We start from the raw sequence: 57,642 nt of genomic DNA on the forward strand, positions 1-57,642 counted from the left end.
TCTGCTTTGGCAATCTGATGCGCGAAAGCGGCGTGGTGGAGCGTCTGAGCGACACGGTACAGAACGGGCTGATTAATATCGTGACCATTTTCCTCGGGCTGTCGGTGGGCGCGAAGCTGGTCGCGGACAAGTTCCTGCAGCCGCAGACGCTGGGCATTCTGCTGCTGGGTGTGATTGCGTTTGGTATCGGGACGGCGGCCGGGGTACTGATGGCGAAGCTGCTGAACCTGTGCAGTAAGAACAAAATCAACCCGCTTATCGGTTCGGCGGGGGTGTCGGCGGTGCCGATGGCGGCCCGAGTATCGAACAAGGTGGGCCTGGAATCAGACGCGCAGAACTTCCTGCTGATGCACGCGATGGGCCCGAACGTGGCCGGGGTGATTGGCTCGGCCATTGCGGCGGGCGTGATGCTCAAGTACGTGCTGGCGATGTAAATCTGTTCCTTTCCCGGAGGCGGCGCGTTGCGCCTGTCCGGGCTACCGAATTGCATGGATCTGTAGCCCGAACAGATGCGCAGCATCGTCTCCCGGAATGTCCCATAAGGAGACTTTGATGAATGAAACCATAGCATTTCGTCCGGAAGGCCGGGCGTCGACAAAAGATGTGGTTGTCAATTACACGCTGGCGTCACTGGACGAGCTTGAACAACTGCACCCGGCGCTGAATCTGCTGGCGCATCCGTCAATCGTCCGTGGCAGCCATGATTTCTTTGTCCGTTGTTATGACGCGGGCGTACAGCATGCGCAGGCCGGGGCGGCTGAAACGGTAGCGGTTTTGCCTGATTCGCTGCCACAAGAACGGCAAAGGAGCGGGCTGCTGTGTGCCGCAGCAGGTCGTCTGGATGCCCTGCACCAGCCGCTGACGCACAATCGTTTATGTGACCTGGCCAGTCAGTTCTGTGCTGGCATGGCAGATGTTGACAGCGAAACCCGCAGCGGTTTTTATACCGTGTGCAGCATATCGCTGCCGGTTTACCGGCGGCTGTTGCGGGATCAACATTCTCACGGTGTCTGCCTGCAGCAGGCTCTGCTGCACCTGCTGGCCTGGAAGAGCGATTCTCCCTGGGCGCGGCAGCAGGCGCAGCGGCTGCTCTGGCAGGGCGGCGTGCTGGGCGATAAAGGTGAGTTTGCGCTTATGACGCTGGATGATGAACTGCGGGAGCGCCAGATTGAGTGGCCCGGGCTATGGTCGCTGCTGGCCGTCACCGGGTTTCTGGCGAAATTCCCTGCCGGACCGATATTTGCTGACTGAAAAATGAGGACTGCTGACAATTATCTATTGTGTTGGCATTTCTGCGAGAGGCAGCTAGCGCTTTGCCTGACTTACGAAATGAGAATATCAACAGATTACGTACTTTTTGTAGGTCCGTGGTTGGAACATTGCCACCTGGTTACATTTTGTCAACAGCCTCAAGCGTGGATGGCTCCACGCTTTTTTTGTCTATGGAAAACCCCCAGCCAGGCCCTGTCTCTTGATCAGGAGATCTGATCAAGAGACAGGGCTATGCCGGAGGATATTTATTGGAAACCGGTGAGATAGGCCACCGTGTCATCAATCGAAATATAAATAAATATATAACGAAATAATTCGGCGCTATAATTCTCCTCTGATTAATAACGTAGCCCGAACCATGACCTGTCAGGACAAATCACTTTTAGCTCCCGCTCTCGCTTCCACGCCCGTCATTCCGCGCTATCGCCAGCTCATACGCAAACGGGCCGTGCTCATGTTAGCTATTGCGCTGGCGATGATGGCTTCACTGATGGTGGATGTAACCTGTGGGTCTTCTGGTTTACCGCTCAGTGCGCTGTGGCAGGCGCTTTTCCAGCCGGAAAAGGTGAATGCGGGCATACACGTTATTGTCTGGGATATTCGTTTACCCTATGCCCTGATGGCGCTGCTGGTAGGCATGGCGTTAGGGTTAGCGGGCGCCGAAATGCAAACCATTTTAAATAATCCGCTGGCGACGCCGTTTACCCTTGGCGTATCGTCCGCGGCGGCTTTTGGCGCTGCGCTGGCGATTGTGTTGGGGATCGGTATTCCCGGTATTCCTGCCGCCTGGTTTATCCCGGCCAATGCGTTCATCTTTGCGCTTTTATCCGCGTTACTCCTGGACGGTATTACCCGTTGGACAGGCGTCGCCGCATCCGGAGTGGTGTTGTTCGGTATTGCGCTGGTATTCACCTTTAACGCGTTGGTCGCCATTATGCAGTTTGTGGCTGATGAAGATACGCTGCAGGGGCTGGTATTCTGGACGATGGGGAGCCTGGTCCGCGCGTCGTGGGAAAAATTGGGCGTACTGGCCGTGGTGTTTATTGCTGTGCTTTTTTGCGCGTTACGAAGCGCCTGGCAACTCACGGCATTACGTCTGGGCGAAGAGAGGGCGATGAGCTTTGGGATTCATGTCCGCCGTTTACGCCTGCTGTCATTGTTGCGTATCAGCTTGTTATCAGCGCTGGCGGTAGCTTTCGTCGGGCCGATTGGTTTTATTGGTCTCGTTGCGCCGCATATTGCGCGAATACTTTTGGGGGAAGATCACCGTTTCTACCTTCCGGGCAGCGTGCTGATAGGCGGGCTGGTGTTATCGCTGGCCTCTATTGCGGCGAAAAATAGTATTCCGGGCGTCATGGTGCCGGTGGGGATTGTCACCTCGCTGGTCGGGGTTCCGTTCTTTTTAAGCATTGTATTGCGACATCGGGGGAGTCTCTGATGCGCGGGTTAATGCTCCGCTCATTTAGCGCCGGCTATTCCACTCAGCCGGTTATTGCAGATCTCAACGTTCCCTTACTGCCGCGCGGGAAAATTACCATTTTGCTGGGGCCGAACGGCTGTGGTAAATCGACGTTACTACGTTCGCTGGCCGGGCTGAATAACGTCGACGGCGAGGCGCTGCTTGATGGCGAAGATCTCATGTCGTTATCGTTTGCCGAGCGGGCGCAGAAAGTTGTATTTTTGCCGCAGTCATTACCGCAGGGTGTACATCTGCATGTACTGGAGTCGATTATCGTGGTACTACGGGCATCAGGCGGCAGAGACAATGCGCAGGGCAGATCGCAGATACTGGCTATCCTTGAGCAATTGGGCATAACGCATCTGGCGTTGCAGTATCTCGACCAGCTTTCCGGCGGTCAGCGGCAGTTAGTGGGTCTGGCGCAATCACTGATTCGTCGCCCTGAACTTCTGTTGCTGGATGAGCCGCTCAGTGCGCTGGATTTAAACTATCAGTTTCACGTAATGGATCTCGTGCGTCGGGATACCCAAGCGCAAAATAGGGTGACGATAGTCGTGGCGCATGACATTAATATTGCACTGCGTCATGGTGACCATGTCCTGATGCTAAAAGACGGCAGGCTGGTCGCCAGCGGCGCGCCGGAGACGGTGATTACTGCGGAGCGTCTGGCTGAAGTGTACCGGGTACGAGGACGCGTGGAGCGCTGTTCGCAGGGTAAACTGCAGGTGGTGCTGGATGGCGTGATCGCTGTTTAAGACATATTGCCTGATGGCGCTGCGCTTATCCGGCCTACCCATTGCTCGTAGGCCGGATAAGGCAGTTATACCGCCATCCGGCAAAGGTGATTACTTCGCTTTACCCTGATTCGCCACGGCAGCCGCTTTCGCAGCGATCTCGTCAGCGTTGCCCAGATAGTAATGTTTGATCGGCTTGAAGTTTTCGTCGAACTCATACACCAGCGGCACGCCGGTTGGGATGTTTAACTCAAGAATCTCATCTTCACTCATGTTATCCAGGTATTTCACCAGCGCACGCAATGAGTTACCGTGAGCGGCGATGATCACGCGCTCACCGCTCTTCATACGCGGCAGGATGGTGTCGTTCCAGTAAGGAATAACGCGGTCGATGGTCAGCGCCAGACTTTCGGTCAACGGCAGCTCTTTCTCGCTCAGTTTGGCATAACGTGGATCGTGACCCGGATAACGCTCATCATCTTTGGTCAGTTCCGGCGGCGTCACGGCAAAACCGCGGCGCCACTGCTTAACCTGCTCGTCACCATATTTTTCTGCCGTTTCCGCTTTATTCAGCCCCTGCAACGCGCCATAGTGACGTTCATTGAGTTTCCAGGATTTTTCCACCGGTAGCCACGCCTGATCCAGTTCATCCAGTACGTTCCACAGCGTATGGATAGCGCGTTTCAGTACGGAAGTGTAGGCAAAATCAAAGCTGAAACCTTCTTCTTTTAGCAGTTTACCCGCTGCTTTTGCTTCGCTTACGCCTTTTTCAGACAGGTCAACATCATACCAGCCGGTGAAACGGTTCTCTTTGTTCCATTGACTTTCACCGTGACGTACCAGAACCAGCTTAGTTACAGCCATACTCTCACTCCTATAAATCATATGTAATGATAATAATTCTCATTATATTGCCGCGAGGTGTTGGCGGCAATGCTTACGCATAACCATAGCGAAAATAGTGGCGCAGTGTAAGGTTCTTGTGAACTCAGAGTTGCGATTTTGTCTTTAAGTGGTGGAGGTTTGAGCAGGGCAATGGCGCGTAGGCCCGATAAGCTTGCGTCATCGGGCATGTAGCGGCATATCGTTAGAACGGAATAAACTGATACTCGGTCAGGCTGGCGTACTCCTCGCCAGGGCGAAGGATACAGTCAGGCTGCGGCCATTCAGGATGATTCGGACTGTCCGGCAGTAGTTCGCTTTCCAGCGCCAGCCCTTGCCAGTCGGCATAAGGTTCCGGCCCGCGGGAAGGTGTACCCGCCAGATAATTGCCGGAATAAAACTGTAACGCCGGGGCGGTGGTGTAAACCATCATTTGTAGCTTTCCATCCTGTGACCACAGACGGGCCGCCGGCTTTTTGCCATCACCCTGCGTCTGTAGCAGGAAAGCATGATCGTAGCCTTTAACCTTGCGCTGATCGTCATCGGCGAGAAATTCACTGGCAATGACTTTTGGCATCCGGAAGTCAAACGAGGTATTGGCTACCGATTTTAGCCCCTGGCGTGGAATACCGGATTCATCTACCGGCAGATACTCATCCGCCAGAATTTGCAGCTTATGCTGGCGCACGTCGGTCCGATCGCCGTCCAGATTAAAATAGACGTGGTTGGTCAAATTCACCGGACAGGGTTTATCGACCGTCGCCCGGTAGGTGATGGAGATTCTATTGTCATCGGTCAGACGATATTGCGCCGTGGCGCAAAGATGGCCAGGAAAGCCCTGGTCGCCGTCATCAGAGGTGAGCGCGAATAATACCTGGCGATCGTTCTGGTTCACAATTTGCCAGCGGCGCTTGTCAAAGCCTTCCGGTCCGCCGTGTAGCTGGTTCTCGCCCTGGCTTGGGCTTAACTGTACGGTTTCGCCGGCAAACGTATAACGGCTATTGGCGATACGGTTCGCGTAACGGCCAATAGAGGCGCCGAGGAACGACGTCTGTTCAGGGTAGTGTTCCGGGCTGGCGCAGCCCAGCAATGCTTCCCGAACGCTGCCGTCAGACAGCGGAATACGGGCGGAAAGAAGAGTGGCTCCCCAGTCCATCAGCGTTACCACCATCCCTGCGCTGTTGCGCAGGGTTAGCAGGCGGTACGGTTGACCATCGGGGGCCAGTGCGGGCGTTTCATTTAGCACTGTCCTGCTCCTTGTGACGGTTTGCATACATAAAAGGTTTCTTTGATTCCGGTTTTCGCTTCGTACTGTTGCGCAACGGCCTGCTGCACAGCGGGAACCAGATCTTCCGGGATCAGCGCGACAACACACCCGCCGAAGCCGCCGCCGGTCATGCGCACGCCGCCTTGATCGCCGATGGTCGCTTTGACGATGTCTACCAGCGTGTCTATCTGCGGGACGGTAATTTCGAAATCATCGCGCATTGAGGCATGGGACTCCGCCATCAGTTGGCCCATACGTTGCAAATCACCTTTCTCCAGCGCGCTTGCCGCTTCAACGGTGCGCGCATTTTCGCTCAATACATGGCGAACGCGTTTTGCGACTACCGGGTCCAGTTCGCTGGCGACGGCATTGAACGCCTCAAGGCTGACATCGCGCAGGGCCGGCTGCTGGAAGAAACGGGCGCCGGTTTCGCACTGTTCACGACGGGTATTATACTCGCTGCCTACCAGCGTGCGCTTAAAGTTACTGTTGATGATCACCACGGCGACACCTTTCGGCATGGAAACCGCTTTGGCGCCGAGCGTACGGCAATCAATCAGCAACGCATGATCTTTTTTGCCGAGCGCAGAGATGAGCTGATCCATAATGCCGCAGTTACAGCCGACAAACTGGTTCTCGGCCTCTTGTCCGTTGAGCGCAATTTGCGCGCCGTCCAGCGGCAGGTGATAAAGCTGCTGGAAGACGGTGCCCACCGCCACTTCCAGCGAGGCGGAGGAGCTTAACCCGGCGCCCTGCGGCACATTGCCGCTGATGACCATATCCACGCCGCCAAACGCGTTGTTACGCTGCTGCAGGTGTTTCACTACGCCGCGCACATAGTTAGACCACTGCTGGCTATCGTGGGTCACGATCGGCGCATCCAGTGAAAATTCGTCCGCCTGATTGTCGTAATCGGCGGCAATCACCCGTACGGTACGATCGTCGCGCGGCGCACAGCTAATTACGGTCTGGTAATCGATAGCGCAGGGCAGAACGAAACCATCATTGTAATCAGTATGCTCGCCGATCAGGTTGACGCGGCCTGGCGCCTGAATCGTGTGGGTGGCAGGGTAGCTGAAAATTTCAGCAAACAGCGCGCGCGTTTTCTCTTTCAGATTCATTTTTATACTCCGGATTCGCGAAAATGGATGTCGCTGACCGCGCGCAGGCGTTCAGCCGCTTGTTCTGCGGTTAAATCACGCTGGGTTTCCGCCAGCATTTCATAGCCGACCATAAATTTACGGACGGTCGCAGAGCGCAGCAGCGGCGGATAAAAGTGCGCGTGCAACTGCCAGTGCGCGTTTTCTTCACCGTTAAACGGCGCGCCGTGCCAGCCCATTGAGTAGGGGAAGGAACACTGGAACAGGTTGTCATAACGACTGGTCAGCTTTTTCAACGCCAGCGCCAGAGAGTCGCGCTGCTCGTCGTTTAAATCGGTAATGCGCAGGACATGCGTTTTGGGTAACAGGAGCGTTTCGAACGGCCACGCCGCCCAGTAAGGCACCACCGCCAGCCAGTGTTCGGTTTCGACCACGGTGCGGCTGCCGTCCGCCAGTTCCCGCTGGACATAATCCACCAGCATTGGCGAGCGCTGCTCGGCGAAATAGGCTTTTTGTAAACGATCTTCGCGTTCGGCCTCATTCGGCAGAAAGCTGTTGGCCCAGACCTGCCCATGCGGATGCGGGTTCGAACAGCCCATCGCCGCGCCTTTATTTTCAAAGACCTGCACCCACGGATAGGTTTTGCCTAACTCGGCGGTCTGCGTCTGCCAGGTTCTGACGATTTCCGTCAGCGCGGGCAGGCTCAACTCCGGCAGCGTTTTACTGTGATCGGGAGAAAAGCAGATCACGCGGCTGGTGCCGCGCGCGCTCTGACAGCGCATCAGCGGATCGTGGCTGTCCGGCGCATCCGGCGTATCGGCCATCAGCGCCGCGAAATCGTTAGTAAAGACGTAAGTCCCTTTGTAATCGGGATTTTTATCGCCGGTGACACGCGTATTGCCCGCACACAAGAAGCAGTCCGGATCGTGGGCCGGCAGCATTTGCTGAGACGGCGTTTCCTGCGCCCCCTGCCAGGGGCGTTTTGCGCGATGCGGCGAAACCAGAACCCACTGGCCGGTAAGCGGGTTATAACGGCGATGCGGATGATCGATGGGATTAAATGGGGTCATAACAACGTCCTTAATCTGGGTATCCCTGCGGATGGCGTGACTGCCAGTGCCAGGTGTCCTGCGCCATTTCGTCAAGCGTGCGGGTGACGCGCCAGTTCAGCTCGCGATCGGCTTTGCTGGCATCCGCCCAATACGCCGGGAGATCGCCGTCGCGGCGCGGCGCGAAGTGGTAATTAATGGGTTTACCGCAGGCTTTACTAAAGGCGTTGACCACATCCAGGACGCTACTGCCGACACCCGCGCCGAGGTTATAAATATGTACGCCGGATTTGTCCGCCAGTTTTTCCATCGCCACGACGTGCCCGTCGGCTAAGTCCATAACGTGAATGTAATCGCGTACGCCGGTGCCATCCTCGGTCGGGTAATCGTTGCCGAAAACGGCGAGCGATTCGCGACGACCCACGGCGACCTGGGCGATATAGGGCATCAGGTTATTCGGAATACCTTGCGGATCTTCTCCCATGTCGCCCGACGGGTGCGCGCCGACCGGATTGAAATAACGCAGCAGCGCAATACTCCACTCCGGCTGGGCTTTTTGCAGATCGGTGAGGATCTGTTCTACCATCAATTTACTTTTGCCGTAGGGGCTTTGCGGCGTGCCGGTAGGAAAACTTTCGACGTAAGGAATTTTGGGCTGATCGCCATAAACGGTGGCGGAGGAGCTAAAAATAAGGTTTTTAACGTTGGCCGCACGCATGGCGCTGACCAACCGTAGCGTACCGTTGACGTTGTTGTCATAGTACTCCAGCGGCCTGGCGACCGATTCGCCGACGGCTTTCAGGCCGGCAAAGTGAATCACGGTATCAATCGCGTGATCGTGCAGAATTTCGGTTATAAGCGCTTCGTTGCGAATATCGCCTTCGACAAAGGTCGGGTGCTTACCGCCCAGACGTTCAATCACGGGCAGCACGCTGCGCTTGCTGTTGCAGAGGTTATCGAGGATGACGACGTCATGACCATTTTGCAGCAATTGTACGCAGGTATGACTTCCAATGTAACCGCTACCACCTGTAACCAATACTCTCATAATTCGCTCCGTTAAGCCTATGGTATGGAATAACCATAGCATAACAAAGATGCGAAAAGTGTGACATGTAATAAATTAGTGGAATCGTTTACACACTGGTGATTTTACGCATTTATATCAATTAAATGATTACAAATCTTCTGGCTTGAGAATGCTTCTGCTTTTTATCCGAAAAAAAGGCGCGTTACGCGCCTGGGAATGAAACGGACGGGGCAGGAGCTGTCAGTCTTTTTTACGCGAGAGTAGCTTCCTGGCGAGCGCCCCGACAGCGACGATGCCGATGGCGGTCACTTTCCAGAATTTAAGCAACGCGATACCGAGCATAGCAAGCAGTCCTACTTTCTTGGCCGCGATACCGCCAATCAGCGCGGCGAGCCCATACTCCGCTATTTTGTCCGTTGATTCGTTGAAGTCAGCGTAGCGTTGTCCAGCGTTGAACTTGACGGAACTGAGAATTCTTTTCGCCAGAGGGATTTCATGGTCAACAGAACCTCTGTCGGTCACCAGATTTAAAGAAAAATAGCCTTCACGTCCCAGCAGATAGGTGTTGTAGTTCACGCCTTGTTCATTCAGTGGTTCGTTGGTGCCGATATCCTGGATGGCGGCGGACCAGATCAGACGATGATTGGTTGCATCGTAGGTAGGCTTCTCGATCCAGCCAATAATTTCTATCGGCTCAATGCCTTTTGCAATACGATCTTTATTCGCTTCTTTTGTGCCTTTGCGCAGGTTATCCATTAATTCATCGGCATCCCAGTTTTTTGCATCATCATCTTTTACATAACCAGAATCATCATATTCGATAGAAATAAATCCATTCATTTCCTTTTTAAATACGAGGCCGTAAAAATATTCATCGTCAACATAGTTACCAATTTCACGCATAAATACCGCCGCTTCTTTTGCGGGTATCCAGGTAAATCCTTCCGGCAGATTAAGCGTGGCTTTATCACCTAAACTAATCTTTGTCGGACCCGCAACGGCGGCGCGACTCATGCCTTCAACAGCGACCTCAACGGCGGTTTTACGCGCTTCCTGCGCAGCGGTCGGCTTTTGCTCAGCATAACTGCTGGGGCAAAATAAAATAGCTGCCAGTAAAAATAGTATTATTTGTGGAAAACGAAAAGCCATAATGAATCCCTTATATTCACATACGACATCATTGTCGAAAATTTCAGGATTATTATGACAATGAGGCGGTCAGCGATTCAAGAGATAGTAAGCTTATCGACCGTTATTATTATTCTTAATAAAAGGAGAGTGGTTCCAGAATGGCGCGCGGCGCCATTCTGATAATACATTTAATTATTGCATCGTCCGGAAACGTACTTATAACGTTCGCCATCTGGTACAAATTCCAGCCGGTGGGTAATACAGGCAGGCGCATCCTCTGCATGATGGGAAACGAACAGCAGTTGGGTCTCTCCCTGGCGAATTAATACATCTACAAAACGGCGTACCAGTTGGCGGTTCAGCGGGTCCAACCCTTGCAGCGGCTCATCCAGAATCAACACTGTCGGATGCTTAACCAGCGCGCGCACGATCAGCGCCAGCCGCTGCTGTCCCCAGGAGAGACTGTGGAAGGGGGCATCTGCCGTACGCTTATCGATTCCCAGAATATCCAGCCACTGTTGCGCCAGTTTTCGTTGCCTGTCTGAAACGGCCTGGTAAATGCCGATAGAATCGAAATAGCCGGAGAGAATGACATTGCGCACCGTGGTACTGACGCGGTAATCCAGATGTAAACTGCTGCTGACGTAGCCGATATGTTTTTTGATATCCCAGATTGTTTCGCCGCTTCCTCGCCGCCGCCCGAACAGCGTGAGATCGTTGCTGTAGCCTTGCGGATGATCGCCAGTAATAAGGCTAAGCAGCGTAGACTTACCCGCCCCGTTAGGACCGACGATCTGCCAGTGTTCGCCCGGATTGACTCGCCAGCTTAGGTGGTGGAGGATAGGGCGATCGTTATACGAGACTACGCCATCGTTAAGTACGATCCGTGGTTCGCCATCGGGTAACGCATGGCGGGCGGAAGGTTCGTCCGGTTCGGGTAATTGTACGTCGGTCAGACGCTCGCTGTGCGCGAGTTGAGCGACCAACGCCCGTTGCAGTAACTCTGTCGTCGTTCCGGTCTCCGCCAGCGTACAGTCGGCAAGCACGCCGGCAAACTGCACGAAGTCCGGGATCTCATCAAAACGGTTGAGTACCAGCGCCAGGGTCATACCCGCCTGGTTCAACGCCGTCAGGCGTTGCGCCAGTTGTTGACGGGCGGTCACGTCAAGTCCGTCGAACGGTTCATCAAGGATCAATAACTCCGGCTCAGACATCAGCGCCTGACACAGCAGCGCTTTTCGCGTCTCGCCGGTAGAAAGGTATTTAAAACGCCTGTTGAGTAAAGCGGAAATGCCGAACTGCTGCGCCAGCATCGCACAGCGGGCAGGATGGTGAACTTCATCCTGAATAATTTCCGCGGTAGTGCGCCCGGTATCGTCTTCGCCAGGACTGAGCATATCGGTGTTATTACGTTGCCACTCATCGCTGACCAGCTTTTGCAATTGTTCAAAGGACAGACGAGTAATGCGGGTAAACTGACACTGGCGCTCGCCTGTTAATAATGGCAGTTCACCCGCCAGCGCGCGGGCGAGCGCCGACTTCCCGCTCCCGTTAGCCCCAACGAATGCCCAGCTATCGCCCGCATTGAGCGTCAGCGAATCCAGATGAAGTGTTTTTGTATCGCTCAGACGAAACGTGCCTTGCGAAATTTGCAACGATGACATTTTGCATCCCATTTTTTGCAGCGATGAATGACAGGGATACGTCTTTCGGCAACGGATGTCAATGTGCTTAACACAACGTTGCAATAATCACTCTGTCCGCATTAAACCAGGCAATCACGTCATCGCCTTCCTTTAACGTGGCGGCATCTGAAGTCGGTATCGTGGCGCACAGCGTCTGGCCGTCCGGCAGCGCCATCAATACTTCACACTGTTCCGCGCCGCGCTCGATATGGCTGATCGTTCCCGACAACTGATTGTCAGCGGCGCGCGCAACGGCTGCATCCCGGGTAATGCCAACCCACGGCGCTTTTAGCAGGATCAGCACTTCTTTACCTTCCTCCAGGCCGAGACGCTCGCCGCTTTGCGCCGTCAGCGCGACTTTGAGCCGCGTTTTGCCGTCGGCCAGCAGCACGTCGACATGCTGTTGCACCTGATCGCGATCGCGGGCGGTAATGGTGCCGAACCACTGATTTCGGGCGCTGGTTTGCAGTGAAAAGCGGGAGATAGCGGCCAGCAGACTGTCAAGCGGCAGGGCGTCATCGTCGCTTAACACATCGAACGCTTTTTGCTGAATTTGGCCCAGCAAATCGTAAAGCTGGATCAGACGCTGGCCATAGCGGGTTAATACCGCGCCGCCGCCGCCTTTGCCGCCCGTTGCGCGTTCAACCAGCATATGTTCGCTAAGCTGGTTCATGTCGTTTATCGCATCCCAGGCGCTCTTATAGCTGATTCCCGCGTCTTTCGCGCCCTGACTAATCGAGCCGGAAAGCGCAATGTGTTTCAGCAGAGAGATACGTCGGGGATCGGCAAAAAGCTTTTGCTGAAGTTTCAGGGTAAGAAGGATTTCGGCCTGCATAACCAGCTCCTGGTAAAAAGACTATTGTGACTGAAAAGCGCGTCAGCGCAAAGCCGACCGCACAAAAGGGGAGTGCTTTTCTGTGTGATGCGGTTAAAATACAAAAAGGACTATATCTGGAGTTGCCCATGTTAGAGTTATTAAAAAGTCTGGTATTCGCCGTCATCATGGTACCGGTAGTGATGGCCATCATCCTCGGTCTGATTTACGGTCTGGGTGAGGCGTTCAACATTTTTTCCGGTATCGGTCAGAAAGACCAGTCCAGACAGAACCGCTGATTTCCCCAAACGCCCGCTCAGTCGGGCGTTTTTGTTACTCAAGATCCTGCTTTTCCTGCCGATATTTTCTGTGTTTAATCGTTAATGGGTATGAATAACCGCTGGGAAACCCCTGAGATTATCGTTATATTGTCGTTTACATAACGAAACGCACAAGGAGTTACAGATGGCGCATTCCTGGTTACGCCTGGTCGCAGGGGCGACATTATCTTTCGTCATCGCTGGTCATGCGCTGGCGGATGAAGGCAAGATCACCGTATTTGCCGCCGCGTCGCTAACGAACGCGATGCAAGACATTGCGGCAGAATATAAAAAAGAGAAAAATGTGGATGTGGTCTCCTCATTCGCCTCCTCTTCAACGCTGGCGCGCCAGATAGAAGCGGGCGCGCCGGCGGACCTGTTCATCTCTGCTGATCAGAAATGGATGGATTATGCAGCCGATAAAAAAGCGGTGGATACCACGACGCGCGAAACATTGCTTGGCAATAGCCTGGTGGTGGTAGCGCCGAAAGCCAGCGAGCAGAAACCGTTTACCATCGACAACAAAACGGACTGGATTCGTCTGTTGAACGGCGGGCGTCTGGCAGTGGGCGATCCGCAACACGTACCGGCGGGAATTTATGCCAAAGAAGCGCTGCAAAAGCTGGGCGCATGGCAAACGCTTGAACCGAAACTGGCGCCGGGCGAGGATGTGCGCGGCGCGTTGGCGCTGGTCGAACGTAACGAAGCGCCTTTGGGCATTGTATACGGTTCTGATGCGGTTGCCAGCAAGGGGGTCAACGTGGTGGCGACGTTCCCGGAAGATTCACATAAAAAAGTGGAATACCCCATCGCTATCGTGGAGGGGCATAAAAATGCGACCGTCAGCGCGTTCTATGATTACCTGAAAGGACCGCAGGCCTCGGCAATCTTTAAACGTTATGGATTTACGACGAAGTAATGATACTGACCGATCCAGAATGGCAGGCTGTCCTTCTTAGCCTGAAAGTGTCTTCCCTGGCCGTGCTGTTTAGCCTGCCGTTTGGGATCTTTTTTGCCTGGTTACTGGTACGATGCCGGTTTCCGGGCAAAGCCTTACTTGATAGCGTCCTGCATCTGCCGCTGGTGCTGCCGCCGGTGGTGGTCGGCTATCTGCTGCTGGTGTCGATGGGGCGACGCGGGTTTATTGGCCAGTGGCTGTATGACTGGTTCGGTCTCACGTTTGCCTTTAGCTGGCGCGGCGCCGTGCTGGCGGCGGCGGTGATGTCCTTCCCGCTGATGGTGCGGGCCATTCGGCTGGCGCTGGAGGGGGTGGATATCAAGCTTGAACAGGCCGCCAGAACGCTGGGCGCCGGGCGCTGGCGCGTTTTTCTGACTATCACCTTACCGCTTACCCTGCCGGGCATTATTGTCGGTACGGTGCTGGCGTTTGCCCGTTCGCTTGGCGAATTTGGCGCGACCATTACCTTTGTTTCTAATATTCCGGGCGAAACCCGCACCATACCTTCCGCCATGTATACCTTGATCCAGACGCCGGGCGGGGAGAGCGCGGCGGCGAGGCTGTGCGTGATTTCGATTGTATTAGCGCTGATTTCGCTGTTGATTTCTGAATGGCTGGCGCGGATTAGCCGTGAACGGACGGGGCGCTAACCATGCTGGAGCTTAATTTTTCCCAGACGCTGGGAACGCACTGTTTAACCCTCAACGAAACGCTGCCAGCCAGTGGGATCACGGCTATCTTTGGCGTCTCCGGCGCGGGAAAAACCTCGCTGATTAATGCCATCAGCGGTTTGACTCGCCCGCAAAAAGGACGCATCGCGCTGAATGGCCGGGTGTTGCATGACGCGGAAAACGGTATCTGTTTAACGCCGGAAAAGCGCCGCATCGGTTATGTTTTCCAGGATGCGCGCCTGTTCCCCCATTACAAAGTACGCGGCAATTTGCGCTACGGCATGGCGAAAAGCATGACCGGTCAGTTTGATAAGCTGGTGTCGCTGCTGGGAATTGAAGCGTTGCTTGATCGCCTGCCGGGGAGCTTGTCCGGCGGAGAAAAACAGCGCGTAGCGATAGGCCGGGCATTGCTCACCGCCCCGGAGTTGCTGCTGTTGGACGAACCGTTGGCCTCGCTGGATATCCCGCGTAAACGCGAATTACTGCCGTACCTGCAACGGCTGGCGCGGGAAATCAATATTCCCATGCTGTATGTCAGCCATTCTCTCGATGAAATTCTCCACCTGGCGGATAAAGTCATGGTGCTGGAGGATGGACAGGTTAAAGCGTTTGGCCCGCTGGAGGAGGTCTGGGGAAGCAGCGTTATGCACCCGTGGCTGCCGAAAGAGCAACAGAGCAGTATTCTGAAAGTCAGCGTGCTGGAGCATCACCCGCATTATGCCATGACCGCTTTGGCGCTTGGCGACCAGCACCTGTGGGTAAATAAACTCAATCAGCCGCTGCAATCCACACTGCGTATTCGTATACAGGCGTCGGATGTCTCGCTGGTACTACAGCCGCCGCAGCAGACCAGTATCCGCAACGTATTGCGGGCAAAAGTGGCGAATTGCTATGACGATAACGGGCAGGTGGAAGTCCAGCTTGAGATAGGCGGCAGAACGCTGTGGGCGCGAATAAGCCCGTGGGCCAGGGATGAGCTGAGTATCAAGCCTGGCCTGTGGCTTTACGCGCAGGTGAAAAGCGTTTCTATCACCGCCTGACTATAGCAGGTGGGTGTAAATAAATTTGGCGATGCTATCGGTAGTGTTATCGCCGATCACAACGTCAGCGCGCGCTTTCACCGCCTCATCGGCGTTGCCCATCGCAACGCCGGTGCCTGCCGCCTCCAGCATACTGATGTCGTTGTAGTTATCGCCGAAAGCGATCACATTTTTCATTGACCCTCCCTGCGCTTCTATCCACTGGGTAAGGCGCTTGCCTTTACTGTTGCCTTTGCGCGCGATATCCACCTGATCGTGCCATGACCATTCGCACTCCAGGCCAAGCGCCTGTTCAATATGCTGACCGAACCGCTGTAGCCTGGGAATATCTTCATCGGTAAGCGCAAACTTCCACACGGCATTCACGTCGCGCGCCGCCTGCGCCAACGAAGAGACCTGTGCAAAGGTCGGACGTTGCTCCGGAGGCAAGGTCTGCGCCCACCGGGAGGTACGCACGACGTGACCGGTTGGGTGTTCGTAAAGCATAGCGTCATCAACATACATCAGGCCGTGAATCTGATGCTCATCCAGTAAATCAATCAACTGCAACGCCTTATCCACGGGCATAGGATCGGCATCCAGGACAGTTTTAGCTTGATAATCATACAAATAGGTGCCGTTGCAGCAAATAGCAGGTGTTTCCAGCGCCAGCGCCTGATAAAAAGGATGAATAGCAACGTGATGGCGACCCGTGACAATGATAAGTTGAAAGCCCGCCTCTTTGGCGCGTGATAGCGCGTCAAGCGAGGAGGGGAGTAAGGTTTTATGCGGGGTTAATAACGTTCCGTCTAAATCGAGGGCAATCACGCGTGCAGTCATAATTTTTTCCAGATTAAGAGTAATAATTCCGTCTGTCGGCATGGTACACCGGGACGGTAAGCAGACAAAATTCTGCGTCTGAATTCAGCATTCGCCGTCAAAAGCGACTACGTTAAGCTGTGTCCTGTTATTGCAGCTACATGCCATATGCAAAGGAGTATTCATGAAACAAACAGTCTATACCGCCAGCCCTGAGAGTCAGCAAATTCACGTCTGGAGCCTGAACCACGAAGGGACGCTGACGCTGGTGCAGGTCGTGGATGTGCCCGGTCAGGTTCAGCCGATGGTGGTCAGTCCGGATAAACGCTACCTCTATGTCGGCGTGCGCCCGGAGTTTCGTGTCCTGGCGTATCGTATTGCGCCGGATGATGGCGCGCTGACGTTTGCCGCCGAATCCGCCCTGCCGGGTAGCCCGACCCATATTTCTACCGATCATCATGGTCGTTTTGTCTTTGTCGGATCGTATAACGCCGGTAATGTCAGCGTGACGCGCTTACAGGATGGCCTGCCGGTTGAGCTGGTGGATGTGGTGGTGGGGCTGGACGGCTGCCACTCGGCAAATATTACGCCTGATAACCGTACTCTGTGGGTGCCTGCGCTAAAACAGGATCGCATTTGTCTGTTTACGCTAAGCGATGACGGCCATCTGGTGGCCCAGGAGCCGGCGGAAGTAAATACGGTTGAAGGGGCAGGCCCGCGTCATATGGTCTTCCACCCGAATCGACAATATGCGTATTGCGTCAATGAACTGAACAGTTCGGTGGATGTCTGGCAGCTTAAAAATCCGCATGGCGAGATAGAGTGCGTGCAAACGCTGGATATGATGCCCGCCGATTTTTCCGATACCCGCTGGGCGGCGGATATTCATATTACGCCGGATGGACGGCATCTGTATGCCTGTGACCGCACCGCCAGTCTGATTACCGTCTTTAGTGTCTCCGAAGACGGCAGCGTACTGAGCGTTGAAGGCTTCCAGCCGACGGAAGCCCAACCGCGCGGCTTTAATATCGACAATAGCGGAAAATACCTGATTGCAGCGGGTCAAAAATCACATCATATCGCGGTCTATGAAATTACGGGCACTCAGGGGTTGCTGACGGAAAAAGGCCGTTATGCCGTCGGCCAGGGGCCAATGTGGGTTGTGGTGAACGCGTACTAAAGCGCTGTGTGCCGGAGGGCGGCGGGCTGGAGCTCATCAAGGCGGGATGCCTGATTAATTTCAATAAACATCGCTTGCAGTAAAACCACGGGCCGCCACATCTGCTGCGGCGGCCCGTTTATAAGCCTGAACCGGAACGGCGATTACTGCTTAGGTTCCGCCACTACTTTACTGCCTACACCGCGGTTGTTGTATTCCCACATGCGGTTGTAGTTAGTGTCGTTCAGATTACGCTGCACCTCGTCTTTGTCATCCACGGTTCCCGTATTTCCAGCAAACGGACGTTTCGAGATGACCGCGTCGGCCCACGGTTTGGCAACGTTGAAGCCCTCGTTAATCACGCTGTCGCGGATCACGACCTGACCGTTGGTGTTGGCGTCGACATCCAGCGAGCGGCCAAGCTGCGCAACGCCATCGCCGGAGGCGTTAAAGCGGCTGTTGATCGCCAAAAAGCCATAGTAAATATTGGACAGCGTCGCCGGGGCGAAAACGTAGGCTTCCTGCTGTGTGCGGGAGTTGACGACCTGGAAGTTGGTGTTATCGAACACCACGGCGCCGCGTCCGGAAACCATATCCACATCGCCTTCAATATAGCTGTTCGTCACCAGCGTACGCGGCTGACGATCGGTTTGCAGACGGTTCTGCACGCCGCTGTTGGTCACAAAGAAGGTGTTCTGGCGGCCAAGGATATTGACCTTGTTAATCTGGACTTTGTCGCCATCGGTACGCAGCGCCACCGCCGGATGGTTTCCGGCATCGACGCTGTCGCCCAGCGTGTTCTCGATGGTCAGATTTTGTAGCTGCAGACCGTTATTCTGCGACCAGAACGCGGCAGAACACATCACACCGATCGTCGCGGCGTGTTTGCTTTGGCAGTTATCGAACATATACCAGGCGGGTTTACCAGGCATATATTTCCCGCCGGGATTCACCGCGCGGCGCCAGTCAGCGACACTCATTTCACCATCAATCGCCATCCCAATTTTCACATCGATCGGTTTTTCACCGGTCCCGTACAGGGTCAGACTTCCCGGCGCGGCGGGAACATACACGGTCCCCTGATAGTCGCCCGGCATAATAGCAATGTACTGACGTTTGTTCGTGCGTTTAACCATTGCCGCATCGACCGCGGCCTGAATTGAGGTGTGCGTAACGCCTGGCGCACCTGCCGGCCCCACCACAAAGTCAGGCTGTGCGGGCAGGGTAATCGGCGACGGCGACCACGGGGCGGTATTCGGCGTCAGGGAGGCAAAATAGCGCGCCGCAACGAAGTTTTTCGCTTCATTTGCCGACAGAATTGGGCGCGAGGCGGTGCCAGGCGCGGTTTGATCGGAAGGGATCTGATCGGGTGGCGTAGAGCTACAGGCGCTCAGCGTCACGCCAAAAGCCAGTGCCAGCGCCAGACGGGAAACCGATAATGTATTCACAGGTTGCTCCGGGCTTGAAAAAGTTAAATGACATCCATTGAAGCCTGCTTTTTTATACTAAGTTGAACGAAACGGGAAGGCGAAAAGGTAAAAAGTTCCTTTTCAGGCTGGAAACACCTGTAGCATCAGATAGTTTTATCACAATTAAGCAACAACTTTCGCGCTTTGAGTTGACAATCCGGAGCAGAAAGAAAATAAATGTCTATACAACTCATGACAGGCAAGAGAGCGACAGGAATGCGGCAACTTTTACCGGGCGATACTGTCTGGCGAAACATCAGGCTGGCGACAATGGACCCGCAGCGGCAAGCCCCGTACGGGCTGGTGGATAACCAGGCGCTGATTGTACGCGAAGGGCATATTTGCGATATCGTGCCAGAGACGCAGCTTCCTGTCAGCGGGGACAATATCCATGATATGCAGGGACGACTGGTAACCCCGGGACTTATCGATTGCCACACGCATCTGGTGTTTGCCGGTAACCGCGCCGCAGAGTGGGAGCAGCGGCTTAACGGCGCGTCATACCAGCATATTAGCGATCAGGGCGGCGGCATTAACGCGACGGTATCAGCAACCCGCGCCTGTGCGGAGGAGACGCTCTACCTGCTGGCGCGCGAACGCATGATGCGCCTTGCCAGCGAAGGCGTTACGCTGCTGGAGATTAAATCCGGCTATGGTTTGGAGCTGGCGACAGAAGAAAAGCTGTTACGCGTCGCTGCAAAACTTGCCGCCGAAAACGCTATCGACATTAGCCCCACGCTACTTGCCGCTCATGCTACGCCAGCGGAGTATCGTGACGACCCGGACGGCTACATCACTCTGGTCTGCGAGACGATGATTCCGCAGCTCTGGCAAAAAGGGTTATTTGATGCGGTAGACCTCTTTTGCGAGAGCGTCGGCTTTAATGTGGCGCAGAGTGAGCGTGTATTGCAGACGGCGAAGGCGTTAGGTATTCCCGTTAAAGGCCATGTTGAGCAGCTTTCGCTGTTGGGCGGCGCGCAGTTGTTGAGCCGTTATCAGGGTTTATCGGCGGATCATATCGAATATCTTGATGAAGCGGGCGTCGCGGCGATGCGTGACGGCGGTACTGTCGGCGTATTATTGCCCGGCGCGTTTTATTTTCTGCGCGAGACGCAGCGCCCGCCGGTGGAACTGCTGCGCCGCTATCAGGTGCCTGTCGCCGTCGCCAGCGATTTCAATCCCGGCACCAGCCCGTTTTGCAGTTTGCATCTGGCGATGAATATGGCCTGCGTACAGTTTGGTCTGACGCCGGAAGAGGCATGGGCGGGCGTTACGCGCCATGCCGCTCGCGCGCTGGGAAGACAGGCGACGCATGGGCAGATCAGGGCCGGCTACCGGGCGGATTTTGTGGTGTGGGATGCTGAACAGCCGGTAGAGATTGTGTATGAGCCGGGGCGTAACCCTTTATATCAGCGGGTATACAGAGGACAAATCTCATGACGCAATGGTATCCGGCTTCTCCGGCGCTCTGGCAGGGGCGCGATGACAGTATAGAAGCGCCGGATGCGCGGCGTCTGTTTCAGACCGTCACGCGCAGCGAGACCTTTTCCCCCGAAAACTGGCAGCAAAAGATCGCGTTAATGGGATTTGCCTGCGACGAGGGGGTAAAACGCAATGCAGGTCGTCCCGGCGCGGCAGGCGGCCCGGACGCGTTGCGTAAAGCGCTGGCGAATATGGCCAGCCACCAGGGACATGAACGGCTGGTGGATTTAGGCAATTGGGTTGCGCCGACGCCCGATCTGGAAGGCGCGCAGCAGGCCTTGCGCGATGCGGTAAGCCGCTGTCTGCGGGCCGGGATGCGCACGCTGGTACTGGGCGGTGGGCATGAAACCGCGTTTGGACACGGCGCGGGGGTGCTGGACGCGTTTGCGCAGGAAAGCGTAGGGATCATTAATCTTGATGCGCATCTGGATCTCCGTCAGACCGACCGGGCAACATCCGGGACGCCGTTTCGTCAACTGGCGCAGCTATGCGACGCGCAGAGCCGCGCGTTTCATTATGCCTGTTTCGGTGTGAGCCGTGCGGCGAATACGCAGGCGTTGTGGCGGGAAGCGCAGTGGCGGAATGTTACCGTGGTAGAGGATCTTGACTGCCATGACGCGCTGGCGCAGATGGCGCAGTTTATCGACAAGGTGGATAAAATTTATCTGACTATCGATCTCGACGTATTGCCTGTCTGGGAAATGCCGGCCGTCTCCGCTCCCGCAGCGCTGGGCGTGCCGCTGATACAGGTTCTGCGTTTAATTGAGCCGGTTTGCCGCAGCGGAAAATTACAGGCGGCGGATCTGGTTGAATTTAATCCACGCTTTGATGAAGATGGCGCAGCGGCGCGCGTGGCGGCGCGGCTTGGCTGGCAAATCGCGCACTGGTGGCGTTAATCTGTCATCCAGAAAACACTCTCCGCATAAGGAAGGCTTCACGCATGTATTCATCCCGCTCCCGTTCTGCGCCTGCGCCTTTTTACGAAACGGTGAAACAGGACATCTGTAAAAAAATAGCCGGCGGCGTCTGGCAGCCGCACGATCGCATTCCGTCGGAAGCAGAACTGGTCGCCCAGTATGGCTTTAGCCGAATGACCATCAACCGGGCGCTGCGTGAGTTGACGGATGAAGGGTGGCTGGTGCGTTTACAGGGCGTGGGGACGTTTGTCGCCGAACCGAAAGGCCAGTCCGCGCTGTTTGAAGTCCGCAGTATCGCCGAGGAGATTGCCGCCCGCCGTCATCAGCATCGTTGTGAGGTGCTCACGCTGGAGCGCGTGCGGGCAAACGCCATCCAGGCCAGCGCTCTCAACGTCAATGAGAGCGATGTCATTTTCCATTCCATCATGGTGCATTATGAAAACGATCTGCCGGTACAAATTGAAGATCGCTGCGTGAATGCGGATATTGCCGTGGATTACCTGACGCAGGATTACCGTCAGACCACGCCGCACGCTTATTTGTCGCGGATCGCGCCGCTAACGGAAGGGGAACATATTGTGGAGGCGGTGCGCGCCACGGCGCAAGAGTGCGCGTGGTTAACTATCAAAGAGCATGAGCCCTGTCTGCTCATTCGGCGTACGACCTGGTCCGCGTCGCGGATTGTTTCTCACGCCCGCTTACTTTTCCCCGGGTCGCGCTACCGGCTACAGGGACGATTTATCTCCTGAGCGGGCCGCTGCCGGAAAACGTGATTGCTGACACAATATAACAAAATTGTATCATTTTTGTTAATTCTATTCTTGTGCTTACTTGTATAGACAAGTATATGTCTGATTCTTATCTGTGGGTCTGCGGCGGTGCCTGATAGTAGCGTTTTTGCGTTATTTGGCGATGGCAGACCGATAATAATGAGGAGTCATTGCTATGCCTGAAAGCAAGTATCGTCAGCAGACTATCCGCGCGCCCAGAGGCACGGTATTAACGGCGAAAAGCTGGCTGACAGAAGCCCCGCTGCGGATGTTAATGAATAATCTCGATCCTGACGTGGCGGAAAATCCGCATGAGCTGGTGGTCTACGGCGGGATTGGTCGCGCCGCGCGCAACTGGGAATGCTATGACGCTATTGTTGATGCGCTCACCCGGCTGGAGGCGGACGAAACGTTGCTTATTCAGTCTGGCAAACCGGTCGGCGTATTTAAAACGCACGACAACGCGCCGCGGGTATTAATCGCCAACTCCAACCTGGTTCCCCACTGGGCGACATGGGAACATTTTAACGAACTGGATGCGAAAGGGCTGGCGATGTACGGTCAGATGACGGCCGGAAGCTGGATCTATATCGGCAGCCAGGGAATCGTGCAGGGAACATACGAAACCTTTGTCGAGGCGGGGCGTCAGCACTATAACGGCACGCTGGCGGGACGCTGGGTGCTGACTGCCGGGCTGGGCGGCATGGGCGGCGCGCAACCGCTAGCCGCGACGCTGGCCGGAGCGTGTTCGCTGACGATTGAATGCCAGCAAAGCCGTATCGATTTTCGTCTGCGTACTCGCTACGTGGATGAGCAGGCCGCCACGCTGGATGACGCGCTGGCCCGCATTACGCGCTACACCCGCGAGGGGAAAGCCGTGTCCGTCGCCCTGTGCGCGAACGCGGCGGATATCCTGCCGGAACTGGTTAATCGCGGCGTGCGCCCGGACCTGGTGACCGATCAGACCAGCGCCCACGATCCGCTACATGGCTATTTACCCTCCGGCTGGCGCTGGGAGGAGTATCAGAAAAACGCGCAATCCGATCCCCACGGGACGATGCAGGCAGCGAAACGTTCCATGGCGGCGCATGTTCGGGCGATGCTGGCGTTCAGTAAAATGGGCGTGCCGACCTTTGACTATGGCAACAATATTCGTCAGATGGCGAAAGAGATGGGGGTGGAAAACGCCTTTGATTTTCCGGGATTTGTGCCAGCCTATATTCGTCCGCTGTTCTGTCGTGGCATCGGGCCGTTTCGCTGGGTGGCGCTGTCCGGCGATCCGCAGGATATCTATAAAACCGATGCCAAAGTCAAAGAGATAGTGGCTGAGGATAAACATCTGCATCACTGGCTGGATATGGCGCGTGAGCGCATTCATTTTCAGGGGCTACCGGCGCGTATCTGCTGGGTAGGCCTGGAGTGGCGGCAAAAACTGGGGCTGGCGTTCAACGAAATGGTGCGTTGCGGCGAGGTATCCGCGCCCATTGTGATTGGCCGCGATCACCTGGATTCCGGCTCTGTCGCCAGCCCTAACCGTGAAACCGAAGCGATGCGCGACGGTTCCGACGCGGTTTCCGACTGGCCGCTGTTAAATGCGTTGCTGAATACCGCCAGCGGGGCGACATGGGTATCGCTCCATCATGGCGGCGGAGTGGGGATGGGTTTTTCGCAACACGCCGGTATGGTGATTGTCTGTGATGGCACTGACGAGGCCGCCGCGCGTATTCGCCGCGTGTTACACAACGATCCGGCGACGGGCGTCATGCGCCATGCCGATGCCGGATATGATCTCGCGGTGGAATGCGCTGTTGAGCAAGGTCTGAATTTACCGATGGTTGCGGCGACGCAGGGGAAAGGCTGATATGAACACCATGACACTCACTCCGGGGCAGTTAAGTCTCTCTCAACTGTACGATATCTGGCGTCATCCGGTACAGCTTCGGCTGGACGCCAGCGCCATTGACGGCATTAACGCCAGCGTCGCGTGCGTCAATGATATCGTTGCCGAAGGGCGTACCGCCTACGGCATCAACACCGGTTTCGGCCTGCTGGCGCAGACGCGCATCGCTGATGAAGACTTGCAAAATCTACAGCGATCGTTGGTGCTGTCTCACGCCGCGGGCGTAGGCGACCCACTGGATGACGCGATGGTGCGTCTGATCATGGTATTGAAAATCAATAGTCTGGCGCGCGGGTTTTCCGGGATTCGGTTGAGCGTGATAGAAGCGCTCATCGCTCTGGTGAATGCCGGCGTGTATCCGCTGATTCCGGCAAAAGGCTCGGTTGGCGCGTCGGGCGACTTAGCGCCGCTGGCGCATCTGTCGCTGACGCTGCTTGGCGAAGGAAAAGCGCGCTGGCAGGGCGAATGGCTTCCGGCGCAGACGGCGCTAAAAAAGGCCGGACTGGAGCCTGTCGCGTTGGCGGCCAAAGAGGGGCTGGCGCTGCTTAACGGCACCCAGGCGTCAACGGCCTTCGTGCTGCGCGGTTTGTTTGAGGCACAGGAGTTATTTGCCTCCGCCGTTGTCTGCGGCGCGCTGACCACCGAAGCCGTACTGGGATCGCGCCGTCCTTTTGATGTGCGCATTCATGCCGCGCGCGGACAACAGGGGCAAATTGACGTCGCGCGGTTGTTCCGGCACCTGCTGACCGATACCAGCGCCATTGCTGAATCACATCACCACTGTCATAAAGTTCAGGACCCGTATTCCCTTCGCTGCCAGCCGCAGGTAATGGGCGCTTGTCTGACCCAGTTACGTCAGACGAAAGAGGTACTGCTGGCTGAGGCCAACGCGGTGTCCGATAATCCGCTGGTCTTTGCCGATGCGGGGGAGGTGATCTCCGGCGGTAACTTCCATGCTGAACCGGTTGCCATGGCGGCGGATAATCTGGCGCTGGCGATAGCGGAAATCGGCGCGCTATCGGAGCGGCGCATCGCGCTGATGATGGATAAACATATGTCGCAGTTACCGCCGTTCCTGGTAAAAAATGGCGGCGTTAATTCCGGTTTTATGATTGCCCAGGTCACCGCCGCGGCGCTCGCCAGCGAGAATAAAGCGCTGGCGCACCCGCACAGCGTGGATAGCCTGCCGACCTCGGCGAATCAGGAAGATCATGTCTCAATGGCCCCGGCGGCAGGGCGGCGACTCTGGGAAATGGCGGCGAATACCCGCGGCATCATTGCCGTGGAGTGGCTGGCTGCCTGTCAGGGGATAGATTTACGGGAAGGGTTAACCTCCAGCCCGTTACTGGAACAGGCGCGGCAGACACTGCGCGAGCAGGTGGCGCACTATACGCAGGATCGTTTTTTCGCGCCCGATATTGAGTGTGCGACGGCGCTGCTGGCGCAAGGCGCGTTACAGCGTCTGGTGCCGGACTTTATGTGAATGCTGCCGGATGGCGCGGCGCGTATTCGGCTTACCCAACCCGTTGGCAGGGTAAGACGTTTACGCCGCCATCCGGCACAGCGTTTAACTGAACATCGCCGTGATCGAGGCGCTGGCGAGCGAATGGAAATGCACGTTAAAGCCGACCATCGCGCCGCTGGCGTCTTCATCAACGTCAAGACGCTCGACGTCCAGCGCGTGAACCGTAAAGATATAGCGGTGCGTTTCCCCTTTAGGCGGCGCCGCGCCGCCGTAGCCCGCTTTACCGAAATCGGTACGCGTCTGAATGACGCCGTCTGGTACGGCCACCAGGCCTGAGCCGAACCCCTGGGTCAGTACGCGCGTATCCGCCGGGAGGTTCACCACCACCCAGTGCCACCAGCCGGAGCCGGTCGGCGCGTCGGGATCGTAACAGGTCACGACAAAACTTTTGGTGCCCATCGGCACGTCGTCCCAGGCCAGATGCGGCGAAATATTATCGCCATCATAGCCCATACCGTTAAAAACGTGGCGATGAGGAAGTTTATCTCCATCGCGCAAATCGTTGCTGATAAGTTTCATGCGCTCTCCTTTTGACTCACCAGAAGTGTAGCCAGAAGCAGCATCGCTTACCGCTGATTAATGGCTAAAAAATGTTTCATTGTGTACTGCGTCATTGACCGCCTGGGTCAAACGGCGCAGTTGATCCGGACGAATAATGTAGGGCGGCATCAGGTAGATTAGCTTGCCGAACGGCCTGATCCAGACGCCTTGCCCGACGAAGAAGCGTTGAAGCGCCGCCATATTGACCGGATGCGTGGTTTCAACCACCCCAATCGCGCCCAACACCCGCACATCCGCCACCCAGGGCGAACTTTGCGCGGGGGCTAACTCAGCGCGTAACTGAGACTCGATAGACGCCACCTGCTGACGCCATTCGCCGCTTTCCAGCAGCGTCAGGCTGGCGCAGGCGACGGCGCAGGCCAGCGGATTCCCCATAAACGTCGGGCCATGCATAAAACATCCCGCCTCGCCGTTGCTAATAGTCTCTGCAACCTGGCGTGTCGTGAGCGTTGCCGAGAGGGTCATGGTGCCGCCGGTTAACGCTTTGCCGAGACACAGAATATCCGGTGCGATCCCGGCATGCTCGCAGGCGAACAGTTTGCCGGTACGGCCAAACCCGGTGGCTATTTCATCGGCAATCAGCAGAATGCCTTCGCGATCGCACATGTTACGAATACGCCTGAGCCATTGTGGATGATATATGCGCATCCCGCCCGCGCCCTGAACGATAGGTTCCAGAATCACGGCGGCTATTTCATGACGATGCGCGGCCATCAGGCGGGCAAATGGCGCGATGTCGCTTTCATCCCATTCGCCATCCATCCGGCTTTGCGGCGCCGGCGCGAACAGATTTTCCGGCAGATAGCCTTTCCACAAGCTGTGCATGGAGTTATCCGGATCGCACACCGACATCGCGCCGAACGTGTCGCCATGATAACCGTGGCGAAACGTCAGAAAACGCTGACGCGATTCGCCGCGCGCCTGCCAGTATTGCAGCGCCATCTTCATGGCCACTTCTACCGACACCGAACCAGAGTCGGCCAGAAAGACACACTCCAGCGGCTCAGGCGTTATCGCGACCAGCTTACGGCACAGATTCACCGCAGGTTGATGGGTTATGCCGCCGAACATGACATGCGACATGGCGTCAATTTGCGCTTTCATCGCCGCGTTCAATTGCGGGTGGTTATAACCATGAATGGCCGCCCACCAGGAGGACATCCCCTCAATCAGGCGTTCGCCCGAGGCGAGAACCAGCTCGCAGCCTTCGGCCCGCTCAACGGGATATACCGGCAGCGGCGAGGTCATGGAAGTGTAAGGATGCCAAATATGGCGTTTATCGAAGGCCAGATCGTCCGTTGTCATAATCGACTTGTAAACCAAATTAAAAAGATTTAGGTTTACGAGTCTACACCATATCAAAAACAAACAACATATTTTGGAGAAGCCCGATGGCTCGCCACCCACGCTGGACACTGTCGCAAGTAACCGAATTATTTGAAAAACCACTGCTGGAATTGCTGTTTGAAGCGCAGCAAATTCATCGCCAGCATTTCGATCCGCAGCAGGTACAGGTTAGTACGCTGCTGTCGATCAAAACCGGCGCCTGCCCGGAGGATTGTAAATACTGCCCGCAGAGCTCGCGCTATAAAACCGGGCTGGAAGCCGAGCGCTTAATGGAAGTGGAGCAGGTACTGGACTCCGCCCGTAAAGCGAAAAACGCCGGTTCGACCCGCTTCTGTATGGGGGCGGCCTGGAGGAATCCGCATGAACGCGATATGCCTTATCTGGAGAAGATTGTACAGGGCGTCAAAGCGATGGGGCTGGAAACCTGTATGACGCTCGGCATGTTGAACGAGAGCCAGGCGCAGCGTCTGGCTAACGCCGGGCTGGATTACTACAACCACAACCTCGATACCTCGCCGGAGTTTTACGGCAATATCATCACTACCCGTACCTATCAGGAGCGCCTCGACACGCTGGAAAAAGTCCGTGAAGCAGGGATTAAAGTGTGCTCCGGCGGCATTGTGGGTCTGGGCGAAACGGTTACCGATCGCGCCGGACTGTTGTTGCAGTTGGCGAACCTGCCTACGCCGCCGGAAAGCGTGCCAATCAACATGCTGGTGAAGGTAAAAGGCACGCCGCTTGCGGATAACGATGACGTGGATGCGTTTGATTTTATTCGTACTATCGCCGTAGCGCGCATCATGATGCCGACCTCATACGTGCGTCTTTCCGCAGGACGTGAACAGATGAACGAGCAGACTCAGGCGATGTGCTTTATGGCCGGGGCGAACTCGATTTTCTATGGCTGCAAATTGTTAACTACGCCAAATCCGGCAGAGGACAAGGATCTGCAGTTATTCCGTAAGCTGGGGCTGAATCCGCAGCAGACCAGGGTGCTGGCGGGCGATAACGAGCAGCAGCAACGTCTGGAGCAGACGCTGATGACGCCTGACACCGATGATTATTACAACGCGGCAGCCTTATGAGTTGGCAACAACGCGTCGACGATGCGCTGACGGCGCGTCGGGCGACGGATACGTTGCGCCGCCGCTATGTGGTATCGCAGGGCGCCGGACGCTGGCTGGTAGCGAACGGGCGACAGTATCTTAACTTCTCCAGCAATGATTACCTCGGCTTAAGTCAACACCCGCAGATTATTCGCGCCTGGCAACAGGCAGCGACGCGTTTTGGCGTCGGCAGCGGCGGGTCGGGTCATATCAGCGGTTATTCCGTGGCGCACCAGGCGTTAGAGGAGGAACTGGCGCAATGGTTAGGATATCCACGCGCGCTGCTGTTTATCTCTGGCTTTGCGGCGAATCAGGCGGTCATTACCGCCTTAATGAAAAAAAATGACCGGATTGTGGCCGACAGGTTGAGTCATGCTTCCCTGCTGGAAGCCGCTAATCTGAGTCCGGCGCAGCTTCGCCGCTTTATCCATAACGATACGCAGCATCTGTCGCGTTTACTGCAATCGCCCTGCGTGGGTCAGCAACTGGTGGTGACAGAAGGTGTATACAGCATGGACGGCAACAGCGCGCCGCTGGCGGAAATCCAGCACATTGCCCGCAGGCATCATGCCTGGCTGTTGGTTGATGATGCGCACGGCATCGGCGTGACTGGCGATGAGGGGAGGGGCACCTGCTGGCAACGGGGGGTGAAGCCTGAGTTGCTGGTGGTGACTTTCGGTAAGGGGTTTGGCGTCAGCGGCGCAGCGGTGCTCTGCTCGGAAAGCGTCGCGGATTATCTGCTGCAATTCGCCCGTCATCTGGTTTACAGCACCAGTATGCCGCCCGCCCAGGCGCAGGCGTTAAGCGCCTCGCTGGCGGTGATCCGTAGCGATGAAGGTCGTGAACGGCGCGAAAAACTCGCCGCTCTGGTTCAGCGCTTTCGGGCCGGCGTTAACGCGTCCCGATTTACGCTACTGAATGCCCATAGCGCCATCCAGCCGTTAATCGTGGGCGATAACAGCCGTGCATTGCGCCTGGCGGAGGCGCTACGTCAACAAGGATGCTGGGCGACGGCGATTCGTCCGCCGACGGTGCCTGTCGGTACGGCGCGCCTGCGCTTAACGTTAACGCAGGCGCATGAAGCGTGCGATATAGACCGTCTGCTGGAGGTGCTGCATGGCGCAGGTGAATAAGCAGGCTATTGCGGCGGCGTTTGGCCGGGCCGCATCGCAATATGAACAGCACGCCTCTTTACAGCAACACAGCGCGGATGCGCTGCTGACGCTGTTGACAGGCCGCCAGTTTGCTAGTGTGTTGGACGCAGGCTGCGGCCCCGGACGTATGAGTCGTTACTGGCGAGAGCGGGGGAGCGAAGTGACCGCCCTGGATCTTTCGCTGCCGATGCTGCAACAGGCTCGCGATCGTCAGGCGGCGCATCACTATTTGCTGGCGGATATCGAAGCGATTCCCCATGACGCCGAAGTTTTTGACCTGGCCTGGAGCAACCTGGCGGTCCAGTGGTGCGGCGATTTACGTGATGCGTTGAGCGAGTTGTATCGGGTTGTACGGCCCGGCGGCGTGGTGGCGTTTACCACCTTGTGCCAGGGGTCGTTGCCGGAGCTGCGTCAGGCATGGCAGGCCGTCGATAATCGCGCTCACGCGAATAGCTTTTTGCCGGAAGAGGCCATTGACCACGCGCTACGCGGCTGGCGGGCGTCTCGTCATACTCAGGCGATGACATTGTGGTTTGAGGATGCCCTGAGCGCGATGCGTTCGCTCAAAGGCATTGGCGCCACCCATCTTCATGAAGGGCGGGAGACGGATGTATTAACCCGCGCCCGGCTTAGACAGATTCAACTGGCATGGCCGCAGCGGCAGGGGAAATATCCGCTGACGTACCACCTTTTTATGGGAGTGATTGAACGTGACTAAACGCTATTTTGTGACCGGTACTGATACTGAAGTCGGTAAAACGGTTGCCAGTTGCGCCTTATTGCAGGCCGCAACGCAGTTAGGTTATCAAACCGTAGGCTATAAGCCCGTCGCTTCCGGCAGCGAAATGACAACCGACGGGCTACGCAATAGCGATGCCCTGGCCTTGCAGCGTAACAGCAGCCTGCCGCAACCTTATTCCGCTATCAATCCTTATACTTTTGCCGAGCCTACCTCTCCCCACATCGTTAGCGCCGACGAAGGCCGGGCGATAGACGCGGCGGTGTTATCACGCGGATTACGAACGCTGGAGGCGCAGGCAGACTGGGTGTTGACAGAAGGGGCGGGCGGCTGGTTTACACCGCTCTCTGCCACGCTGACGTTTGCCGACTGGGTACAGACGGAGCAGCTGCCGGTGATTCTGGTTGTTGGCGTCAAGCTGGGCTGTATTAATCACGCCATGCTGACGGCGCTGGCGGTAGAACAGGCCGGATTACCACTTGTCGGATGGATAGCCAACGACATACAGCCGCCGGGCGCGCGTCATGGTGAATATCTCGCGACGCTTCGCCGCGTCATACCGGCCCCGCTGTTAGGGGAAATCCCGTGGCTGGGCATTTCTCCATCGCAGGCGGCGACAGGACAGTATCTGGACCTCAGCCCCCTGGAACGCGCCTGACCGCACTTAAAAACCGCCTTCTTGCAGGATCTGACGATCCTGCTGTTCTTTCGCCAGACCCTCCTGACGTCTCCATGCTAAAAATGTGCAAAATGTGAGCGTCTACGCCTCAATTTTTCCCTTCTCGTTAGCCAATAATCTGCCAAAAATAGCGATAATTTTTTTTTATCGCCCGGCGAAAACATCAGGGGCTGATTTTGCCAGGCGGCAGGGGATACGGGCTGGAAGCAGTTATCCACTATTCCTGTGGATAACCTTGTGTATTAGAGTTAGAAAACACAACGTAAGCGAGAGGCGACGCGGCCTGCGACTAAATTGGCGCGAAAGACGGCTTGAGAAAATATCCCTTTTCAGACAGCAAGTTATATAAAATCAATGGTTGTAAAGGAAGGGGGATACGTTGACATAAAACTTTCATCATCCGACTTGACAAATGTTAAAAAAGACTCTGGTCTGGGGATAACCAGCACACTGCTGGAATTTTACCCCGCGACTGTCTATGTTTTACCTCTAAATAGCGTGGGGTATCTGCCGATAGCCATTATACACTGGAGTGTTACTGTTTTTTCATCCAGTATTTTTTATTGGCAATATTCACCGTCGAGAGTAAAATTACACCCCTGCCCGCTCACTCCTTCAGGTAGCCGCTCATGAGTAAACCGTTCAAACTGAATTCCGCTTTTAAACCTTCTGGCGATCAGCCGGACGCTATACGTCGTCTGGAAGAGGGGCTGGAGGACGGGCTGGCGCATCAGACGTTATTGGGCGTGACCGGCTCCGGGAAGACATTCACCATTGCCAACGTCATTGCGGACTTGCAGCGGCCAACGATGGTGCTTGCGCCCAATAAAACCCTGGCGGCGCAGCTCTACGGCGAAATGAAAGAGTTTTTCCCGGAAAACGCGGTGGAGTATTTCGTCTCCTACTATGACTACTATCAGCCGGAAGCGTATGTGCCAAGTTCGGATACGTTTATCGAAAAAGACGCTTCGGTAAACGAACATATTGAGCAAATGCGGTTGTCGGCAACGAAAGCGTTGCTTGAGCGACGCGATGTCGTGGTGGTGGCTTCCGTGTCCGCGATTTACGGTCTGGGCGATCCGGATCTCTACCTGAAAATGATGCTGCATCTGACGGTGGGAATGCTGATTGACCAGCGCGCGATTTTGCGTCGGCTGGCGGAATTGCAATACACCCGTAACGATCAAGCTTTTCAGCGTGGTACCTTTCGCGTGCGCGGCGAAGTGATCGACATCTTCCCGGCTGAATCTGACGACATCGCGCTACGCGTTGAGCTGTTTGATGAAGAAGTGGAACGCCTGTCGCTGTTCGACCCGTTAACCGGGCAGGTAGAGTCAACGGTGCCACGTTATACTATCTATCCCAAAACGCACTACGTAACGCCGCGCGAGCGTATTCTGCAGGCGATGGAAGAGATAAAAGATGAGCTGGCGGACAGGCGTAAGGTCTTGCTGGCGAATAATAAGCTGCTTGAAGAGCAGCGATTAAGCCAGCGCACGCAGTTCGATTTAGAGATGATGAACGAGCTGGGCTACTGCTCAGGCATTGAAAACTATTCCCGCTTTCTGTCGGGCCGCGGGCCGGGCGAACCGCCGCCAACCTTGTTCGATTATCTGCCCGCCGACGGACTGCTGGTGGTGGATGAGTCTCATGTCACCATCCCGCAGATAGGTGGCATGTACCGCGGCGACCGGGCGCGCAAAGAGACGCTGGTCGAGTATGGCTTCCGTCTGCCTTCGGCGCTGGATAACCGTCCGCTGAAGTTTGAGGAGTTTGAAGCCTTAGCGCCGCAAACTATCTATGTTTCCGCCACGCCCGGCAACTATGAGCTGGAAAAATCTGGTGATGAGGTGGTGGATCAGGTCGTGCGACCGACCGGGCTGCTGGACCCGATTATTGAAGTGCGTCCGGTGGCGACCCAGGTGGACGATCTGCTGTCCGAAATTCGTCAGCGTGCGGCCATTAATGAGCGTGTCCTTGTCACTACGCTTACCAAACGGATGGCGGAAGATTTGACCGAATATCTGGAAGAGCACGGCGAGCGCGTGCGTTACCTGCACTCAGATATTGATACCGTGGAGCGCATGGAAATCATCCGCGATTTGCGTCTGGGCGAGTTTGACGTTCTGGTGGGGATTAACCTGCTGCGCGAAGGGCTGGATATGCCGGAAGTCTCGCTGGTGGCGATTCTGGACGCCGATAAAGAGGGCTTCCTGCGCTCCGAGCGCTCCCTGATTCAGACCATAGGGCGCGCGGCGCGTAACGTTAACGGTAAAGCGATTCTGTATGGCGATAAAATCACGCCGTCGATGGCGAAGGCGATTGGCGAAACCGAGCGACGTCGCGAGAAGCAGCAGAAGTACAACGAAGAGCACGGTATCACTCCGCAGGGGCTGAACAAAAAAGTGGTCGACATCCTGGCGCTGGGGCAGAACATTGCGAAAACCAAAGCGAAGGGGAAAGGCAAGGGCCGTTCTACGGCAAAAGCCGGAATTGTCGAACTGGATATGACGCCGAAAGCGTTGCAGCAGAAAATTCATGAACTGGAAGGGCAAATGATGCAGCACGCGCAAAATCTGGAGTTTGAAGAAGCCGCGCAAATTCGCGACCAGTTGCACCAGTTACGCGAGTTGTTTATCGCGGCGTCCTGACAATGTGTCGATCGCCAGCGAGTCATCGTTACCATGGCTCGCTTTTGAGAATTTCAGTGCAATAGTAAGGGCTAAGTCAGTCAGGAATGAAAAACAGTGACAGGCTTTGACTAACGAGATTGTCGAAAAACTCAAAACATCAATGGGGTAGCTAGTTTAATCACAACTGAAGAAAATTAGCGTTGAGGCTGAACTCAACGCTAATTTTCCCTCTCTCCTCGGCTATGAAAAAAAACGCCCCGTATTATCGGTATAGCTATCCTTATGATCGTCATTTTAATCTTATGTGAGTTCGTTGAAATCGTGTCATGGCAACAGATAACATCATCCTACGTAAAAAAAGAGGTGATAGAAGCGTGAGCATTTATAAGTCAAGCGCTGCAAATACTGAATGATTTGTCCGAAATAATGACGACTGTGACCTCTTATTTAAAGTTGAGAATATCCTTATCTGTTACTTTAGGTTACGTTCAGATCAGGTAGGGAAAATATGTTTAATATTACTAATATACAATCTACGGCAAGGCATCAAAGTATTAGCAATGAGGCCTCAACAGAGGTGCCTTTAAAAGAAGAGATATGGAATAAAATAAGTGCCTTTTTCTCTTCAGAACATCAGGTTGAAGCACAAAACTGCATCGCTTATCTTTGTCATCCACCTGAAACCGCCTCGCCAGAAGAGATCAAAAGCAAGTTTGAATGTTTAAGGATGTTAGCTTTCCCGGCGTATGCGGATAATATTCAGTATAGTAGAGGAGGGGCAGACCAATACTGTATTTTGAGTGAAAATAGTCAGGAAATTCTGTCTATAGTTTTTAATACAGAGGGCTATACCGTTGAGGGAGGGGGAAAGTCAGTCACCTATACCCGTGTGACAGAAAGCGAGCAGGCGAGTAGCGCTTCCGGCTCCAAAGATGCTGTGAATTATGAGTTAATCTGGTCTGAGTGGGTAAAAGAGGCGCCAGCGAAAGAGGCAGCAAATCGTGAAGAAGCCGTACAACGGATGCGTGACTGCCTGAAAAATAATAAGACGGAACTTCGTCTGAAAATATTAGGACTTACCACTATACCTGCCTATATTCCTGAGCAGATAACTACTCTGATACTCGATAACAATGAACTGAAAAGTTTGCCGGAAAATTTACAGGGAAATATAAAGACCCTGTATGCCAGCAGTAATCAGCTAACCAGTATCCCTGCCACGTTACCGGATACCATACAGGAAATGGAGCTGAGCATTAACCGTATTACTGAATTGCCGGAACGTTTGCCTTCAGCGCTTCAATCGCTGGATCTTTTCCATAATAAAATTAGTTGCTTACCTGAAAATCTACCTGAGGAACTTCGGTACCTGAGCGTTTATGACAATAGCATAAGGACACTGCCAGAACATCTTCCGTCAGGGATTACCCATTTGAATGTGCAGAGTAATTCGTTAACCGCTCTGCCTGAAACATTGCCACCGGGCCTGAAAAATCTGGAGGCCGGCGAAAATGCCTTAACCAGTCTGCCCGCATCGTTACCACCAGAATTACAGTTCCTGGATGTAAGTAAAAATCAGATTACTGTTCTGCCTGAAACACTACCTCCCACGATAACAACGCTGGACGTTTCCCGTAACGCATTGAGTAATCTACCGGAAAACCTCCCGGCGGCATTACAAATAATGCAGGCCTCTCGCAATCACCTGGTCCGTCTCCCGGAGTCGTTACCCCATTTTCGTGGTGAAGGACCTCAACCTACAAGAATAATCGTAGAATATAATCCTTTTTCAGAACGAACAATACAGAATATGCAGCGGCTAATGTCCTCTGTAGATTATCAGGGACCCCGGGTATTGTTTGCCATGGGCGACTTTTCAATTGTTCGGGTAACTCGACCACTGCATCAAGCTGTCCAGGGGTGGCTAACCAATCTCGAGGAGGAAGACGTCAACCAATGGCGGGCGTTTGAGACGGAAGTAAACGCGGCAGCCTTCAGCATGTTTCTGGATCGTCTTAGCGATACGCAGAACACCCGACACCCGGATTTTAAGGAACAAGTCTCCGCCTGGCTAATGCGCCTGGCTGAAGATAGCGCACTAAGAGAAACCGCATTTATTATAGCGATGGATGCAACGATAAGCTGTGAAGATCGGGTCACACTGGCATACCACCAAATGCAGGAAGCGACGTTGGTTCATGATGCTGAAAGAGGCGCCTTTGATAGCCACTTAGCGGAACTGATTATGGCGGGGCGTGAAATTTTTCGGCTGGAGCAAATAGAATCGCTCGCCAGAGAAAAGGTAAAACGGCTGTTTTTTATTGACGAAGTCGAAGTATTTCTGGGGTTTCAGAATCAGTTACGAGAGTCGCTGTCGCTGACAACAATGACCCGGGATATGCGATTTTATAACGTTTCGGGTATCACTGAGTCTGACCTGGACGAGGCGGAAATAAGGATAAAAATGGCTGAAAATAGGGATTTTCACAAATGGTTTGCGCTGTGGGGGCCGTGGCATAAAGTGCTGGAGCGCATAGCGCCAGAAGAGTGGCGTGAAAGGATGGCTAAAAGGGATGAGTGTATTGAAACGGATGAGTATCAGAGCCGGGTCAATGCTGAACTGGAAGATTTAAGAATAGCAGACGACTCTGACGCAGAGCGTACTACTGAGGTACAGATGGATGCAGAGCGTGCTATTGGGATAAAAATAATGGAAGAGATCAATCAGACCCTCTTTACTGAGATCATGGAGAATATATTGCTGAAAAAAGAGTTGAGCTCGCTCATGAGCGCCTACTGGCGATAGCTGAACGTAGTTTATCAGAAGGGGGAGAGAGCCTGTTTACCCTTCGGTGTAAACAGGCTTCTGATAAGCGCAGCGTCGTCGGTAAATGGGCTTAACCCAACGCCTGTAGCGCTTTTTCCAGCGCATTGTGTAATAACTGACGATCGTGGCGATAGGGGATATCGCTGGCCTCCAGCACTTCCTGAATCACCAGCCGATCGTTCACCGCACTGACGTCAACTCGCGGCCCAACCACTACTGCGTCAATGACTTTTTTGCCAATATATTGCTCCATCATCGCCAGCTTATCGACCAGCGTTAAACTGGCGGCGGGCAGACTCAGTTCGCGACCCAGATTGCCGATATACACCATTGGCGCCGGGGTGCGCCGCAGCGCCTGCGCCAGTTCATCCAGCAGCAGGCAAGGCATCAGGCTGGTATAAAAACTGCCAGGGCCAATCAGAATCAGATCCGCGTCATTAATGGCCTGTACCGCTTCCCGCGTCGCCGGAACGTTTGGCGTTAACATGATCTCCTGCGGAGGAGTCGCTAACTGATCGATATTCACCTCGCCATAAATCTCATGCCCCTGATCGTCAATCGCCATCAGATCTACCGGTAGCTCCGACATCGGGATCAGTTGCGCGTCCACTTTAAGCAGATTACGAATTAAATTAATCGCTTCCAGAGGCCGCACGCTCAGGTGATCTAACGCCTTTAACATCAAATTTCCGAGGTTATGACCAGAAAGTTCGCCATTACCGCCAAAACGATACTCAAACATAGCGGACGCGACGCTAGGTTCGGTAATTAACTGATTCAGACAGTTGCGCATATCGCCCCAGGCGATCCCGCCTTCCGAGCGGCGAATACGGCCAGTTGACCCCCCGTTATCTGTGGTAGTCACAATGCCGGTCAGGCGCGAACCTAATGAAGAAAGCGAGGAGAGGACGCGTCCTAATCCATGCCCTCCGCCGAGGGCAACGACACGATCAAGGTCAGCCAGCGTACGATTGCGCATAAAAATTCCTGAAGTCAAATAAGCAGCGCTACAGTAGCGCAAGTCGCGGGTTTTCAGCAATTAGCCGACCGGCTAAAAGACAATTAATTATTCCCGACTACCCCTTTATAGCGAGGGCGTTACCACGGCTAAATGACATATATCAATGTAAAAGTGTGATTTTCACGTATTCTGTCGCTAAATAGCACGATCATATCGCTATGTATATGTTTATATAGCGAAAGCGTGATGGCGAAATTGTCATTTACACGCTAGTATCGGCGTAACCACAGTAAACACTCTAGCCTCTGCACCTGGGTCATTTTTGATACGGTGCTTTGGCCGTGACAACGTTTAACGTTTGCCACCAGGGCGCAGGAAGAAATGACTCCGCCTCCCGTATTTGGAAAGGTGTACATGGCTTCACAACTTACCGATGCTTTCGCGCGTAAGTTTTACTACTTGCGTTTGTCGATTACCGATGTGTGTAACTTTCGTTGCACCTACTGTCTGCCGGATGGCTACAAACCTGGCGGCGTCACTAACAACGGTTTCCTTACCGTCGATGAAATTCGTCGCGTTACGCGCGCTTTTGCCAGTCTTGGCACGGAGAAGGTGCGTCTTACCGGCGGCGAGCCTTCATTACGCCGCGATTTTACCGACATCATTGCCGCCGTGGGTGAAAATGATGCTATTCGCCAGATCGCGGTGACCACTAACGGTTATCGACTGGCGCGCGATGCCGCGAACTGGCGCGAAGCGGGGCTGACGGGCGTCAATGTTAGCGTGGATAGTCTGGATGCGCGTCAGTTCCATGCGATTACCGGTCAGGACAAATTCCGCCAGGTGATGGCGGGCATCGATGCCGCCTTTGACGCCGGTTTCGAAAAGGTGAAAGTCAACACCGTGCTGATGCGCGACGTGAATCACCATCAGTTGGATACCTTCCTTGCCTGGATTCAGCCTCGCCCCATTCAGCTACGCTTCATTGAACTTATGGAGACGGGCGAGGGGAGCGATCTCTTCCGCAAACATCATATTTCGGGTCAGGTATTACGCGACGAGCTGATTAAGCGCGGCTGGATCCACCAGCTCCGCCAGCGTAGCGATGGCCCGGCGCAGGTTTTTTGTCATCCCGATTACGCCGGTGAGATCGGTCTCATTATGCCGTACGAAAAAGATTTCTGCGCCACCTGTAACCGCCTGCGTGTTTCGTCCGTCGGTAAGCTGCATTTATGTCTGTTTGGCGACGGCGGCGTGAGTTTACGCGACCTGTTACAGGATGACGCGCAGCAATACGCGCTTGAGAAACGTATTTCCGACGCGTTGCGGGAGAAAAAGCAGACCCATTTCCTTCACCAGAGCAATACTGGTATTACGCAAAATTTATCTTACATTGGCGGTTAATCCTTAATAAGGAGATTTCAGATGAGTCAGGTCAGCGCTGAATTTATCCCGACCCGCATCGCTATTCTTACTGTTTCCAGCCGACGCGGCGAAGAAGACGACACCTCCGGTCATTATCTGCGTGATTCGGCGCAGGAGGCCGGGCATGAAGTGGTGGCGAAAGCCATCGTTAAAGAGAACCGTTACGCGATTCGCGCCCAGGTTTCCGCCTGGATCGCCAGTGATGAGGTGCAGGTCGTATTGATAACTGGCGGGACCGGTTTGACCGAAGGCGATCAGGCGCCGGAAGCGCTGTTGCCGCTGTTCGATCGTGAAGTGGAAGGATTTGGCGAAGTGTTTCGCATGCTCTCGTTTGAAGAGATCGGCACCGCAACTCTGCAGTCGCGCGCGGTAGCTGGCGTGGCGAATAACACCTTGATTTTCGCCATGCCGGGCTCCACAAAAGCGTGCAGAACCGCATGGGAGAATATCATTGCGCCGCAGCTGGATGCCCGTACACGCCCATGTAATTTTCACCCTCATTTAAAGAAATAACGATGTCGCAATTAACCCATATAAACGCCGCAGGCGAAGCGCACATGGTGGACGTTTCCGCGAAAGCGGAAACCGTTCGTGAAGCGCGTGCGGAAGCATTCGTTACCATGCGTAGTGAAACGCTGGCGATGATTGTTGATGGCAAACACCACAAGGGCGATGTTTTCGCCACCGCCCGAATTGCCGGTATTCAGGCCGCCAAACGCACCTGGGAGCTGATCCCGCTGTGCCACCCGCTACTGCTAAGTAAAGTGGAGATTCAGCTTCAGGCCGAGCCGGAGCATAACCGCGTGCGTATTGAGTCTCTGTGCCGTCTGACCGGTAAAACCGGCGTCGAAATGGAAGCGTTAACCGCGGCGTCCGTCGCGGCGTTAACCATCTACGACATGTGCAAAGCGGTACAAAAAGATATGGTAATTGGTCCGGTGCGCCTGCTGGCGAAAAGCGGCGGCAAATCGGGGGATTTTAAGGTGGATGCGCATGATTAAAGTGCTTTTCTTCGCCCAGGTTCGCGAGCTTACAGGAACTGACGCGCTGGATCTTCCAGCAGATTTTTCCACCGTTGAGTCGCTGCGACAGCATCTGGCGACAAAGAGCGATCGTTGGGCGCTGGCGCTGGAAGATGGCAAGCTGTTGGCGGCGGTCAACCAGACGCTGGTAAGTTTTGACCATCCGCTGACGGCGGGCGATGAAGTGGCGTTTTTCCCGCCAGTCACGGGGGGCTAACATGCACGAAACGCGAATTGTAGTCGGCCCTGCGCCGTTTAGCGTCGGGGAGGAATATTCCTGGCTGGCGGCGCGCGACGAAGACGGCGCGGTCGTCACCTTTACCGGAAAAGTGCGCAATCATAACCTGGGCGATAGCGTTAAGGCGCTGACGCTGGAGCATTATCCCGGCATGACTGAGAAAGCTCTGGCGGAGATCGTCGCAAAGGCGCGTTCCCGCTGGCCGCTGGGGCGGGTCACGGTGATTCATCGCGTTGGCGAATTATGGCCGGGCGATGAGATTGTGTTTGTCGGCGTCACCAGCGCGCACCGCAGTAGCGCGTTCGACGCCGGTCAGTTCATTATGGATTATCTGAAAACCCGTGCGCCGTTCTGGAAGCGTGAAGCCACGCCGGAAGGCGATCGCTGGGTCGAAGCGCGCGACAGCGACCAGCAGTTGGCGAAACGTTGGTAGCAGAATGTGATACGCTTTAGGGTATCATTTCCACACAGGAGTTCATCATGGACAGATTTCCACGATCTGATTCAATAGTGCAGGCGCGGTCCGGCCTGCAGACCTATATGGCGCAAGTGTATGGCTGGATGACGGTCGGACTGTTACTGACCGCGTTTATCGCGTGGTATGCGGCTAATACGCCAGCCGTCATGATGTTTGTCTTTTCCAGTAAGATCACCTTCTTTGGCTTAATTATTGCCCAGCTTGCGCTGGTGTTTGTTCTGTCGGGACTGGTGCATAAACTTAGCGCCGGAATGGCGACGACGCTGTTTATGCTCTATTCGGCGCTAACCGGATTGACGTTATCCAGTATTTTTATCGTTTACACCTACTCCTCTATCGCCAGCACGTTTGTGGTGACGGGGGGAATGTTTGGCGCCATGAGCCTGTACGGGTACACCACTAAACGCGATCTTAGCGGTTTCGGCAACATGCTGTTTATGGCGCTTATTGGTATCGTTCTGGCGTCGCTGGTCAATTTCTGGCTGAAGAGTGAAGCGCTGATGTGGGCGGTAACCTATATCGGGGTGGTGGTGTTTGTCGGTCTGACCGCCTATGACACGCAGAAACTGAAAAATATCGGCGAGCAAATAGATACCCGCGATAGCGCTAATCTGCGTAAATATTCGATTCTCGGCGCGTTAACGCTGTACCTGGACTTTATCAACCTGTTCCTGATGTTACTGCGTATTTTTGGTAATCGCCGCTAATTATAGCGATCTCTTAAAATCCTAGCCCTGCGCCAGGATTTTTTTAGGACTATATTTAGGGCGAAACAGCATAAATATCTTAGAAATGTTTTCCTGCGCTTGCCATTCTTATCACCGTGATCATGTGAAGAGTGATAAATGACAAGTGGGACCTCTGGCTGCAATACGTATACGGCAAATAGCATTTATTCCCGCGACAATGTTATCCCTTACCTATTGGTATACTGCGTTGGGACTATGGTGTACCGCCGGCATTATATGGTTAACGTTGTATACTCATTTTTTGATAACCCACGTTCAACCTGTTGTTGTTTTGTGGATATCAGCACTTTTGCCTGGCCTGGGGTATGGGGCCGTTACCTGCCTTTCCCGCTTTGGCACTGTTGTCGCAACGTTGATATATATTGCCATCATTACGCTTACCGGCGTGTCATTAGCTTACCTTTTCTCAGGTGGCGCGACCATTTTCGTGATTGTTGGAATCATGTTTAGTCTTAATGCCTTATTTATTTTCTACCTGAATATCAGTTCTGGTCTATTCAGGCCGTTAATTTTTATGGCGGTAAGCGGGATCATCGCTGCGATAGTTGTCAATAGCCTGGTGGCCAGTAGCACTCTGGTCTGGATAGTCAGTATGCTGACGGTATTGGTATGGACATTGATTACAGCACTAGAAAAATCGACACTTCATGGTTATGCCCGCATGTTATACCACAGCGAGTTTTCATCCCTGTCTCGTTGCGCTTTATTTGGCGCGCTGACGCTTTACCTTGGCATTATTAATGCTGTGGTTACGCTGTGTCGTTATATCATTTTGATGATTCTGGAAATACTATTATCTTTCAGGCCGTAGGCGTTGCAGGTTTTTTATTCAGGTTGGTGATGATGGGTATAATGAGTAAATTATGTGGCAAACAATTTTGGTTAGCGTTTTGTGAAGCTAAAGACGTCACTCGCGCCATTAAAAATGGCGGCGAGGATTTTAATCAGAAATGCCCGCCAGCGCTGATTTCTCATTTCATTACCGGATTGTCATGGGAACATTCATTACCTAATCCTGCGCCTGTTTGCGCGTTTAGTTTTATGCTTCTTGTGGGAGGTGTGTGCAGTGCGCATTTTGTTTTTGATAAGTTTATCCTGTATTGGCCACTAAATATAATTATTTATTTTGGCAGTGCTATAGGTATGATGCTATGTGTTATGGCTGAGGTATGGCTTATTGCCAAAGGTTTTATCCTGGGGTTGCGCCTCTGCGTTTTACTGTTTTTATTAAATATTATGCTCTGCGGTACTGGATTATTTGACGTGTTGTGCCATCAAAATAGCGAACTAAAGAGTGATCTGGTTATCGCGATTATTATGGTTGTGCTTTGCCGCTGGGTGATGAATGGCGAAACGTTTACGATGATGATTCGTTTCTGCCTGGGGCATCGATTAGTGCGAGTCGCATTACAAAAATATCTCACCTCACAGACAAGGAAATGATAAGCCCATGAACCTGATGACGTGGCTAACAGGAAAAACACTGGCGGAGCTGGTGAAAAAAGGGCAGTTGATCCCGCCAGAAATTAAGTTACCTGTGTATCCGGCCAGCCACTACAAAAAAAACTGGTATGAACAAGGTATTCCTCACGGAGGCGTTATTGGGCTTACGGCGATCATGATGACCATGACATGGATCGTCAGTATAAACATGGTTATTGCGCAGTTTGAGCTGCACAATAAAAAGCATCTGGAGCTGGTCTTCTTCCTGGCCGTGGGCTATATCGCTTTTCTTACCCCGTCAAATCAGCTCCTGCTTAAAGGAAGAATGAGCGGGGTCATTATTTACCGCTATGCGCTATTGCTGGCCATTATTTCCGTTACGTTGGCAACGTTCTGTACCCTGTCATCAGTATTCATGGGCGAGTTTCACGAAGTGCTCCTGCTGCTGTTTAGCTGGTCATTGCTGCTTTTTTCCCGCTTACAGATGAATACGTCTTTTTTCTCAGCATATGTTTATTTTTACCGGATAAAACGCGTTGTGCTGGAAAGCGAAAACGCATCTGCTTAAATTTATTTCGCCATCGCCCGCTCGTTTTTCGCCCGCAGCTTCTTCGCCCGGCTCTCCAGGATCAGGTAGCACACCAGCGCCAGCAGCAGGGGAATAAAATAGTAAAGCACGCGGTACGCGAGCAGGGCGGCGATAATCGCGCCTTGCGACGTATGTTCGCCCGCCAGCAACGCAAGGAATACGGCCTCCAGCACGCCGATGCCTGCCGGAATATGCACGATGACGCCCGCGATACTGCTCACCAGCAGTACGCCCAGTACAAAGAAATAGTTCACATCCTGACCCATCAGCAGCCAGATGATGGCGCCCATCGCCATCCAGTTCGCGCTGGAGATCGCCATCTGCGCCAGCGCGAATTTCCATGACGGCAGCACCAGTTTCTGCCCTTTAATCGTCATATGCCGCCGCTTTGCAAAGGCGCAAAACCACAGATAGACCGCGATAATCAACAATAAAACGATACCGAGAATACGTAGCGTGCCTTCATCGATATACCAGTGGTCGGGAAGCTGGACAATGCCGAAGGTAAAAATGATGCCGCCAAGCAGAATATAGCCCAGCCAGTTAGTGGTAATGCTGAGTGAGAAAATGCGCGTGATAGTACTGCCGGGCAACCCGAGGCGAGAGTATAGTCGGTAACGCATCCCGATCCCGCCGACCCAGGTGCTGAGCGTCAGGTTAAAGGCATAGCAGACAAACGATACCAACATCACCTGTCGCTTCGCCAGTTTATGGCCGCAATAAAGCCGTCCAAGCAGGTCGTAGCAGCCGTACAGAAGATAGCTAACGATCACCAGTCCTACAGCGCTTAAAAGCGCCGTGCGGTTATAGTCGCGGATGACGGTCCAGACATCGCCCCAGTCGACCTTTTTAGCATAAACCACCAGCAGAACGACGACCGCAATAAAAAACAGCCAGGTCAGCACTTTTTTAGCCAGCCGCCAGCGCGGATGCGATTTAGCCATTAGGGCTTCACTCCTGTATTTTCTGGATCAACGCGATCCTGGGTTTCCATTTCCGGCTGGGCAGGCGGGGGAACCTGCGCCAGATGCGGGGTATGCGCAGGTAGCCAGCCGACCAGCGCCGGGAAATGACGTAAAAAGTGGAACGCCAGCACGCTTTTGGTCAGGTTCCACCAGGTGCGTTTCGGCAGCATAGACTCATCGACCTGCTTACAATCGTTCACGATGATGCCTTGTAAGTTATCGCGCAGGGTCTGGTTAAAAGTACGATCGTGAATGATCAGGTTAGCTTCAAGGTTAAGCGACAGGCTGAGCGGATCGAGATTACTCGACCCTACCGTGGCCCAGTGATCGTCCATCAGCGCCACTTTGCCATGCAGCGGACGGCGTCGGTATTCATAAACCTGCACGCCGCCCTTCACCAGATAGTTATAGAGCAACCGCGCGCCGACTTTGACTATCGGCATGTCTGGTTCCCCCTGAACAATCAGTTTTACGCTTACGCCACGGCGGGCGGCTTTACGCATTGCGTGGAGCAAGCGATAGCCGGGGAAAAAATAGGCGTTAGCGATAATCACTTCACGCTTTGCCTGGGTCAGCATTTTCAGATAATGACGTTCGATATCGTCGCGGTGTTCTTCATTATCCCGCCAGACAAACAGCGCCTGCGCTTCGCCGGGGTGGCGGTTTTCTTCGGCCTGATGATGGCGCTTCCACCAGCGGCGCGCGGGGCTTTGCCCCGGCAGATTCTCGACTTCGAATTGCAGGATATCGGCCACAACAGGCCCTTCGACCCGTACCGCGTAGTCTTGTTTCGCCTGCGGGCCGTAATCCGACATATGTTCGGCGGAGTAGTTAATGCCGCCGACAAAGGCAATACGATCATCAATCACCACAATTTTGCGGTGCATTCGGCGGAAGATATTAGTTCGCAACCCCAGTAGACGCGGGCGGGGATCGTAATAGCGAAAAATCACGCCCGCCGAGGTTAATTCGCCGACAAACGCGTCGCTGAGATCGGGAGAGCCGTAGCCGTCGAGTAATACTTCGGCTTTTACGCCGCACTGTGCGGCTTTTAGCAGAGCGGCATGGAGTTTTTTACCCACCTCATCTTCAAATAAGATAAAGGTTTCCAGAATGATTTTTTGCTGTGCCTGAGCGATAGCCTCAAACACGGCAGGATAGAACTGGTCGCCGTTTTCCAGTAGCTGAATTTGATTACCTTCACGCCAGCCGCATTTCATAGATGGATCTCCGCGCTAAGGGGGGCATGGTCTGATAAATGTCGCCAGTTCCGCAGCGGTAGCGCCGTAGGAGAACTGGCGTTCGCATTCTTGACGTAAATACGATCGAGTCGCAGCAGCGGCATACTCACCGGGAATGTGCGCGCCGGTCGGCCATGGGCACGGGTGAATATCTCCTCCAGCCCGGCCGCGTTTAACGGCGGGCCGGCCTTTTGCCGCCAGTCATTAAAGTCTCCGGCCACCAGCACCGGTTCTGATTCCGGCAAGGCATTCACCCATCCCGCCAGCATGGTTAACTGCGCCTGGCGGTGGCTCTCCCGCAGGCCGAGATGTACGCACATGACGTGGATAGGGCGGTTGAGCATGGGCGGCGTAATGCGGCAATAGAGCACGCCGCGTTTTTCGCTACCGCCGACCGAGACGTCGCGATTTTCATAATGTTCAATGGGATAGCGAGAAAGAACCGCGTTACCGTGGTGGCCTTCCGGATAGACCGCATTGCGGCCATAGGCGAAATCGCTCCACATGGTGTCGGCCAAAAATTCATAGTGGGTAGTGTCCGGCCAGTTTTCGATATGCAGCGGATGTACTTCATGCGCGCCCATCACTTCTTGCAGACAGACGATATCGGCGCCGACCGTTCTGACGGCGTCGCGCAGCTCCGGCAGGATGAAGCGTTTATTAAAGGCGGTAAAACCTTTGTGCGTATTAATTGTGAGCACTTTGAATGAAAAATTTCGCGTGTGTTGAGTCATTTTCTTCCTGTCCGCGTCACTATCCTGATTGAAATAGTGTAGTCGTCGTCACAAAAAGATGCGGTCTTACGGAATTTTCCGTAAAGTTCGGTACTCTGAATAATGAGAGAAAAATGCTTCAGGAGAAAAGCCATGAAGTGGCAACAACGCGTTCGTGTCGCAACCGGCCTCGGTTGTTGGCAGATTATGTTGCATTTACTGGTAGTGGCGATGCTGGTAATAGGCTGGATGAGCGGCACATTAGTGCGCGTCGGCCTGGGATTATGCGTGCTTTATGGCGTGACGGTACTGCTGATGCTGGCGTTGCAGCGCCATCATGAGCAACGCTGGCGCGATGTGGCGGATGTGCTGGAAGAGCTGACTACCACCTGGTACTTCGGCACCGCGCTGATTGTCCTCTGGCTGCTATCCCGCGTATTGCAAAACAATGTCTTGCTGGCGCTGGCGGGGCTGGCTATCCTGGCCGGGCCCGCCGTGGTCTCGCTACTGGCGAAAGATAAAAAGCTACATCACTTTGCGTCTAAACATCGCATACGCCGCTGACCCCGTGGTGGCCGCTATCACCAGTAGCGGCCACAAACTTCCCCAGACAATTCCCAGACTCGCATCCTTAAGATAAATTTGCTTGGTAATATCAGTAAAGTGGCGGATAGGATTTATCCACGTCAGGTTTTGCAGCCAGACCGGCATATTTTCCACCGGCGAGACATAACCCGAGAGCAAAATCGCCGGCATCATAAAGACAAAGACGCCGATAAACGCCTGCTGTTGCGTGGCGCAAAGCGATGATATCAGCAAGCCAAAGCCTACCAGCGACAGCCCGTAAATCACCATCGTGAAATAAAACAGCGCTAACGAACCGGCGAAGGGAATTTGGTATGCCCAAATGCCGATAGCCAGCACGATCGTGGCCTGGAAGGTCGCGACAATCAGCGCCGGCACCGCTTTACCAACGAAAATCTGCCAGGTGGTGAGCGGAGAGACCAGCAGCTGATCCAGAGTGCCTTGTTCACGCTCGCGGGCGACGGACAGCGAAGTGACGATCATCACGCCAATAGTGGTGATCATGGCGATCAGCGAGGGCACCACAAACCACTTGTAGTCCAGATTCGGGTTATACCAGTTGCGTACCACCAGTTCGCTATTGTTGGGCTTTGGCTTGCCGTCCATCAATGTCTGCTGATACTCCTTGACGATCTGTTGCAGATAATTGGCGGCGATTTGCGCGCTGTTGGAGTTACGTCCATCAAGAATGAGTTGCATCGGCGCTGGCTGGAAGGTATCCAGATTCCGCGAGAAATCCGCCGGGAAGCGCACCAGCAGCAGCGCTTTTTGCGTATCGATAGTCGGCTGGATCTCCTGCGGACTGTTCAGCAATAGCACATGGGTAAACGCTTTCGCGCGGGCAAAGCGCTGGGTAAGTTCTACCGAATGTTTGCCGTTATCTTCGTTATAGATGGCGATAGTCGCGTTAGTGACTTCAAGCGTCGCGGCGAACGGAAACAGGATGACCTGAATCAGCACCGGCAGAATCAGGATCGCGCGCGTTTGCGGTTCGCGTAAAAGCGATTGCAGTTCTTTGCGAATTAACGTCCATAAGCGATGAAACATGTCCGTCCTCTCAGTCCAGTTTGTAGGCCTGATAAGCAAAGCGCATCAGGCATAATGCCGGATGGCGGCGTGAACGCCTTATCCGGCCTACGACGACAATTATCCATACACATATTTAATCCAGTCGTCGTTTGGTTTTTAGCCACGTCAGGCCAATAAACATCACCGCCGAGGCGATTAAAAACAGTACGTTAACGCCTAACACGACCGGAATATTGCCGGCCAGAAACAGACTTTGCAGGGTGCTAACAAAATAGCGCGCCGGAATAATATAGGTCACCGCGCGGATCACCGCAGGCATACTGTCTATCTGGAAGATAAATCCGGACAGCATAATTGAGGGCAAAAAGGCGGCGTTCAGCGCCACCTGCGCGGCGTTAAACTGGTTGCGAGTGATGGTGGAAATCAACAGCCCCATCCCCAGCGTACTCAGTAAAAACAGACTGGTGATGATAAACAGAATCACCAGCGAACCGCGATACGGCACGCCGAGAATAAACACCGATACCAGCATACAGAGCAGCATCGCCAGCATACCGAGAAAGTAATAGGGAATAAGCTTACACAGCAGCAGTTCAACACGCGTCACTTCGGTTGAGAGCAGCGCCTCCATCGTGCCGCGCTCCCATTCGCGGGCAACGACCAGCGAGGTGAGGATTGCGCCAATTACCGTCATGATAATGGTCACCGCCCCGGGAATGATAAAATGCTGACTGATCGCCGCCGGGTTAAACCAGTAGCGCGTCTGGACGTCGATGAGCGGTTCAAAGGTGTCGCCGCGATCTTCCGCCCGCTGCTGTTGCCAGATTTGCCAGATGCCTTCCACATAACCCTGAACGAAGTTGGCGGTGTTTGGCTCGCTGCCGTCGGTAATCACCTGAATTGGCGCGCTGTCACCGTCGCGCGCCATTTGCTGCGCGAAATCCACCGGAATCACCACCAGTCCGCGAATGCGTCCGGCCTGCATTTTTTCAATTAATTCATGGCGATTATCGCTAATGGTCGCGTCGATATAGGGTGAACCGGTCATCGCATGAGTGAAATCCAGCGCCTCCTGGCTTTGCTGTTCAAGCAGAATCCCCACCCGCAGCTTGCTGGAGTCAAGGTTAATGCCGTAACCAAAAATAAACAGCAACAGCAGCGGGATCACCACCGCAATCAGCCAGCTACTGGGATCGCGCACGATCTGGCGCGTCTCTTTGACGCACAACGCACGCACGCGGCGCCAGGAGAGAGACTTACTCATGCGTATGCTCCTTATCCCAGTCATTGATGAGAGTGATAAAGGCTTGCTCCATCGTCGGATCGGCCTGTTGCTCATCGGCGGCCTGCGCTTTGAGATCGTCCGGCGTACCGCTGGCGATAAGCTTCCCGCGATAAACCAGTCCGATGCGATCGCAATATTCCGCCTCATCCATAAAGTGGGTCGTCACCATTACCGTGACCCCTTTTTCCACCATGCTATTAATATGCAGCCAAAATTCACGGCGGGTGAGGGGATCAACCCCGGACGTTGGTTCATCAAGGAATAAAATATCCGGTTCGTGCATCAGCGAGCAGGCCAGCGCCAGTCGCTGTTTAAAGCCCAGCGGTAGCGCATCGGTGGGATGTGACGCGATGCTTTTCAGACCAAACGCTTCACTCATGCGCTGAATTTTTTCATTTTGCGCGCGGCCCCGCAAACCGTAGACGCCGGAGAAAAAACGCAGGTTCTGCTCAACCGTCAGGTTGCCGTAAAGCGAAAATTTTTGCGCCATATAGCCCAGATGCTGACGGGCTTTGCCGGAGCTGACTTTCAGGTCCATATCCAGCACCAGCGCCTTGCCGGACGTCGGCACCAGCAGGCCGCACATCATTTTAAAGGTGGTTGATTTACCCGCGCCGTTCGGGCCGAGCAGGCCAAAAATCTCGCCGCGCTGTACGACGAAATTAACATGGTCCGTAGCCGCGAAATCGCCAAATTTTTTCGTCAGTTCCTGCGCTTCAATCACCGTTTCGCCGGCAGTGCCTTCAACCGTATGCAGGATTGAACCCAGCGGAGACTCCGAGGTTCCCGCTCCGCCAAGCAGATCGATAAACGCATCTTCGAAGCGCGGCGCGGTCTCATTGAGGGTGATTTCCGGCATCCCTTCGGCCTGGCGAATATCTGCTGCGGTCGCCTCTTTTTTCAGGATCAGGCGTACCGAACGTCCCTGAATCATGCCGTCGCTCACCTGCGGCAGTCTGAGCGCTCTCTGTAGCAACTTACGGTTGTTTTCCTGTGGACTACTCATCAGAAAGCTACGACCGGCCATCGTTTGCGTCAGCGCTTTAGGTTCGCCCTGATAGAGCAGCTCGCCTTCATTCATCAGCAGCACATCGCGGCACTGTTCGGCTTCATCCAGATAGGAGGTACTCCATAAAATCAGCATCCCGTCGCCCGCCAGTTCGTGGACCATTTGCCACAACTCGCGCCGTGAAATCGGGTCAACGCCAACGCCCGGTTCATCCAACAGCAGCACTTTCGGTTCGCCGACCAGCGTACAGGCCAGCCCCAGTTTTTGCTTCATCCCGCCGGACAATTTTCCTGCCAGACGGCCAGTGAAAGGGCCGAGGGCGGTAAACTCCAACAAACGGGCAAAGGTCTTTTCCCGTATCTCGCCGGTAACGCTGCGTAAATCGGCATAGAGATTAAGGTTCTCCATGACGGTAAGATCTTCATACAGACCGAATTTCTGCGGCATATAGCCCAGAACCGCGTGCAGCTCGCTGTCGTTTTGTATCGGGTCGAAGCCTAATACTGACGCGCTGCCGCCATCGGCTTTGAGCAGGCCCGCCAGCATACGCATCAGCGTGGTTTTTCCTGCGCCGTCCGGCCCTACCAGCCCGGTGACATAACCGGAATGAATGGTACAGTCGAGCGGCGCGACGGCGGGTTTATCCATTCCCGCAAAGCGCTTCGTCAGACCGTGCAGCGTAATAACGGCCTCACTCATGCCGTGCCTCGTCATTAAATTTCACCGTGACTGGCATCCCCTGGCGTAACGCATCGTCCGCATCGGTGACGATAATGCGCAGGCGATAGACGAGATCGGTACGCAGATCCGGCGTTTCGACGGTTTTCGGCGTAAATTCCGCGGTGGGCGAAACGAAACCAATCTTGCCGTGGTAAGGTTTGTCAGGACGACCGTCGGTATACAACAGAATGTCGCGCCCCGGTTGCGTCTGACTGAGGTTGCGTTCATCGACATAGGCGCGCACCCAGACGGGGCGGGTCAGCGAGAGCGTTAATACCGTGCTGCCGGCGTTCAGCATACTGCCAGGCTCGACCGCGCGGGTGAGCAAGGTTCCGTTGGCAGGCGCGATAAGCGTGGTGTCCTGCAAATCAAGCTGCGCCTGCGCCAGTTGGGCCTTTGCCTGTTCCAGGCTGGCTTTCGCCTGGGCGATATCCTGTTCACGATTACCGGTACGGTACTGGCTCAGTTTATCCTGCGCGGACTTCAGCGTCGCCTGCGCCTGATCGCGCGATGAGCGGGCGTTTTCCAGATCGTTAGCGGAAATGGTGCGGCTTTTCCACAATCCTTGCTGACGGTTATAAAAGTTTTGCGCGTAGTCATAAGCGGCTTGTGCCTGTCTGACGGCGGCGGCGGCCTGGGCTATCTCTTCATCGCGATAGCCTGCCAGCATCAAATCATATTGCGCCTGCGCGACCGACACGCCAGCTTTCGACTGCATTAGCGCGTTTTCGTATGGCGCGTGATCCAGTTCGCCGAGCACCTGTCCGGCTTTGATAGTATCGCCTTCATCAACATTCAGCGACGCCAGTCTGCCGCCGACGCGAAAGCTGATATTGACGGTACGGATATCGACATTACCGTATAGCGTCAGCCCATCGTCCTGCCGACTTTGATACCACCAGGTTCCACCGGCAATCACAGCGACGATCGCTGCGATTGCCAGTCCGATAACGACAGGTTTTTTCATCAGTCCAGACTCCTTTGCGTTAAACCGTGCAGAATAAGATCGATGTGGCAGGTTACCGTCTGGTAAATCAGCTCCGCTTTTTCTTCATCAAACTGCGGCCAGCCGGTACGTAACAGAATAGTTTCTTTGCCGAGACGGAACGCCAGCACTTCGCCCAGTAAGGCATGGGTATGCAAAATCATGCGCGTATCATTGGCGTCGCAGCCGGTATAAGCGGCAACCAATCTTGTCAGATGGGTGTGCAACGGATCGATAACCTGTTCATGGACCAATTGATAGGCCGACGTGGGAGAGAGCTGCTCGCGTGAAATAAATTTGCTCAGGTTAACGGTGTCTTCCTGCGTCAGCAGCATAATCATGTTCTTGCAGGCGAGCAGAATGAGTTCGCGTATGGCGTCCCGGTCAGGGGCAGGCTGGCGAAACAGACGTTCCGCTTTTTCAGCATGGGGGCGAAATTTTTCGCCAAGAAAATCGGCAATCCACTGGGCGCAGGCGAGGTATAAATCCTCTTTTGAGCCGAAATAGTAAGTAATGGCGGCAATATTTTGCCCCGCCAGCGCGGCGATATCGCGCGTGGTGGCATGGAGGCCATACTCGCCAAACTGCGCCAGTGCGGCGGCAATGAGCTGACTTTTCGCCTGCTCGCCCTTGGTGGTCGTGGTGGGAATATTCATCACACGCCCTAATTTTTAATCAATCGATTGATTAAGACTATGACTCATAATGGCACTTGTCCAGTGTGGTCGATTAATTTGTCTTTGCTACCTTCCGGGATAATTTATGCGCCGCATCACAAAAACTGCTACACTCCGCCCCTTCATGACATTGTGGTTTTTGTCATTCCAAATTTGAGCATCTCCCTGAAAACTACACCGGCAACGGTCGGGGCGGTCCGGAGTAGTTATGTCTTTTGATTCCCTGGGATTAAACCCTGATATCCTGCGCGCCATTGCCGAGCAGGGTTACCGTGAACCTACCCCTATTCAGCAACAGGCGATTCCCGCCGTGCTGGAAGGCCGCGATCTGATGGCCAGCGCCCAGACCGGAACCGGTAAAACGGCGGGTTTTACCCTGCCATTGTTGCAGCATCTGATTACCCATCAGCCGCATGCTAAAGGTCGTCGCCCGGTGCGCGCGTTGATCCTCACGCCAACCCGCGAGCTGGCGGCGCAAATTGGCGAAAACGTCAGAGATTACAGTAAATATCTCAATATTCGCTCGCTGGTGGTATTTGGCGGCGTAAGCATCAATCCGCAGATGATGAAACTGCGCGGTGGCGTGGATGTGCTGGTGGCGACGCCGGGACGTCTGCTCGACCTGGAACATCAAAATGCCGTGAAGCTGGATCAGATTGAGATTCTGGTACTGGATGAAGCCGACCGTATGCTGGATATGGGCTTCATTCACGACATTCGTCGCGTGCTGGCGAAACTGCCGGCGAAGCGTCAGAATCTGCTGTTCTCCGCCACGTTCTCCGACGACATCAAAGCGCTTGCCGAAAAGCTGTTGCGCAACCCGCTGGAAATCGAAGTGGCGCGCCGCAACACGGCCTCAGAGCAGGTAACGCAGCACGTGCACTTTGTCGATAAAAAACGCAAACGTGAACTGTTGTCGCAGATGATTGGCCAGGGCAACTGGCAGCAGGTGTTGGTCTTCACCCGCACCAAGCATGGCGCGAACCATCTGGCGGAACAGCTTAATAAAGACGGTATTCGCAGCGCGGCGATCCACGGTAATAAATCGCAGGGCGCACGTACCCGCGCGCTGGCCGATTTTAAATCCGGCGATATTCGCGTGCTGGTAGCGACGGATATTGCGGCGCGTGGTCTGGATATTGAAGAGCTGCCGCACGTGGTCAACTATGAACTGCCGAACGTGCCGGAAGATTATGTACACCGTATTGGCCGTACCGGTCGCGCGGCGGCAACTGGCGAGGCGCTGTCGCTGGTCTGTGTTGACGAGCATAAACTGTTGCGTGATATCGAAAAATTGCTGAAAAAAGAGATCCCACGCATTACGACGCCGGGCTATGAGCCGGACCCGTCGATTAAAGCGGAGCCGATTCAGAATGGCCGTCAGCAGCGCGGCGGCGGCGGCGGTCGTGGACGCGGACAAAATCAGGGGGGAGCGGGGCGCAGTCAGCAGCCGCGACGTCAGGATAGTGGGGCAGCGAAGGCGAAATCAAAACCGCGCACAGACGAGGGGAAACCCGCTGGCGACAAAGCACGTCCGCCGCGTCGCCCGCGCAGAATCACGCCTGCCCAGTAAATTTTATCCGGCAACATGCCCGGTAGCGCGACGCTTACCGGGCCTACGGACTATGCAAATACGTAGGCCGGATAAGGTGCTTGCACCGTCATCCGGCAAAATACACATCGCGTTGCGAGCCGCCTTCCAGAACCGGTAAAAAAGGTACTTCCCGCCCCTGAAATGTGACACAATAGTGGCTGTTTATACAGTACTTCAGGTTTTCTCATGGCATTGACCGCTGCGCTGAAAGCGCAAATCGCCGCCTGGTATAAGGCGCTTCAGGACCAGATTCCCGACTTTATTCCCCGTGCGCCGCAGCGGCAGATGATTGCTGACGTCGCCAGAACGCTGGCCGGGGAAGAAGGGAGACATCTGGCTATTGAAGCGCCGACCGGCGTCGGGAAAACCCTCTCCTATCTTATTCCCGGTATTGCCATTGCCCGGGAAGAGCAAAAAACACTGGTGGTCAGTACCGCTAACGTGGCGTTACAGGATCAGATCTTTAGCAAAGATTTGCCGCTGCTACGAAAAATCATCCCCGATCTGCGCTTTACCGCCGCCTTTGGCCGCGGGCGTTACGTGTGTCCGCGAAACCTGGCGGCGCTCGCCAGTAGCGAGCCTACGCAGCAGGATCTGCTCGCCTTTCTTGATGACGAACTGACGCCTAACAACCAGGAAGAGCAAAAGCGCTGCGCCAGGCTGAAAGGGGATCTTGACGGTTACAAATGGGATGGTCTGCGGGATCATACCGACATTGCTATTGACGACGATCTGTGGCGGCGATTAAGTACCGATAAAGCCAGTTGTCTGAACCGCAACTGTCACTATTACCGCGAATGTCCATTCTTTGTCGCCCGACGTGAAATACAGGAAGCGGAAGTCGTGGTGGCGAATCACGCGCTGGTAATGGCGGCGATGGAAAGTGAAGCCGTACTGCCGGAACCAAAGCATCTGCTGTTGGTACTGGATGAAGGTCATCATCTGCCCGATGTCGCTCGCGATGCGCTGGAGATGAGCGCGGAAATTACCGCCTCCTGGTATCGCTTGCAACTGGACCTGTTCAGCAAACTGGTGGCGACCTGCATGGAGCAATTTCGCCCTAAAACCACGCCGCCGTTAGCGAACCCTGAGCGACTTAACGCCCATTGCGAGGAGGTATACGAACTGATCGCCTCGCTCAATGCCATTCTTAATCTGTATATGCCCGCAGCGCAGGAGGCGGAGCACCGTTTTGCAATGGGCGAGTTGCCTGATGAGGTCATGGAAATCTGCCAGCGACTGGCGAAGCTGACCGAGACGCTGCGTGGGCTGGCGGAATCCTTTCTCAACGATCTCAGCGAAAAAACCGGATCGCACGATATTGTGCGTTTGCATCGGGTGATTTTACAGATGAACCGGGCGCTAGGAATGTTCGAGGCGCAAAGTAAATTATGGCGGCTGGCTTCGATGGCGCAGTCTTCAGGCGCGCCGGTGTCCAAATGGGCGACGCGTGAAATACGCGAAGGGCAACTCCACGTCTGGTTCCATTGTGTCGGTATCCGCGTCAGCGAGCAGTTGGAAAGATTGTTATGGCGCAGCGTACCGCACATTATTGTCACCTCGGCGACACTGCGCTCGCTCAATAGCTTTTCGCGCCTGCAGGAAATGAGCGGCTTAAAAGAAAAAGCCGGCGACCGCTTTGTGGCGCTGGATTCGCCGTTTAATCATGTGGAACAGGGGAAACTGGTGATTCCTCAGATGCGCTACGAACCCACCATTGATAACGAAGAGCAGCATATTGCCGAAATGGCAGCCTATTTTCGTGAGCAACTGGAGAGCAAAAAACATCATGGTATGCTGGTACTGTTCGCCAGCGGGCGGGCGATGCAGCGTTTTCTGGAGCATGTCGCTGATGTGCGCTTACTCCTCCTGGTCCAGGGCGACCAGCCGCGTTACCGACTGGTAGAGCTGCACCGTAAACGGGTGGAGAGCGGCGAACGCAGCGTGCTGGTTGGGCTTCAGTCTTTTGCCGAAGGGCTGGATCTTAAAGGCGAGCTGCTGACGCAGGTCCATATCCATAAAATTGCCTTCCCGCCGATCGACAGCCCGGTCGTGATCACCGAAGGCGAATGGCTAAAAAGCCTGAATCGTTATCCGTTTGAGGTACAAAGTTTACCAAGCGCGTCTTTTAATTTAATTCAGCAGGTAGGGCGATTGATCCGTAGCCATGCCTGTCGGGGAGAAGTGGTCATTTATGATAAGCGTTTGTTGACCAAAAACTACGGACAGCGTTTACTGAATGCCTTACCTGTTTTTCCGATAGAGCAGCCTGCCGTGCCAGACGTTATAGTAAAACCAAAAGCAAAACCTGCACGCCGCCGACGGCGTTAATGCTGTGAGCACACTTCAAGGAGCTTTCAATGGATTATCGCAAGATCATCAAAGAGATCGGGCGAGGTAAAAATCACGCCCGCGATCTGGATCTGGATACCGCGCGCGGTTTGTATACCCGAATGCTGAATGGCGACGTCCCCGACCTGGAGATGGGCAGTATATTGATGGCGCTGCGTATTAAAGGCGAAGGCGAAGCCGAAATGCTGGGCTTTTATGAGGCCATGCAGAATCATACCATCAAACTGACACCGCCCGCAGATAGGCCGTTGCCGGTCGTTATTCCCAGCTATAACGGCGCGCGTAAACAGGCGAATTTAACGCCGCTGCTGGCTATCCTGCTGCATAAATTGGGCTTCCCAGTCGTAGTACACGGCGTCAGTGAAGATCCGACCCGCGTACTGACGGAAACTATATTTGAGCTGATGGGGATTATCCCCACCCTACACGGTGGACAAGCGCAGGCCAAACTGGACGGGCGCCAGCCGGTGTTTATCCCGGTGAGCGCGCTCTGCCCGCCGCTGGAAAAACAGCTGGCGATGCGCTGGCGGATGGGCGTGCGTAACAGCGCGCATTCACTGGCCAAGCTGGCGACGCCATTTGCTGAGGATGCCGCGCTGCGTTTATCAAGCGTTTCTCATCCTGAATATGTTCCGCGTGTGGCGACCTTTTTTAGCCGCATTGGCGGGCGGGCTTTGCTGATGCATGGTACCGAAGGCGAAGTCTATGCCAACCCGCAACGCTGTCCGCAAATCAGCCTGATTGATAGCCGTGGCGTGCAGGTACTGCATGAGCGTCAGAGCGACACGCACGACGAGCCGCTTTCACTGCCTGCGACTAAAGATCCTGAAATCACCGCGCGCTGGATTGAGCGCTGCCTTGCCGGCCGCGAGCCGGTGCCGCAATCATTAAAAACGCAAATGGCCTGTTGTCTGGTTGCGACGGGAGAGGCGGCGACGTTAGAAGACGGGATTGCGCGCGTCGAACAGGCTTTTAGCTGACTAGTCCTGATATAGGTTGACAGTTTTTTGTCTGTAAAACGCCTGATGAACATCATCGGGCGTTTTGTATTTCAGGGCCAGGTGTGGCCGTTCATGGTTATAAATTGCCACGGACTCTTTTACT

At 54.5% G+C, this 57,642-nt stretch carries 54 protein-coding genes, 1 pseudogene and 1 riboswitch; of the genes and pseudogenes, 34 read left to right on the plus strand and 21 right to left on the minus strand.

The genetic code is table 11. The features are described from left to right. The 4 genes from J4650_RS21050 to J4650_RS21065 form a co-directional block, all read left to right on the plus strand. The coding region (locus J4650_RS21050; RefSeq protein WP_047620681.1) for a sodium ion-translocating decarboxylase subunit beta at window positions 1-434 on the plus strand (434 nt) is incomplete at its 5' end. A 118-nt stretch (window positions 435-552) separates the two neighbouring features. Next, entirely contained in the window at window positions 553-1,251 is a 699-nt protein-coding gene (locus tag J4650_RS21055) for a triphosphoribosyl-dephospho-CoA synthase (RefSeq protein ID WP_023994045.1), read from the plus strand. 379 nt (window positions 1,252-1,630) lie between these two features. Then, window positions 1,631-2,710 (plus strand): iron ABC transporter permease, encoded by a 1,080-nt coding sequence (locus J4650_RS21060; protein ID WP_023244999.1) that lies wholly within the window; start codon window positions 1,631-1,633, stop codon window positions 2,708-2,710. Then, window positions 2,710-3,486, plus strand: coding sequence for an ABC transporter ATP-binding protein (locus J4650_RS21065; protein ID WP_023994044.1), 777 nt, complete (start codon window positions 2,710-2,712; stop codon window positions 3,484-3,486). Before J4650_RS21060 ends, J4650_RS21065 begins: the two co-directional genes overlap by 1 nt. Before the next feature lie 90 nt (window positions 3,487-3,576). Here J4650_RS21065 and gpmA read toward each other — a convergent pair whose 3' ends face one another. From gpmA to modE, 8 genes are all read right to left on the minus strand, one after another. Continuing rightward, complete coding sequence (gene gpmA, locus J4650_RS21070; RefSeq protein WP_000301554.1) at window positions 3,577-4,329, minus strand: 2,3-diphosphoglycerate-dependent phosphoglycerate mutase; 753 nt, start codon at window positions 4,327-4,329, stop codon at window positions 3,577-3,579. 223 nt (window positions 4,330-4,552) lie between these two features. Further along, complete coding sequence (gene galM / locus J4650_RS21075; protein ID WP_000931428.1) at window positions 4,553-5,593, minus strand: galactose-1-epimerase; 1,041 nt, start codon at window positions 5,591-5,593, stop codon at window positions 4,553-4,555. After that, window positions 5,587-6,735: a galactokinase gene (gene galK / locus J4650_RS21080; protein ID WP_023195255.1), complete on the minus strand. Its 1,149-nt coding sequence runs from the start codon at window positions 6,733-6,735 to the stop codon at window positions 5,587-5,589. The genes galM and galK overlap by 7 nt, the downstream gene beginning before the upstream one ends. A gap of 2 nt (window positions 6,736-6,737) precedes the next feature. Beyond that, window positions 6,738-7,784 (minus strand): galactose-1-phosphate uridylyltransferase, encoded by a 1,047-nt coding sequence (gene galT / locus J4650_RS21085; protein ID WP_000187471.1) that lies wholly within the window; start codon window positions 7,782-7,784, stop codon window positions 6,738-6,740. Between the two features lie 10 nt (window positions 7,785-7,794). Next, window positions 7,795-8,811 carry a UDP-glucose 4-epimerase GalE gene (gene galE, locus J4650_RS21090; RefSeq protein ID WP_001265465.1) on the minus strand — a complete coding sequence of 339 codons (1,017 nt, stop codon included), beginning with the start codon at window positions 8,809-8,811 and terminating at the stop codon, window positions 7,795-7,797. 222 nt (window positions 8,812-9,033) lie between these two features. Beyond that, window positions 9,034-9,942: a DUF2167 domain-containing protein gene (locus tag J4650_RS21095; protein ID WP_023994043.1), complete on the minus strand. Its 909-nt coding sequence runs from the start codon at window positions 9,940-9,942 to the stop codon at window positions 9,034-9,036. 170 nt (window positions 9,943-10,112) lie between these two features. Further along, entirely contained in the window at window positions 10,113-11,588 is a 1,476-nt protein-coding gene (gene modF / locus J4650_RS21100) for a molybdate ABC transporter ATP-binding protein ModF (RefSeq protein WP_023994042.1), read from the minus strand. Between the two features lie 67 nt (window positions 11,589-11,655). Then, the gene (gene modE / locus J4650_RS21105; RefSeq protein WP_001147418.1) at window positions 11,656-12,444 is read right to left on the minus strand and encodes a molybdenum-dependent transcriptional regulator; all 789 of its coding nucleotides are present in this window, start codon (window positions 12,442-12,444) and stop codon (window positions 11,656-11,658) included. A gap of 128 nt (window positions 12,445-12,572) precedes the next feature. Here modE and J4650_RS21110 point away from each other — a divergent pair, with 128 nt between their 5' ends. The 4 genes from J4650_RS21110 (at window position 12,573) to modC (ending at window position 15,412) form a co-directional block, all read left to right on the plus strand. Next, entirely contained in the window at window positions 12,573-12,722 is a 150-nt protein-coding gene (locus tag J4650_RS21110) for an AcrZ family multidrug efflux pump-associated protein (RefSeq protein ID WP_023994041.1), read from the plus strand. A gap of 166 nt (window positions 12,723-12,888) precedes the next feature. Next, window positions 12,889-13,662 carry a molybdate ABC transporter substrate-binding protein gene (modA, locus tag J4650_RS21115; RefSeq protein WP_000951416.1) on the plus strand — a complete coding sequence of 258 codons (774 nt, stop codon included), beginning with the start codon at window positions 12,889-12,891 and terminating at the stop codon, window positions 13,660-13,662. After that, window positions 13,662-14,351 carry a molybdate ABC transporter permease subunit gene (modB, locus tag J4650_RS21120; RefSeq protein ID WP_000604026.1) on the plus strand — a complete coding sequence of 230 codons (690 nt, stop codon included), beginning with the start codon at window positions 13,662-13,664 and terminating at the stop codon, window positions 14,349-14,351. Before modA ends, modB begins: the two co-directional genes overlap by 1 nt. A 2-nt stretch (window positions 14,352-14,353) precedes the next feature. After that, a complete protein-coding gene (gene modC, locus J4650_RS21125; RefSeq protein ID WP_000891711.1) occupies window positions 14,354-15,412 on the plus strand; it encodes a molybdenum ABC transporter ATP-binding protein ModC in 1,059 nt (352 codons plus the stop codon). Here the strand turns inward: modC and J4650_RS21130 are convergent, their stop codons facing one another. After that, window positions 15,413-16,231, minus strand: coding sequence for a pyridoxal phosphatase (locus tag J4650_RS21130; protein ID WP_023994040.1), 819 nt, complete (start codon window positions 16,229-16,231; stop codon window positions 15,413-15,415). Between the two features lie 163 nt (window positions 16,232-16,394). Between J4650_RS21130 and pgl the strand changes: the two genes are divergently transcribed. Then, window positions 16,395-17,390, plus strand: a complete 996-nt coding sequence (gene pgl / locus J4650_RS21135; RefSeq protein WP_023994039.1) for a 6-phosphogluconolactonase — start codon at window positions 16,395-16,397, stop codon at window positions 17,388-17,390. A 143-nt stretch (window positions 17,391-17,533) separates the two neighbouring features. Here pgl and J4650_RS21140 read toward each other — a convergent pair whose 3' ends face one another. After that, window positions 17,534-18,817, minus strand: a complete 1,284-nt coding sequence (locus J4650_RS21140; RefSeq protein ID WP_001094766.1) for a putative acyl-CoA thioester hydrolase — start codon at window positions 18,815-18,817, stop codon at window positions 17,534-17,536. A gap of 237 nt (window positions 18,818-19,054) precedes the next feature. On the opposite strand from J4650_RS21140, the gene hutI reads away from it, so the two are divergent. The 5 genes from hutI to hutH all read left to right on the plus strand — a co-directional run bounded on the left by hutI (window position 19,055) and on the right by hutH (window position 25,390). Next, a complete protein-coding gene (gene hutI, locus J4650_RS21145; protein WP_023994038.1) occupies window positions 19,055-20,278 on the plus strand; it encodes an imidazolonepropionase in 1,224 nt (407 codons plus the stop codon). Continuing rightward, on the plus strand, window positions 20,275-21,216 hold the full coding sequence (gene hutG / locus J4650_RS21150) for a formimidoylglutamase (RefSeq protein WP_000195688.1): 942 nt from the start codon (window positions 20,275-20,277) through the stop codon (window positions 21,214-21,216). Before hutI ends, hutG begins: the two co-directional genes overlap by 4 nt. 44 nt (window positions 21,217-21,260) lie before the next feature. Beyond that, window positions 21,261-21,986, plus strand: a complete 726-nt coding sequence (locus tag J4650_RS21155; protein ID WP_000287413.1) for a histidine utilization repressor — start codon at window positions 21,261-21,263, stop codon at window positions 21,984-21,986. 196 nt (window positions 21,987-22,182) lie between these two features. Then, window positions 22,183-23,868, plus strand: coding sequence for a urocanate hydratase (hutU, locus tag J4650_RS21160; protein WP_001115209.1), 1,686 nt, complete (start codon window positions 22,183-22,185; stop codon window positions 23,866-23,868). Window position 23,869: 1 nt separating this feature from the next. Continuing rightward, window positions 23,870-25,390 carry a histidine ammonia-lyase gene (gene hutH / locus J4650_RS21165; protein WP_023994036.1) on the plus strand — a complete coding sequence of 507 codons (1,521 nt, stop codon included), beginning with the start codon at window positions 23,870-23,872 and terminating at the stop codon, window positions 25,388-25,390. 84 nt (window positions 25,391-25,474) lie between these two features. Here hutH and J4650_RS21170 read toward each other — a convergent pair whose 3' ends face one another. Beyond that, window positions 25,475-25,951 (minus strand): kinase inhibitor, encoded by a 477-nt coding sequence (locus J4650_RS21170; protein WP_000767403.1) that lies wholly within the window; start codon window positions 25,949-25,951, stop codon window positions 25,475-25,477. Between the two features lie 57 nt (window positions 25,952-26,008). Continuing rightward, window positions 26,009-27,298: an adenosylmethionine--8-amino-7-oxononanoate transaminase gene (gene bioA / locus J4650_RS21175; protein ID WP_000205503.1), complete on the minus strand. Its 1,290-nt coding sequence runs from the start codon at window positions 27,296-27,298 to the stop codon at window positions 26,009-26,011. Between the two features lie 86 nt (window positions 27,299-27,384). Between bioA and bioB the strand changes: the two genes are divergently transcribed. The 7 genes and pseudogenes from bioB (at window position 27,385) to slrP (ending at window position 36,457) form a co-directional block, all read left to right on the plus strand. Next, window positions 27,385-28,425 (plus strand): biotin synthase BioB, encoded by a 1,041-nt coding sequence (gene bioB, locus J4650_RS21180; protein WP_000090729.1) that lies wholly within the window; start codon window positions 27,385-27,387, stop codon window positions 28,423-28,425. Then, window positions 28,422-29,579, plus strand: coding sequence for an 8-amino-7-oxononanoate synthase (bioF, locus tag J4650_RS21185; protein WP_023994035.1), 1,158 nt, complete (start codon window positions 28,422-28,424; stop codon window positions 29,577-29,579). Before bioB ends, bioF begins: the two co-directional genes overlap by 4 nt. After that, on the plus strand, window positions 29,563-30,318 hold the full coding sequence (gene bioC / locus J4650_RS21190) for a malonyl-ACP O-methyltransferase BioC (protein ID WP_000079914.1): 756 nt from the start codon (window positions 29,563-29,565) through the stop codon (window positions 30,316-30,318). The genes bioF and bioC overlap by 17 nt, the downstream gene beginning before the upstream one ends. Then, window positions 30,311-30,997, plus strand: a complete 687-nt coding sequence (gene bioD / locus J4650_RS21195) for a dethiobiotin synthase (RefSeq protein WP_001616933.1) — start codon at window positions 30,311-30,313, stop codon at window positions 30,995-30,997. Before bioC ends, bioD begins: the two co-directional genes overlap by 8 nt. A gap of 650 nt (window positions 30,998-31,647) precedes the next feature. Then, window positions 31,648-33,669 (plus strand): excinuclease ABC subunit UvrB, encoded by a 2,022-nt coding sequence (uvrB, locus tag J4650_RS21200; protein ID WP_000042502.1) that lies wholly within the window; start codon window positions 31,648-31,650, stop codon window positions 33,667-33,669. 308 nt (window positions 33,670-33,977) lie between these two features. Further along, window positions 33,978-34,152 (plus strand): annotated as a pseudogene (locus J4650_RS22910) (hypothetical protein). Between the two features lie 7 nt (window positions 34,153-34,159). Beyond that, window positions 34,160-36,457 (plus strand): SPI-1 type III secretion system effector E3 ubiquitin transferase SlrP, encoded by a 2,298-nt coding sequence (slrP, locus tag J4650_RS21205; protein WP_023994034.1) that lies wholly within the window; start codon window positions 34,160-34,162, stop codon window positions 36,455-36,457. Window positions 36,458-36,548: 91 nt separating this feature from the next. Here slrP and yvcK read toward each other — a convergent pair whose 3' ends face one another. Further along, window positions 36,549-37,457 (minus strand): uridine diphosphate-N-acetylglucosamine-binding protein YvcK, encoded by a 909-nt coding sequence (gene yvcK / locus J4650_RS21210; RefSeq protein ID WP_001246033.1) that lies wholly within the window; start codon window positions 37,455-37,457, stop codon window positions 36,549-36,551. A 264-nt stretch (window positions 37,458-37,721) separates the two neighbouring features. Next, window positions 37,722-37,866: riboswitch (molybdenum cofactor riboswitch) on the plus strand. Here yvcK and moaA point away from each other — a divergent pair. The 9 genes from moaA to J4650_RS21255 all read left to right on the plus strand — a co-directional run bounded on the left by moaA (window position 37,854) and on the right by J4650_RS21255 (window position 43,362). Beyond that, window positions 37,854-38,843 (plus strand): GTP 3',8-cyclase MoaA, encoded by a 990-nt coding sequence (gene moaA, locus J4650_RS21215; RefSeq protein WP_000168181.1) that lies wholly within the window; start codon window positions 37,854-37,856, stop codon window positions 38,841-38,843. (Overlaps the previous riboswitch by 13 nt.) Window positions 38,844-38,864: 21 nt before the next feature. After that, a complete protein-coding gene (gene moaB, locus J4650_RS21220; protein ID WP_000084604.1) occupies window positions 38,865-39,377 on the plus strand; it encodes a molybdenum cofactor biosynthesis protein B in 513 nt (170 codons plus the stop codon). Window positions 39,378-39,379: 2 nt separating this feature from the next. Then, a complete protein-coding gene (moaC, locus tag J4650_RS21225) occupies window positions 39,380-39,865 on the plus strand; it encodes a cyclic pyranopterin monophosphate synthase MoaC (RefSeq protein WP_000080894.1) in 486 nt (161 codons plus the stop codon). After that, window positions 39,858-40,103, plus strand: coding sequence for a molybdopterin synthase sulfur carrier subunit (gene moaD, locus J4650_RS21230; protein ID WP_000598596.1), 246 nt, complete (start codon window positions 39,858-39,860; stop codon window positions 40,101-40,103). Before moaC ends, moaD begins: the two co-directional genes overlap by 8 nt. Window position 40,104: 1 nt before the next feature. Further along, on the plus strand, window positions 40,105-40,557 hold the full coding sequence (gene moaE, locus J4650_RS21235) for a molybdopterin synthase catalytic subunit MoaE (protein ID WP_000545202.1): 453 nt from the start codon (window positions 40,105-40,107) through the stop codon (window positions 40,555-40,557). Between the two features lie 47 nt (window positions 40,558-40,604). Then, window positions 40,605-41,309, plus strand: coding sequence for a Bax inhibitor-1/YccA family protein (locus J4650_RS21240; protein WP_000373611.1), 705 nt, complete (start codon window positions 40,605-40,607; stop codon window positions 41,307-41,309). A 145-nt stretch (window positions 41,310-41,454) separates the two neighbouring features. Next, entirely contained in the window at window positions 41,455-42,162 is a 708-nt protein-coding gene (locus J4650_RS21245) for a Bax inhibitor-1 family protein (RefSeq protein WP_023994327.1), read from the plus strand. Window positions 42,163-42,185: 23 nt separating this feature from the next. After that, entirely contained in the window at window positions 42,186-42,794 is a 609-nt protein-coding gene (locus J4650_RS21250; protein ID WP_023994328.1) for a hypothetical protein, read from the plus strand. 7 nt (window positions 42,795-42,801) lie between these two features. Then, window positions 42,802-43,362 carry a hypothetical protein gene (locus J4650_RS21255; protein WP_001052196.1) on the plus strand — a complete coding sequence of 187 codons (561 nt, stop codon included), beginning with the start codon at window positions 42,802-42,804 and terminating at the stop codon, window positions 43,360-43,362. A gap of 2 nt (window positions 43,363-43,364) precedes the next feature. Here J4650_RS21255 and J4650_RS21260 read toward each other — a convergent pair whose 3' ends face one another. The 3 genes from J4650_RS21260 to J4650_RS21270 are packed head-to-tail and all read right to left on the minus strand — an operon-like array spanning window position 43,365 to window position 46,323. Next, the gene (locus J4650_RS21260; protein WP_023994031.1) at window positions 43,365-44,327 is read right to left on the minus strand and encodes a YbhN family protein; all 963 of its coding nucleotides are present in this window, start codon (window positions 44,325-44,327) and stop codon (window positions 43,365-43,367) included. Next, window positions 44,327-45,568 (minus strand): cardiolipin synthase ClsB, encoded by a 1,242-nt coding sequence (gene clsB / locus J4650_RS21265; RefSeq protein WP_023994030.1) that lies wholly within the window; start codon window positions 45,566-45,568, stop codon window positions 44,327-44,329. The genes J4650_RS21260 and clsB overlap by 1 nt, the downstream gene beginning before the upstream one ends. After that, the gene (locus tag J4650_RS21270; RefSeq protein ID WP_000192039.1) at window positions 45,565-46,323 is read right to left on the minus strand and encodes an endonuclease/exonuclease/phosphatase family protein; all 759 of its coding nucleotides are present in this window, start codon (window positions 46,321-46,323) and stop codon (window positions 45,565-45,567) included. The genes clsB and J4650_RS21270 overlap by 4 nt, the downstream gene beginning before the upstream one ends. 132 nt (window positions 46,324-46,455) lie before the next feature. Between J4650_RS21270 and J4650_RS21275 the strand changes: the two genes are divergently transcribed. Further along, on the plus strand, window positions 46,456-46,866 hold the full coding sequence (locus J4650_RS21275; protein ID WP_000871970.1) for a YbhQ family protein: 411 nt from the start codon (window positions 46,456-46,458) through the stop codon (window positions 46,864-46,866). Here J4650_RS21275 and J4650_RS21280 read toward each other — a convergent pair. From J4650_RS21280 to cecR, 5 genes are all read right to left on the minus strand, one after another. Beyond that, entirely contained in the window at window positions 46,828-47,934 is a 1,107-nt protein-coding gene (locus J4650_RS21280) for an ABC transporter permease (protein WP_000469050.1), read from the minus strand. The genes J4650_RS21275 and J4650_RS21280 overlap by 39 nt on opposite strands. A 115-nt stretch (window positions 47,935-48,049) precedes the next feature. Next, complete coding sequence (locus tag J4650_RS21285; protein ID WP_000045765.1) at window positions 48,050-49,180, minus strand: ABC transporter permease; 1,131 nt, start codon at window positions 49,178-49,180, stop codon at window positions 48,050-48,052. After that, entirely contained in the window at window positions 49,173-50,909 is a 1,737-nt protein-coding gene (locus J4650_RS21290) for an ATP-binding cassette domain-containing protein (protein WP_001287616.1), read from the minus strand. Before J4650_RS21290 ends, J4650_RS21285 begins: the two co-directional genes overlap by 8 nt. Beyond that, window positions 50,902-51,897 carry a secretion protein HlyD gene (gene hlyD / locus J4650_RS21295; protein ID WP_023994029.1) on the minus strand — a complete coding sequence of 332 codons (996 nt, stop codon included), beginning with the start codon at window positions 51,895-51,897 and terminating at the stop codon, window positions 50,902-50,904. Before hlyD ends, J4650_RS21290 begins: the two co-directional genes overlap by 8 nt. Beyond that, window positions 51,897-52,571, minus strand: a complete 675-nt coding sequence (gene cecR / locus J4650_RS21300; RefSeq protein WP_020898574.1) for a transcriptional regulator CecR — start codon at window positions 52,569-52,571, stop codon at window positions 51,897-51,899. The genes hlyD and cecR overlap by 1 nt, the downstream gene beginning before the upstream one ends. A 229-nt stretch (window positions 52,572-52,800) precedes the next feature. Here cecR and rhlE point away from each other — a divergent pair, with 229 nt between their 5' ends. The 3 genes from rhlE to ybiB all read left to right on the plus strand — a co-directional run bounded on the left by rhlE (window position 52,801) and on the right by ybiB (window position 57,518). Beyond that, the gene (gene rhlE, locus J4650_RS21305; protein ID WP_023243507.1) at window positions 52,801-54,165 is read left to right on the plus strand and encodes an ATP-dependent RNA helicase RhlE; all 1,365 of its coding nucleotides are present in this window, start codon (window positions 52,801-52,803) and stop codon (window positions 54,163-54,165) included. A gap of 207 nt (window positions 54,166-54,372) precedes the next feature. Further along, on the plus strand, window positions 54,373-56,517 hold the full coding sequence (dinG, locus tag J4650_RS21310; RefSeq protein ID WP_001218637.1) for an ATP-dependent DNA helicase DinG: 2,145 nt from the start codon (window positions 54,373-54,375) through the stop codon (window positions 56,515-56,517). A gap of 29 nt (window positions 56,518-56,546) precedes the next feature. Further along, window positions 56,547-57,518, plus strand: a complete 972-nt coding sequence (gene ybiB, locus J4650_RS21315; RefSeq protein WP_023994028.1) for a DNA-binding protein YbiB — start codon at window positions 56,547-56,549, stop codon at window positions 57,516-57,518. The last annotated feature ends 124 nt before the right edge of the window (window positions 57,519-57,642 follow it).

It is taken from the genome of Salmonella sp. 32120201201600049SM (assembly GCF_017572835.1).
In the GTDB taxonomy this organism is placed as follows: Bacteria; Pseudomonadota; Gammaproteobacteria; order Enterobacterales; family Enterobacteriaceae; genus Salmonella; species Salmonella enterica.

Excerpts from the sequence above, each read along its gene's own strand:
- J4650_RS21060 (WP_023244999.1), top strand. The coding sequence starts at position 1,631 with ATGACCTGTCAGGACAAATCACTTTTAGCTCCCGCTCTCGCTTCCACG.
- hutH (WP_023994036.1), top strand. The coding sequence starts at position 23,870 with ATGAACACCATGACACTCACTCCGGGGCAGTTAAGTCTCTCTCAACTG.
- J4650_RS21240 (WP_000373611.1), top strand. The coding sequence starts at position 40,605 with ATGGACAGATTTCCACGATCTGATTCAATAGTGCAGGCGCGGTCCGGC.
- modB (WP_000604026.1), top strand. The coding sequence starts at position 13,662 with ATGATACTGACCGATCCAGAATGGCAGGCTGTCCTTCTTAGCCTGAAA.
- J4650_RS21170 (WP_000767403.1), bottom strand. The coding sequence starts at position 25,951 with ATGAAACTTATCAGCAACGATTTGCGCGATGGAGATAAACTTCCTCAT.
- slrP (WP_023994034.1), top strand. The coding sequence starts at position 34,160 with ATGTTTAATATTACTAATATACAATCTACGGCAAGGCATCAAAGTATT.
- J4650_RS21130 (WP_023994040.1), bottom strand. The coding sequence starts at position 16,231 with ATGACTGCACGCGTGATTGCCCTCGATTTAGACGGAACGTTATTAACC.
- rhlE (WP_023243507.1), top strand. The coding sequence starts at position 52,801 with ATGTCTTTTGATTCCCTGGGATTAAACCCTGATATCCTGCGCGCCATT.
- bioB (WP_000090729.1), top strand. The coding sequence starts at position 27,385 with ATGGCTCGCCACCCACGCTGGACACTGTCGCAAGTAACCGAATTATTT.
- moaE (WP_000545202.1), top strand. The coding sequence starts at position 40,105 with ATGCACGAAACGCGAATTGTAGTCGGCCCTGCGCCGTTTAGCGTCGGG.
- J4650_RS21155 (WP_000287413.1), top strand. The coding sequence starts at position 21,261 with ATGTATTCATCCCGCTCCCGTTCTGCGCCTGCGCCTTTTTACGAAACG.
- J4650_RS21255 (WP_001052196.1), top strand. The coding sequence starts at position 42,802 with ATGAACCTGATGACGTGGCTAACAGGAAAAACACTGGCGGAGCTGGTG.
- hlyD (WP_023994029.1), bottom strand. The coding sequence starts at position 51,897 with ATGAAAAAACCTGTCGTTATCGGACTGGCAATCGCAGCGATCGTCGCT.
- moaA (WP_000168181.1), top strand. The coding sequence starts at position 37,854 with ATGGCTTCACAACTTACCGATGCTTTCGCGCGTAAGTTTTACTACTTG.
- J4650_RS21260 (WP_023994031.1), bottom strand. The coding sequence starts at position 44,327 with ATGGCTAAATCGCATCCGCGCTGGCGGCTGGCTAAAAAAGTGCTGACC.
- galE (WP_001265465.1), bottom strand. The coding sequence starts at position 8,811 with ATGAGAGTATTGGTTACAGGTGGTAGCGGTTACATTGGAAGTCATACC.
- clsB (WP_023994030.1), bottom strand. The coding sequence starts at position 45,568 with ATGAAATGCGGCTGGCGTGAAGGTAATCAAATTCAGCTACTGGAAAAC.
- ybiB (WP_023994028.1), top strand. The coding sequence starts at position 56,547 with ATGGATTATCGCAAGATCATCAAAGAGATCGGGCGAGGTAAAAATCAC.
- hutG (WP_000195688.1), top strand. The coding sequence starts at position 20,275 with ATGACGCAATGGTATCCGGCTTCTCCGGCGCTCTGGCAGGGGCGCGAT.
- gpmA (WP_000301554.1), bottom strand. The coding sequence starts at position 4,329 with ATGGCTGTAACTAAGCTGGTTCTGGTACGTCACGGTGAAAGTCAATGG.
- J4650_RS21055 (WP_023994045.1), top strand. The coding sequence starts at position 553 with ATGAATGAAACCATAGCATTTCGTCCGGAAGGCCGGGCGTCGACAAAA.
- moaC (WP_000080894.1), top strand. The coding sequence starts at position 39,380 with ATGTCGCAATTAACCCATATAAACGCCGCAGGCGAAGCGCACATGGTG.
- J4650_RS21275 (WP_000871970.1), top strand. The coding sequence starts at position 46,456 with ATGAAGTGGCAACAACGCGTTCGTGTCGCAACCGGCCTCGGTTGTTGG.
- bioF (WP_023994035.1), top strand. The coding sequence starts at position 28,422 with ATGAGTTGGCAACAACGCGTCGACGATGCGCTGACGGCGCGTCGGGCG.
- yvcK (WP_001246033.1), bottom strand. The coding sequence starts at position 37,457 with ATGCGCAATCGTACGCTGGCTGACCTTGATCGTGTCGTTGCCCTCGGC.
- galK (WP_023195255.1), bottom strand. The coding sequence starts at position 6,735 with ATGAATCTGAAAGAGAAAACGCGCGCGCTGTTTGCTGAAATTTTCAGC.
- cecR (WP_020898574.1), bottom strand. The coding sequence starts at position 52,571 with ATGAATATTCCCACCACGACCACCAAGGGCGAGCAGGCGAAAAGTCAG.
- J4650_RS21110 (WP_023994041.1), top strand. The coding sequence starts at position 12,573 with ATGTTAGAGTTATTAAAAAGTCTGGTATTCGCCGTCATCATGGTACCG.
- J4650_RS21290 (WP_001287616.1), bottom strand. The coding sequence starts at position 50,909 with ATGAGTGAGGCCGTTATTACGCTGCACGGTCTGACGAAGCGCTTTGCG.
- modA (WP_000951416.1), top strand. The coding sequence starts at position 12,889 with ATGGCGCATTCCTGGTTACGCCTGGTCGCAGGGGCGACATTATCTTTC.
- bioC (WP_000079914.1), top strand. The coding sequence starts at position 29,563 with ATGGCGCAGGTGAATAAGCAGGCTATTGCGGCGGCGTTTGGCCGGGCC.
- galT (WP_000187471.1), bottom strand. The coding sequence starts at position 7,784 with ATGACCCCATTTAATCCCATCGATCATCCGCATCGCCGTTATAACCCG.
- J4650_RS21285 (WP_000045765.1), bottom strand. The coding sequence starts at position 49,180 with ATGAGTAAGTCTCTCTCCTGGCGCCGCGTGCGTGCGTTGTGCGTCAAA.
- modE (WP_001147418.1), bottom strand. The coding sequence starts at position 12,444 with ATGCAGGCCGAAATCCTTCTTACCCTGAAACTTCAGCAAAAGCTTTTT.
- modF (WP_023994042.1), bottom strand. The coding sequence starts at position 11,588 with ATGTCATCGTTGCAAATTTCGCAAGGCACGTTTCGTCTGAGCGATACA.
- moaD (WP_000598596.1), top strand. The coding sequence starts at position 39,858 with ATGATTAAAGTGCTTTTCTTCGCCCAGGTTCGCGAGCTTACAGGAACT.
- hutI (WP_023994038.1), top strand. The coding sequence starts at position 19,055 with ATGCGGCAACTTTTACCGGGCGATACTGTCTGGCGAAACATCAGGCTG.
- dinG (WP_001218637.1), top strand. The coding sequence starts at position 54,373 with ATGGCATTGACCGCTGCGCTGAAAGCGCAAATCGCCGCCTGGTATAAG.
- J4650_RS21270 (WP_000192039.1), bottom strand. The coding sequence starts at position 46,323 with ATGACTCAACACACGCGAAATTTTTCATTCAAAGTGCTCACAATTAAT.
- J4650_RS21095 (WP_023994043.1), bottom strand. The coding sequence starts at position 9,942 with ATGGCTTTTCGTTTTCCACAAATAATACTATTTTTACTGGCAGCTATT.
- modC (WP_000891711.1), top strand. The coding sequence starts at position 14,354 with ATGCTGGAGCTTAATTTTTCCCAGACGCTGGGAACGCACTGTTTAACC.
- J4650_RS21280 (WP_000469050.1), bottom strand. The coding sequence starts at position 47,934 with ATGTTTCATCGCTTATGGACGTTAATTCGCAAAGAACTGCAATCGCTT.
- bioA (WP_000205503.1), bottom strand. The coding sequence starts at position 27,298 with ATGACAACGGACGATCTGGCCTTCGATAAACGCCATATTTGGCATCCT.
- hutU (WP_001115209.1), top strand. The coding sequence starts at position 22,183 with ATGCCTGAAAGCAAGTATCGTCAGCAGACTATCCGCGCGCCCAGAGGC.
- J4650_RS21065 (WP_023994044.1), top strand. The coding sequence starts at position 2,710 with ATGCGCGGGTTAATGCTCCGCTCATTTAGCGCCGGCTATTCCACTCAG.
- moaB (WP_000084604.1), top strand. The coding sequence starts at position 38,865 with ATGAGTCAGGTCAGCGCTGAATTTATCCCGACCCGCATCGCTATTCTT.
- uvrB (WP_000042502.1), top strand. The coding sequence starts at position 31,648 with ATGAGTAAACCGTTCAAACTGAATTCCGCTTTTAAACCTTCTGGCGAT.
- pgl (WP_023994039.1), top strand. The coding sequence starts at position 16,395 with ATGAAACAAACAGTCTATACCGCCAGCCCTGAGAGTCAGCAAATTCAC.